At 66.9% G+C, this 57671-nt stretch carries 38 protein-coding genes and 1 pseudogene (1 of these 39 running past the window's edge); 15 read left to right on the forward strand and 24 right to left on the reverse strand.

The features are described from left to right. From LJE69_RS11950 to LJE69_RS11970, 5 genes and pseudogenes are all read left to right on the forward strand, one after another. Nucleotides 1–495: pseudogene (locus tag LJE69_RS11950) on the forward strand (3-deoxy-8-phosphooctulonate synthase); the annotation flags it as partial. A 156-nt stretch (nt 496–651) separates the two neighbouring features. Next, nucleotides 652–1938 (forward strand): FAD-dependent oxidoreductase, encoded by a 1287-nt coding sequence (locus LJE69_RS11955; protein WP_296925256.1) that lies wholly within the window; start codon nt 652–654, stop codon nt 1936–1938. Continuing rightward, nucleotides 1935–2948 (forward strand): lysylphosphatidylglycerol synthase transmembrane domain-containing protein, encoded by a 1014-nt coding sequence (locus tag LJE69_RS11960; protein ID WP_296925258.1) that lies wholly within the window; start codon nt 1935–1937, stop codon nt 2946–2948. Before LJE69_RS11955 ends, LJE69_RS11960 begins: the two co-directional genes overlap by 4 nt. Beyond that, the gene (locus tag LJE69_RS11965; protein ID WP_296925260.1) at nt 2948–4375 is read left to right on the forward strand and encodes a hypothetical protein; all 1428 of its coding nucleotides are present in this window, start codon (nt 2948–2950) and stop codon (nt 4373–4375) included. The genes LJE69_RS11960 and LJE69_RS11965 overlap by 1 nt, the downstream gene beginning before the upstream one ends. Beyond that, nucleotides 4372–5358 carry an NAD-dependent epimerase/dehydratase family protein gene (locus tag LJE69_RS11970; protein ID WP_296925262.1) on the forward strand — a complete coding sequence of 329 codons (987 nt, stop codon included), beginning with the start codon at nt 4372–4374 and terminating at the stop codon, nt 5356–5358. The genes LJE69_RS11965 and LJE69_RS11970 overlap by 4 nt, the downstream gene beginning before the upstream one ends. Before the next feature lie 40 nt (nt 5359–5398). On the opposite strand, the gene LJE69_RS11975 is transcribed toward LJE69_RS11970, so the two are convergent. The 10 genes from LJE69_RS11975 to LJE69_RS12020 form a co-directional block, all read right to left on the reverse strand. Beyond that, complete coding sequence (locus LJE69_RS11975; RefSeq protein ID WP_296925264.1) at nt 5399–6691, reverse strand: glycosyltransferase family 4 protein; 1293 nt, start codon at nt 6689–6691, stop codon at nt 5399–5401. Next, nucleotides 6639–7805 (reverse strand): glycosyltransferase, encoded by a 1167-nt coding sequence (locus LJE69_RS11980; protein WP_296925266.1) that lies wholly within the window; start codon nt 7803–7805, stop codon nt 6639–6641. The genes LJE69_RS11975 and LJE69_RS11980 overlap by 53 nt, the downstream gene beginning before the upstream one ends. Nucleotides 7806–7893: 88 nt before the next feature. Continuing rightward, the gene (locus LJE69_RS11985) at nt 7894–8895 is read right to left on the reverse strand and encodes a hypothetical protein (RefSeq protein ID WP_296925268.1); all 1002 of its coding nucleotides are present in this window, start codon (nt 8893–8895) and stop codon (nt 7894–7896) included. Nucleotides 8896–9499: 604 nt separating this feature from the next. Then, nucleotides 9500–10531 (reverse strand): hypothetical protein, encoded by a 1032-nt coding sequence (locus LJE69_RS11990; protein ID WP_296925270.1) that lies wholly within the window; start codon nt 10529–10531, stop codon nt 9500–9502. 405 nt (nt 10532–10936) lie between these two features. Then, nucleotides 10937–13360, reverse strand: coding sequence for a galactosyltransferase-related protein (locus LJE69_RS11995; protein ID WP_296925272.1), 2424 nt, complete (start codon nt 13358–13360; stop codon nt 10937–10939). A gap of 50 nt (nt 13361–13410) precedes the next feature. Then, entirely contained in the window at nt 13411–14631 is a 1221-nt protein-coding gene (locus tag LJE69_RS12000) for a glycosyltransferase family 2 protein (RefSeq protein ID WP_296925275.1), read from the reverse strand. Nucleotides 14632–14858: 227 nt separating this feature from the next. Continuing rightward, nucleotides 14859–15779 carry a sulfotransferase gene (locus LJE69_RS12005; RefSeq protein WP_296925277.1) on the reverse strand — a complete coding sequence of 307 codons (921 nt, stop codon included), beginning with the start codon at nt 15777–15779 and terminating at the stop codon, nt 14859–14861. 91 nt (nt 15780–15870) lie between these two features. Further along, nucleotides 15871–16809: a hypothetical protein gene (locus tag LJE69_RS12010; RefSeq protein WP_296925279.1), complete on the reverse strand. Its 939-nt coding sequence runs from the start codon at nt 16807–16809 to the stop codon at nt 15871–15873. Between the two features lie 457 nt (nt 16810–17266). Continuing rightward, nucleotides 17267–18196 (reverse strand): hypothetical protein, encoded by a 930-nt coding sequence (locus LJE69_RS12015; protein ID WP_296925281.1) that lies wholly within the window; start codon nt 18194–18196, stop codon nt 17267–17269. A 19-nt stretch (nt 18197–18215) separates the two neighbouring features. Further along, the gene (locus LJE69_RS12020) at nt 18216–19985 is read right to left on the reverse strand and encodes a hypothetical protein (protein WP_296925283.1); all 1770 of its coding nucleotides are present in this window, start codon (nt 19983–19985) and stop codon (nt 18216–18218) included. Nucleotides 19986–20945: 960 nt separating this feature from the next. Between LJE69_RS12020 and LJE69_RS12025 the strand changes: the two genes are divergently transcribed. Beyond that, nucleotides 20946–23234, forward strand: coding sequence for an alginate lyase family protein (locus LJE69_RS12025; protein ID WP_296925284.1), 2289 nt, complete (start codon nt 20946–20948; stop codon nt 23232–23234). 45 nt (nt 23235–23279) lie between these two features. On the opposite strand, the gene LJE69_RS12030 is transcribed toward LJE69_RS12025, so the two are convergent. The 6 genes from LJE69_RS12030 to LJE69_RS12055 all read right to left on the reverse strand — a co-directional run bounded on the left by LJE69_RS12030 (nt 23280) and on the right by LJE69_RS12055 (nt 33883). Further along, nucleotides 23280–24458: a hypothetical protein gene (locus LJE69_RS12030; protein ID WP_296925286.1), complete on the reverse strand. Its 1179-nt coding sequence runs from the start codon at nt 24456–24458 to the stop codon at nt 23280–23282. Between the two features lie 78 nt (nt 24459–24536). Then, on the reverse strand, nt 24537–25415 hold the full coding sequence (locus tag LJE69_RS12035; RefSeq protein ID WP_296925288.1) for a glycosyltransferase family 2 protein: 879 nt from the start codon (nt 25413–25415) through the stop codon (nt 24537–24539). A 331-nt stretch (nt 25416–25746) separates the two neighbouring features. Further along, complete coding sequence (locus tag LJE69_RS12040) at nt 25747–26523, reverse strand: hypothetical protein (protein WP_296925290.1); 777 nt, start codon at nt 26521–26523, stop codon at nt 25747–25749. 30 nt (nt 26524–26553) lie between these two features. Beyond that, nucleotides 26554–27039 carry a hypothetical protein gene (locus tag LJE69_RS12045; protein WP_296925292.1) on the reverse strand — a complete coding sequence of 162 codons (486 nt, stop codon included), beginning with the start codon at nt 27037–27039 and terminating at the stop codon, nt 26554–26556. A 528-nt stretch (nt 27040–27567) separates the two neighbouring features. After that, a complete protein-coding gene (locus LJE69_RS12050) occupies nt 27568–28938 on the reverse strand; it encodes a glycosyltransferase 87 family protein (protein ID WP_296925294.1) in 1371 nt (456 codons plus the stop codon). 58 nt (nt 28939–28996) lie between these two features. Further along, nucleotides 28997–33883 (reverse strand): AAA family ATPase, encoded by a 4887-nt coding sequence (locus LJE69_RS12055; RefSeq protein WP_296925296.1) that lies wholly within the window; start codon nt 33881–33883, stop codon nt 28997–28999. A gap of 178 nt (nt 33884–34061) precedes the next feature. On the opposite strand from LJE69_RS12055, the gene LJE69_RS12060 reads away from it, so the two are divergent. The 4 genes from LJE69_RS12060 to LJE69_RS12075 all read left to right on the forward strand — a co-directional run bounded on the left by LJE69_RS12060 (nt 34062) and on the right by LJE69_RS12075 (nt 41312). Continuing rightward, a complete protein-coding gene (locus LJE69_RS12060; RefSeq protein WP_296925298.1) occupies nt 34062–35993 on the forward strand; it encodes a YecA family protein in 1932 nt (643 codons plus the stop codon). A gap of 408 nt (nt 35994–36401) precedes the next feature. Further along, on the forward strand, nt 36402–37625 hold the full coding sequence (locus LJE69_RS12065) for a BPSS1780 family membrane protein (RefSeq protein WP_296925300.1): 1224 nt from the start codon (nt 36402–36404) through the stop codon (nt 37623–37625). Nucleotide 37626: 1 nt separating this feature from the next. Continuing rightward, entirely contained in the window at nt 37627–40062 is a 2436-nt protein-coding gene (locus LJE69_RS12070; protein WP_296925302.1) for a penicillin acylase family protein, read from the forward strand. Between the two features lie 119 nt (nt 40063–40181). Continuing rightward, nucleotides 40182–41312: a hypothetical protein gene (locus tag LJE69_RS12075; RefSeq protein WP_296925304.1), complete on the forward strand. Its 1131-nt coding sequence runs from the start codon at nt 40182–40184 to the stop codon at nt 41310–41312. On the opposite strand, the gene LJE69_RS12080 is transcribed toward LJE69_RS12075, so the two are convergent. After that, complete coding sequence (locus LJE69_RS12080; protein ID WP_296925306.1) at nt 41294–41635, reverse strand: TusE/DsrC/DsvC family sulfur relay protein; 342 nt, start codon at nt 41633–41635, stop codon at nt 41294–41296. The genes LJE69_RS12075 and LJE69_RS12080 overlap by 19 nt on opposite strands. A 315-nt stretch (nt 41636–41950) precedes the next feature. Here LJE69_RS12080 and LJE69_RS12085 point away from each other — a divergent pair, with 315 nt between their 5' ends. Continuing rightward, the gene (locus LJE69_RS12085) at nt 41951–42313 is read left to right on the forward strand and encodes a hypothetical protein (RefSeq protein WP_296925308.1); all 363 of its coding nucleotides are present in this window, start codon (nt 41951–41953) and stop codon (nt 42311–42313) included. A 287-nt stretch (nt 42314–42600) separates the two neighbouring features. Here the strand turns inward: LJE69_RS12085 and LJE69_RS12090 are convergent, their stop codons facing one another. From LJE69_RS12090 to LJE69_RS12110, 5 genes are all read right to left on the reverse strand, one after another. Continuing rightward, a complete protein-coding gene (locus LJE69_RS12090) occupies nt 42601–43080 on the reverse strand; it encodes a DUF29 domain-containing protein (RefSeq protein ID WP_367114671.1) in 480 nt (159 codons plus the stop codon). 308 nt (nt 43081–43388) lie between these two features. Next, nucleotides 43389–44405: a glycine betaine/L-proline ABC transporter substrate-binding protein ProX gene (gene proX, locus LJE69_RS12095; protein ID WP_296925310.1), complete on the reverse strand. Its 1017-nt coding sequence runs from the start codon at nt 44403–44405 to the stop codon at nt 43389–43391. Nucleotides 44406–44506: 101 nt separating this feature from the next. Continuing rightward, a complete protein-coding gene (gene proW / locus LJE69_RS12100; protein WP_296925313.1) occupies nt 44507–45658 on the reverse strand; it encodes a glycine betaine/L-proline ABC transporter permease ProW in 1152 nt (383 codons plus the stop codon). A gap of 82 nt (nt 45659–45740) precedes the next feature. Then, nucleotides 45741–46934, reverse strand: coding sequence for a glycine betaine/L-proline ABC transporter ATP-binding protein ProV (proV, locus tag LJE69_RS12105; RefSeq protein ID WP_296925315.1), 1194 nt, complete (start codon nt 46932–46934; stop codon nt 45741–45743). A gap of 542 nt (nt 46935–47476) precedes the next feature. Further along, nucleotides 47477–48967 carry a hypothetical protein gene (locus tag LJE69_RS12110; RefSeq protein ID WP_296925317.1) on the reverse strand — a complete coding sequence of 497 codons (1491 nt, stop codon included), beginning with the start codon at nt 48965–48967 and terminating at the stop codon, nt 47477–47479. A 385-nt stretch (nt 48968–49352) separates the two neighbouring features. Between LJE69_RS12110 and LJE69_RS12115 the strand changes: the two genes are divergently transcribed. Both LJE69_RS12115 and LJE69_RS12120 read left to right on the forward strand, forming a co-directional pair. Next, nucleotides 49353–50918 (forward strand): mechanosensitive ion channel family protein, encoded by a 1566-nt coding sequence (locus LJE69_RS12115; protein ID WP_296925319.1) that lies wholly within the window; start codon nt 49353–49355, stop codon nt 50916–50918. A 105-nt stretch (nt 50919–51023) separates the two neighbouring features. Beyond that, the gene (locus LJE69_RS12120; RefSeq protein ID WP_296925321.1) at nt 51024–51620 is read left to right on the forward strand and encodes a YceI family protein; all 597 of its coding nucleotides are present in this window, start codon (nt 51024–51026) and stop codon (nt 51618–51620) included. Nucleotides 51621–51966: 346 nt separating this feature from the next. Here the strand turns inward: LJE69_RS12120 and LJE69_RS12125 are convergent, their stop codons facing one another. Then, the gene (locus LJE69_RS12125) at nt 51967–52164 is read right to left on the reverse strand and encodes a hypothetical protein (RefSeq protein ID WP_296925322.1); all 198 of its coding nucleotides are present in this window, start codon (nt 52162–52164) and stop codon (nt 51967–51969) included. Beyond that, nucleotides 52161–55517, reverse strand: coding sequence for a DEAD/DEAH box helicase (locus tag LJE69_RS12130; protein ID WP_296925324.1), 3357 nt, complete (start codon nt 55515–55517; stop codon nt 52161–52163). Before LJE69_RS12130 ends, LJE69_RS12125 begins: the two co-directional genes overlap by 4 nt. Before the next feature lie 466 nt (nt 55518–55983). Between LJE69_RS12130 and cas6 the strand changes: the two genes are divergently transcribed. Both cas6 and csm6 read left to right on the forward strand, forming a co-directional pair. Then, nucleotides 55984–57051: a CRISPR system precrRNA processing endoribonuclease RAMP protein Cas6 gene (gene cas6 / locus LJE69_RS12135; protein WP_296925326.1), complete on the forward strand. Its 1068-nt coding sequence runs from the start codon at nt 55984–55986 to the stop codon at nt 57049–57051. Between the two features lie 308 nt (nt 57052–57359). Next, nucleotides 57360–57671: part of a CRISPR-associated ring nuclease Csm6 coding region (csm6, locus tag LJE69_RS12140; protein WP_296925328.1), annotated on the forward strand (this coding region is incomplete at its 3' end). 729 nt of the annotated region lie beyond the right edge of the window; the window shows 312 of its 1041 annotated nt.

Raw genomic sequence — 57671 nt, forward strand, 5'->3', positions numbered from 1 at the left:
CGGCAGACGGACTTCGTGCTGGCGGTGGGCGAGGCGGCGGCCGAATTCGATCGCACCGTCAACGTCAAGAAGGGCCAGTTCCTCGCGCCCTGGGATATGGCCAACGTGGTGGCCAAGCTCGAGTCCACCGGCTGCCGCAAGCTCGCCCTGGTGGAGCGCGGCGTCACCTTCGGCTATGGCAACCTGGTGGTGGACCCGCGCAGCCTCTACGAGATGGCCAAGACCGGCTATCCGGTCGTGATGGATGCCACCCACGCGGTACAGATGCCAGGGGCGCTCGGCAACGCCTCCGGCGGCAAGCGCGAGTACGTGCCCATCATCGCCCGGGCGGCGGTGGGCGTGGGCGTCGCGGCGCTGTTCCTGGAGGTGCACGACGACCCGGACAACGCCGCCAGCGACGGCCCGAACTCGGTGCGGCTGGAAGACCTGAAAGCCCTGCTGGCCGGGCTGGTGGCGCTGGACCGGGTGCGCAAGGCACCGGCATCCGAGCACTGAGCCCATGGGCCCGTTGGACGTTGCCCACCCGGCGGCGACAACGCCATTCACTGCCGGTCTGCCCCTTTCACGCCGCTGAGCGCAACAGCCGGCGCGATCCCTGGCCTATTGCGGCGCCGCACCCGGCTTCAGTTCAACAGAGCAGCAACTCAACAGATGGACTCCACAGCAACGGACGCCGAGCACATCGCCATCCTCGGCGCCGGCGCCTCCGGGCTGGCCCTCGGCTGGCTCCTGTCGCAAGCCGGCAAACGGGTGACCCTGTTCGAGGCGGCGCCGCACATCGGCGGCCTCGCGCGCACCTTCGACTGGCACGGCATCCCGTGCGACATCGCCCCGCACCGGCTGCACACCGGCGACATGGAAGTCCTCGATGCGGTCAGATCACTGGTGCCGCTCCGCGAGCATGAGCGGCGCAGCAGAATCCTCATGCGGGGCCGGCAGATCCGGGACCCCATCAATCCCATCGAGCTGGTGCTGCGCTTCCCGCCGCGCACCGGCTTTGCGCTGGTGTGGGGCTTCCTGAACCGGCCGAAGCTGCCGGAAACGTCGTTCGAAGGGCTGGCGCTGAACCGCTACGGCCGCGGCCTGTACGATTTCTTCTTCGCGCCCTACACCAAAAAGATGTTCGGCGTGTCGCCGGCGGAGATCTCCGTCACCTGGGGGCGGGAGAAGCTCCGCGCCTCGGGTCTGCTGGACACGCTGAAGCGTCAGTCCAAGACCTTCTTTCACAGCTTCTGGTATCCGGCGCAGGGCGGCTACCAGGCGATCCTGGATGCCATGCTGGCGCGCGTGCGGGGCGAGGTGCTGCTCAACGCCCCGGTGACCGGGCTGGAGACGGCAGACGGGCGCATCACCGCGGTGCGCTATCGCCGCGATGGCACGGAGCAACGCTTCGCCTGCGACCGGGTCTTCTCGACCATCCCCGCCACCGGGCTCGGACGCATGCTGGGCGAGGAGATTCCACTGCGCTTCAAACGCATCCAGCTCGTGTATCTGGACATCGCCAGGCCCGAGGTGATGCCCTACCAGTGGGTCTATTTCGGCGACGGCGACGTGGTGATCAACCGCATGGCCGAGTTCCAGCACTTCCATCCGGACCTGCCGCCTCGCGACCACAGCGTGCTTTGCGCCGAGGTGACCATGGACACCGACCGGCCTGTGGCGGACGTGCTCGAGGCCCTGGAGCGCTATGGCCTGGTGAGCCGCGAAGAGGTCAGGGACACCCTGGTGCTCACCGAGGATTGCGGCTATCCGGTCTACGACAAGGGCTTCGAGGCCGCCCGCGAGCAGGCGCAGGCGCTGTTCGGGCGCTTCGACAATCTGCACTGCGTCGGCCGCAACGCGGAGTTCCGCCACATCGAGACGGACGAGGACATCGCCTCCGCCGCCGCGTGCCTGCGGCGCATCTACGGGGACGCGTCCGTCGTGCTGCGGCCATGAAGCGCGTCGCGGGCCTCGCCGTTGCAGGCATCGTGACAGCGGCCACGCTGACCTACGCCATCTGGGGCGCCGACCTCGGGGCACTCTGGCGCACGCTGCTCAACGGCAGGCTCTGGGTCGTGGTGCCCTTCCTCGCGGTGCTCGCCGTGTTCTTTTTCAGCAATGCCCAGCGCTGGGGCTGGATGCTGCGGCCGTTCGGCCGGTTTTCGGCGTGGCAGCTGATGCCCTCCATGATGATCGGGTTCGCGGCCAACAACCTGTTGCCGCTGCGCGTTGGCGAGCTGATCCGCGCCTACCTGCTGGCCAAGGACGAGCGGCTGTCCAAGAGCGGGGTGCTGATGAACCTGGTGCTGGAGCGGCTCTTGGACCTGATCGGCATCCTGGTCATTTACGTGATGGCACTGGCGCTGGCGCCCGCGGCGCCACCCGGTTTTCGCACCAGCGCCTGGGTCGCCGCGGCGGCCGTGCTTGGGCTAGGGACCGTGCTCGCCGCCTTCGTCCTGCTGCCACGGACCATCGACCGGCTCTGGCGCGGGCTGTCGGCGCGGCTGCCGGCGACGCTCGGCGAGCGCGGCAGCATCTATCTGGCGCAGTTCGAGAAGGGCCTGTCCCCGATGCGCCAGCCCGGCCCCGCGGCGCTGTTGATCGGCTACTCCATCGGCCGCTGGCTGCTGGCGGTGGCGCTGGCCTGGCTGTCGATCTACGCCTACGCGGGCGCGGTGCCGCTGCCGGTGGCGATGATCACCATCGGCATCACGGCCTTCGCCGTGGCGCTGCCGAGCGCGCCCGGCTTTGTTGGGCCGATGCAGGCAGCCTTCGTGTTCGCGCTGACGCCGTTCGGGATCGAACACGAGGCGGCGCTGGCGGCAAGTGTGCTGTTCCTGCTTGGACACTGGATCCCGGTGACTGCGGTCGGCGCGCTGTTCCTGGCCTCCCGACACCTGTCGTTCCGCGAGGTGGCGGCGCGCGCCGAGGCGAATGCACCCCTACCGACCGGGCGCGCGCCGTGATGGGTGCCTGCAACGCGGCGCCGCGGCGGCCGAGCACCGGCGGCGCGCGGACCTTCATCGTGGCCGTGGCGGTGTTGCTGGCGTTGCGGCTGGGCCTGCTGGTGTTGCGGTGGGTGGTTGGCGGCGAGCCCTTGCAGCCCGACTCGCCCCTGTATCTGCAACTGGCAAGCGGTCTCGTGCAGCATGGCTGGTTCTCGTCCAGCCTGGAGGCGTATCGCCCGGAGGTGTTTCGCACGCCGGGCTATCCGGCCTATCTGGCGGTGTTCCAGTGGCTGGGGCTGGAAAGTACCTTCTGGCCGCTGCTGGTGCAGGAGCTCCTGTATCTCGGCACCGTCGCCGCATTCTTCTATGGCACACGGGCGCTGTTGGATGTCGGGCTCGCGCGCGCCGTGGTGCTGTTTCTGCTCATCGAGCCCGGCGGTATCGCGTATCCGAAGCTCATCCTGAGCGATACGCTGCATCTGGCGCTGATCGTGCCCGCGGTGCTCGCCCTGGGCTGGCATCTGAAGACCGGGCGCTGGCCGTGGCTCGTCGCTGCCGGCGTGCTGCTCGGCGCCGCCGCCTGGGTGCGGCCGGCCGCCTTCCTGCTGCCGGTGGTGTTCGCGCCGGTGCTGCTCGTCGCCGGCCGGTTCCGGGGCATCGCCTTCGCCAGGGCCGGCATGCTGATACTGGTGACGACGCTGGCCTTGAGCCCCTGGCTCGCCCGCAATCAGGTACTGTTCGGCATACCCTATCTGTCCGGTCAGGCCAGCAACATGCTCGTCAACTATCACCTCCCCTACGTGTGGGAGGTGACCCGCGGTCTGCCCTTTCAGCAGGGCCAGCGCGAGGCGGCGGCGCTCGGCGGGCGGGCCGTCGCCTCCGCGGAGCGCGAGCGGGGGCGACCACTGGACGTGGTCGAGCGCCTGGACGTGCAACAGCAAGCGGCCCTCGATGCGCTGCACCAGCATCCGCTCGCCTACGCGCAGCGCTGGGTCATCGGCATGTTGAAGACGCTGCTCGGCCCCGGTCTGCTGGACGCCTATGGCGCTTACGGCCACCAGGCGGACCGGGTGCGCTTCTCGACCATCGACGAGGCATCGTTCGTGCGCAAGGTGACGCTGTTCCTGAAGGGGCAGGATCTGTTCGTGCTCGGCGAGGTGCTGCTGCGCGGCGTCATGCTGTTGCTGGCCTTGGTGGGGGCGGTGGTGATCCTGCGCTCGGGTAATCCGTTCCTGTGGATCATCCTGCTGTTCAGCGCCTACACGGTGGCGATCCCCGGGCCCATGGGGCTGACGCGGCTGCGCTTCGCGGCGGAGGGCTTCTTGTTTCTGCAGGCGTGGCTCGGGCTGCGCTGTCTGCTCGACCTGCGCGCTGAGCGCCGATCCGCGACGCGGCATGATCGCGGGACAGCGTTGCTCGCCGACGACGAGCGGCCCGCGGCATGACGGGCGCTCACCCGCGGCGCTATCTCGTGACCGGCGCCAATGGCTTCGTCGGCAGGGCGTTGTGCACGTACCTCGGCCGCCGCGGCGACGCCGTGCGCGCGCTGGTGCGCCAACCGACCGATGGTCCCTGGGACGAGACGGTCGCGTGCGATCTGGGCACCGATCCGTTGCCCGGCGCGCTGATGAACGGCATCGATGGCGTCTTCCACCTGGCCGGTGTCGCGCACATGCAGGACATCGCCGCCGTGCCAGACGCCACCTACGAGCGCGTGAACGTCGCCGGCACCTCGGCACTGCTCGACGCTGCCGCGGCAGCCGGTGTGCGCCGGTTCGTCTACTTCAGCAGCATCAAGGCGGTGGCAGACCCCGGCGAGCAATGTGTAGACGAGCGCTGGGAAGCGCCGCCGACAGACGCTTACGGCCGATCGAAGCGGGAGGCGGAGCAACGGGTGCGCGACGCCGGCCGGCAACACGGCCTGCACGTGTGCAATCTGCGTCCCTGTCTGGTCTACGGGCCTGGCGTCAAGGGGAATCTGGCGCGCATGATCGACGCCATCGATCGTGGCCGCTTCCCGCCGCTACCGGACTTCCACAACCGGCGCTCGATGATCGGCGTCGACGATCTCCTGGACGCCGCGTGGCTCGCCATGCACAACGAGGCCGCGAACGGGCAGACCTTTATCGTCGCGGACGGCGTCGACTACTCCACGCGCGCGTTGTTTCTTGCCATCAGCGAGGCGCTCGGCAAGTCCGTCCCGGCGTGGACGCTGCCCCGCTCGCTGCTGTCCGCTGCAGCGCTGACCGGCGACCTGCTCGGCGCCGTATCCGGCCGCTCACCGCCCTTCAGCAGCGCCGTCCTGCACCGACTCCGCGGGTGGAACTGTTTCCGCGCCAGCCATCTCCGGGAAACGCTGGGATGGAGACCGCGGATGTGCTTTGCGGACGCGCTACCGGAGATGATTCGCGCCCGCCGCGAGACCTGACGCGAGCGTTTAGCGCGGCGCCCGCTCGGGGCGTGGGTGCTCAGGCGCCGCCGCCCGGACGGGGATGCGGATTTTCCCGTGTCGTCGGCAGCACTTGCCGATAGACCGCCAGCGTCGCGCTGGCAACCTCATCGATGCCGAATGCGCTCACGGCGAGCTGGCGCGAGCGCTCGCCGTAGCGCCGGCGCAACGCCGCGTCTTCAATCAGGCTGGCGAGCGCATCCGCCAGTCGCACACTGTCGCGGGCGGGCACCAGCAGCCCGTTGCTGCCGTGACGCACCACTTCGCGGCAGCCGGGAACGTCCGAAGCCACCAGTGGCAGTCCGGCGGCCGCAGCTTCGATGAGGATCGTCGGCAGGCCCTCGCGGTAAGACGGGAGGCAGACGATGTGCGCGTCGGCGAGCGTCGCCGACATATCGTCCCGATGCCCCCACCATTCAACCACGCCCTCCGCCTGCCAGGCACGCAGCCGTTCGACGGGCACCGCCGACGGGTTGCCCGTGTCGGGCTTGCCGACCAAGACGAGGCGTGCCCCAATGCCGCGCGCGGCGAGCAGCCGGGCGGCATCCACGAACTCTTGCACACCCTTGTCCCAAAGCATTCGGGACGCCAGGATCACGGTGACCGGGGGCGGCGGCTCGGGAGCCGGCCGGAAACGGCTCAGATCGACGCCGGCGCCGCGGATCAGGACCGGGGCGATGCCGGCCTCGTGCCTGAGCTGCTGCGCATCCTCCGGATTCTGCACGATAATCCGGACATGCTCGGCGCCGAGCAGCAGACGGTAAGCGGCGGTAACCAGAGGACGCAAAACACGCGCCTTGAGCGCCGCCGACGTGAACACGAATCCCATGCCGGCCAGGGTGCCGACGATTGCGCGCACCCCCGCCAGACGCGCGGCGAGCGTGCCGTACAGGACCGGCTTCTGCGCAATGGCATGAAACAAATCCGGCCGCTCCCGCCGCAGCAGGCGCCACAGCGTCGCCACGGAGCGCAGTTCCACGAGCGGATTGAGCCCCTTGCGGGACAAGCGCATCGGCAACAGGCGCAGACCGGCCGTTCGTATCCGGGCGGCACACCCGGCGTCCGTGACCTCGGTGATCACGGCGACATCGAATCCCTCCTCCCGCAACGCCTCGGCCAAGGGCAGCCAATGGAGGCAGAAGTACCAGTCCACAGCCACGCAGAGGGCGACGCGTTGTGCCGACCGGCGCTCTCCGGGGCCGGCGGACCCTCCGCCGCTTGCCGACGGCGTGACAGCAGATGGATTCACGCCTCTGATGTCACCGCTCCCGACTGATCGTGGGCGATGCTGGAGCCACTGAAAGCGACTCATAAAGTGCCTGATAGCGCTCGGCGATGACGCGCAGATCGAACCGCGCTTCGATGCGCACCCGCGCCGCCCGTCCGAGCGCCTGCCGCGCCTCCTCGCCGAGTGACAGCACCGACGTCATCGCATCGGCCAGCGCGACGGCATTCCTCGGTGGCACGACGCGACCCGTGTCCCCGACCATTTCCGCCGCGTCACCGACGTCGGTGACGACACATGGGACCCCCGCGCTCATCGCCTCGCCAACTGCGAGCGGGAATGCCTCGCCATACGCGGATGACAACACGCACAGGTCGAGCGCCTGCAGCAAGCGTGGTACGTCACCACGCAGCCCCAACAGATGGAAGCGGTTGCGATGCGGCCTGTGCGCGTCGAGCCAGCCGCCGAGCTCCGCGTTGTGCTCATCGCAGCCACGCCCGATCAACAGGAAATGCGCCGACGGAACGCGACCTGCAACCGCGGCGGCTGCGCGGACAAAATTCTCGTAATCCTTCTGCGGATCGAAGCGCGCGACCATGCCCACCAACAGCGCGTCGGGTGGAACCCCAAGCACGCGCCTGACCTCACTGCGGGCACCTGCTGCTGGCCGATACAGAGTCGTGTCGATGCCATTCGGAATGACCACGAACTTGCTCGCGTCGTAGCCTAACCCCGTATGCAGCTGTGCGGCGCGCTCGGAACAGGAGATGATCTTGCGCGGCAACCAATGCGACAAGCGTGCATTGACGCGCACGACCGCGCGCGTCGAGAGCTTGGTACGCCGCTTGTCCAGATCGCTATTATGCAGTCCCCAAACAACCGGCGCCTTGGTCGACAGCGCCGCAGCCAGGCCGCCAAGCAAGTCGGCATGATACATCCAGGTCTGGACAACGTCTGGGCGCGAGGCGCCGATCAACGGCCGCAAGCGCATCAAAGAGAGACCGGCTCGCAAGCCGGGCTGCACGCCAGCACTTTGGACCGGGACGTCCAAATCCCGCAATCGGCCGACCAGCTCACCTCCGTCCAATAACGACAAAACGGCCGGCTGCGCGCGGGATCGATCCGTTGCGGACAACAACGCACAGAGCATTGCTTCCGCGCCTCCAACGCTGAGATCGGTGATGACGTGAAGAATGCGCAACGTCCACCTCTACGTACTGGGCGATCCCCTGCCCTGGCCCGGCAGCGCAGAGTACGCCGTGGAGCACAATGGGTACCGGTGCCCAGCTTTACTCTCGATTGAGAAGCCATGCCAAGAAGGGCTGAAACAGCGCCTCGCGATACGCTTGCGAACCTGGGCTGCGATGCCTTGTCATATGTCTAGTCCACGCGCCCCTACCCTGAATGCGCACGTCTGCGCCCAGCCGGCACGCTTCCCTCTCCAACCACGTTCCCGAGGGAACCGCTATCTGCAAGCCATACCATACTGCCATCCACAGAAGACCGGACGTCTTGTGGCTGTATGCCGCCGCGTCATAGTCCAAACGGATGCTCCCGCTCCGACGCAATTCATGAACAAGGTCAGCGTCATCCAAGAATCCGTCAATCACCAAGACTCGCTCGTCGCGCGCTGCCGCACGCTCGATGTCCGCAATGGCTTTGCTTGCTCGCTTACCCACCTTCGCAGTCCGCACGAACTGGACCAAGAATACGTCGTCGCGTCGCGCCCTGCGAAGACTGCGACTGAGCACGTCCGGCACGCGAAAAAAGCCCTTCTCTTCCTTCACAATCCCCAAGTATAGAATGGCGCGGCGGCCCCCACTGAAATTCTGCGACGGCCCGTTGTGTCTATCAGCAACAACCGGGGCCTCTACATCCAAGACCAAACATGGGTGCACGGGCAACGGGGCGGGCAGGTCAAGAAGCCGGCGATAGCTCTCCGCATACTCATCGCACGACGCATACAAGCGCACCTCTTCCAGTTGATGCAAAGGCCAAAACGTTTGGAAGAAGCGCAGCCGCCTGGCCCCATCATAGGTGACCCCCTCAGGGTCTACGCCCGGTGCGTACATCAACAAACACTCATGCCGCATCACCGCGCCCCTCTCTCTTGCCATCTGAATCCCTAACGACAGGGCGGCCGCATGCTCGCATGAGAGGGTGTGGTGCAGTACCTGGACTCTGCTTGGATCGGTACTTGCCGCGATTTCCGCAAAAACCTTCGCGTACTCGCGGGCAAGCCCTTGAACCCAATTCCAATGCCGAGAAACACTAAACTCCTGCTTGATCAACTCGTAGGAATCGGTGGAAAAAGCGGCATGAAAGCCCGGGGGCAGGTGTTGCGACGGCGCGAAAGCGCCGCCCCCGGGTCGCTGCGAACCCCAAAATTCAACGCTGACGCTGGCGCGCCGCCCGCTCTGAGCCAGCAGTTTGGCGATGGAAAGGTGATGTACGCCACGGAATCCTAGCGCCGGGTCGACTACCGCGACATGTCGGTTCGTGGATACTGTCCGGACCATTAGAATATACGCATCGAGCTACCGTTGCGGCCCTGCAGCATCGTAATACGACGGTCCGCCCGCGTTCAATCTGTATTGGCGCAGAGCCGGCAGCACCTTGCGGCTCCAACATTTCCATGATGCTCAGCCCTTTGCGTATAAGCGAAAGGACATTGCGGCGGCGGTACCCCCACAGGCCTGGGGTCGCGCGACGGGAGGATAGCGAATCATCGAATACGTTGGGACTCGTGCCGACTATCTGCGAGCGACGCCCAGACACTGCCAGCGGACGGCGCATTCTTGCGCCATGCGCCGGCATCCGACGGCGGGATGCGGGCACTTGCCAGTGCCTTGTTATTGTGTAGCAACGCCGCCGCCGACATGACGACGAAATCCCTCACTTCGCCGGCATCGACAATGCCAGAATCATGGCCGCGATCTGATCGAGCTCAGCGCCCTCGTACGACAGGGGGGGTGCAGACGCGTGGCACTTAGCTGGGAATAAGCTTGGGCGATCGCTGAAAAACCGGCTGCGCACCCATTCGTCGGAATCGGCAAATTCCCGATCATAAGCCGCGTACAGCCAGCCAGGCATCCGGTACTTTTTGCCTCCATCGCAAAGATGCTGCTCAAGTAACGGGACAATGCGGTCACGCAAGGCTGCCCTTTCCCCCTTCGGAAGTTTACGCAATTCCCGATTCAAGCGCGCAAGCAATTCCGCGGCCAGGGGCGAAAAGGCGACGTTCCGCGCCATGTGAGGAGCAACATCCGATGTAATCGGATACCCGATCACATGACAAAAGTCACACAGCAAGGAGGAACTTCTCCAAGCGCTTCTGTCATAAAGACGGGCAACAATCGATGCAGCGCCGAACACGCGGCTGTAGCGCTCGAGCGTCGCGCGATGATTGCAGACATTGCGATAGTATGGCTCTGTCGGCCGCGGGGGGGCAAAGTTGGAATTGCCTTGGCGCAGAGACGTGGAGTATAGCGAGTTGGCGATTTCCGCAGGTCGGCGCAGGTACACTATGATCGTGAATGTTGTTGCGCCCACCCCAAGTAATATCTGGCGCAGTTTGTAAACCTCTTCATCGCTGGTGAGGCGTGATTGAATCTGTTCCGACGAGCATAACAGCTTGGTGATCTTGTGGGCCTCTGCTTTAGCGGAAATCTCCGAGTGGAAATTGTGGAGGATTTGCCGCTGATGATCAGCAAGCGCGACGTCCGAGTCGATACCCATTCGCCGTGTGTAATCGTCGCGCCGCTCCAACGAGTACGCGGCAACTGGCAAAGCCCGATTGTTCGGCCGGCCGACAGACTCGGGAAACAAAATCCCCTTGGCCAGAAGCGGACCACGGTGGTCGCAAAGAAAGGACTGGATACTTGTCGTCCCGGTCTTCTCGGTGCCTATGTGGAGGAAGCAATGCATGATATCCGGTGAATCAGAGCAACTATCGGGTAGGGTGGCGGAGAGTCACGACGTACTGTGGACAGTGTAGCCACGTGCAATCCAACCGCCTGCCGGTACGCTGTTATCCGAGACACCTTCTCGGCGTGCCAGTACTCGGGCGGGGGAAATCATTGTCCGTGAAACGACGTGTCGCTGAAGCGCTCGCGCCGCGGCGATGTGAGCGTGGCGTTGTCGCAGGGCCGGACGCAGGCAACGGTGAGCCCCACGCTCCAGGGTCTGGATGCGAGAACGTCAAAGGCGACTACCGGGTCCGCATCATAACGCGGTCAGTTTCACTTGAAGGTGCCCCATATGACGTTGAGCGGCCCGACACTGAAGCCCCGCGGCAATACGATTTGGCTCGGACACGACACTCATTGAGTATCAAAAGTCCTTGCCGCTCAGCTCGACCCGCGGCGACTCCTCAGCCAAGCGCATCGCCAGTTCCGAAAATGAGCTCCAGTTGCTGCCGAGCAGAATCCGGCTCCTGCCCAACAAGATGGCATCCGCCAACGCGTACTGGAGTTGTTCCGCAGACCGGTCGAACCGGGAACGCGGCAGGAATGCCACGCGATCCGGGTAGCGTTCGCGAAATACTTCATAGGTCTTTGGCATATCTGCGGCAACAAACACGTGCTGCGCCACCCCCTCCGCGATCAGGGCATCAAGTCTAGTCATGAATCGCTCATAATGGCTCGCCGAGCGCCATTTTTGGATCGTTTCATGATCGCTCGCAGACCAGTTATCCCGGGAATCATACGCCTGATGATCCGTACCAGGGGCACCCTCCATTCTCACGTGCAGGCTGACGTCATTGGGATGACGAACGCGGGCTACCAGTTCTCGAACCCCCGCGACCGGCGTCAACCGCCGCAAGTACTCGTTTTCGTCCGCCCAAGATGTCAGTGGGCAGTTCAGCACGTATGCGGAACGCACGTAAATGTCACGCGGCACGCCGGGGTCAATAACCCTGTTCTTCTCGCTGTTCGGCTCGATCTCCATATAGTTGTAGATCGGCATCCCAAGCTCCTCCGCCTGGCTCAGTGAGAAGCTGTCGGTGACGCTTCCATCGAACTCGAACAGATCGCTAACCGTGCATTGACAGTGTACGTCTGGCCGCCAAACGACGACCAATTCCCTACCGGACTTTTCCGCGATAACGGCTGCGGAGGCTATCGCGCGCAGGCGATTCCCCAGACCATGCTGGGCGTCGATGTAGAGCTTCGGCTTGATCCTGGCATCCTTGGGGCGCGAATCGCTTCTCATTGTGACTGGGTGTGCGCACTCACAGCCTGCATTCGTGACCACGGGATCAGTCTGCCTATACTGCGACAGCCCCGCAGAGAGCATAGCATGATCGACATGAGGCAACTCGTCCAGGCAGCACGTGCAAGGGATGACAGCAAGGCCGCGCGAACTGGCAAGCCGTGCCCAGCATGAATCGCTCGGCGCTTGCACCACCAACTCGCGTCCATGAGTCGCGGCAGCGTTCAGGTACCAGGCCAGCGCCCCCCGCGCGGCGTCTTCAGTCGCGTTGTCTATATCGCCACAACAGTCCACCACGAGATACCCGTTTCGCATGTGCGCAACCGAGCCGCCGTGCATCACGACTTCGGCATCTAGTGCCGTCAAGTCCTGCATCGCCTTGTTTCCAAGAATTGTAATATGGTCGTCTTCCAAGTAAAGCGCGACCGATCCGATGCTCCACGACAGGACCTCCAGATACGCGTACCGGGCGGCGTCATCGCGAACACGAGGAGGGACGCAATGAACCGCCGGACCGGAACGGGCCAGACGTACCACTTCGTCCCGCTTTTCCAGGATGCGGAAAGGCAAATGCTCTTGTCGGGACGACCACGGCGGCATGATGTTGGCGATGAAGCGATTGCTGCGTATCAGAAATTGCGGCTGCGACGCCAGGCCAGAAAATCCATCGGCGACCGCAGCGGCTTCAGACGCAGTTGCTTCGCCACACGCCTCTACCCGCAGTTGGTCGTCGTGACGGATATGGTTGACGGTGCTCAACTGAATGTCCATGCGGATCAAACCCGTATCTATAAGACGAGCATACAGATCTTCGTCGTCCCAGCCGTAGCTCGTAATATACTCGTTGAACCCGCCAACGACCGCGAGGTCGCGCTTGTAGATATAAAATAGCCCGTTGACGAATTCCTGCCCTTCGGGCGCCACCCTCCAGTTCCCCGCATAAAAAGCGCCTGGTCGCAACGGATTCGCCCGGAAGAAGTTGGAAGCGATGACGATATCCGCGTCGGCCTTCACTACCCGCTCGCGGGTTGCCGCGCGAAAGCCCACGTTGAAGGCAGGGCTCAAAACCCATCGACGTTCGCCGTCCACTCGCAACAACTTAATTCGTTCGTCCGCGATGCCGGCTATAGCGAGCGACTGACTCACCGGCAGCTCAGACGACCAGTCGACCACTACTATTTCGCGCACCTCGGGAAGCTCCAGCCAGGAGCGTAGAGCGACCAACAGGTTCTCCGCGCGATTCATCGAACAGGTCACGAGAGACACGCCCGGCAAGGCCGGCTGCTCAGTAATCCTTGCGGCAAGCTTGGAGCCGCGACGCAGGTAGGGAAAGCCGCCCGCCACCGGCTCCACCTCGTTTGCACCAGACGCGAGATGCGCCAGGCGCGAGAGAATATCGCGCCTCTTGGCGGATCTCTTGTCGGAGCCCATGCACTCCGCATGCAATGATCGAAGCAAGCTCAGGCAGGCGCCGTTATCGCCGGACTCGAAAAGCTCCCGTGCGTGAGAGAAGCGCTTCCAGAATTTTGCCTCGTTAATCATCATCGTACCCCGCAGCTTCCGCGTTCTGAAGGACGTGTACGCTCATTGCATTACTGGAGCGCCAGCACCTCGGGGACGCCGGAATCCCTAGGCTCCACTAGACGACGCCCAAACCGCTCATCCAGATCGGCGAGCGAATGATGGGCAAGAAGCTCCAACAGCCGGACTTTGTCGATCAAAACTGGCTCCAGCCCGTAGCGGCGTGACAGCCACTCCAAAACCACATAGTAATTGGCGTCTTCCATAATCCAGGCAGGGGCTTCAGACTCCTGGGGAGTACCCAGGCGAACCAAGCGCAAGCGAGCGCCATCGGCTTTGACCAGAAAAGGAGACATCGGCAAAGCGCGGCCCCAACGGGGCAGGACGTTGGCAATAAAGCGGTTGCGCTTGATCGCCACGCTGGGGTCGTGCAACAGTGCGTGCAGCGCGGTGTGCGCGACGGGGGGGCCGAGCCGCTCCGCGTCAGTGTGGTCCAGGTGCCGCACCGTGGCGGGATCGACACTGAGGCGTCTCAGACGTCGGGCATCCAAGCGACTGTAAAGGTCAGAGTCGTCCCATCCGTAGGACTTGATGAACTCGTTGAACCCATTCACCGCGAAAAGATCATCGCGGTGTACGTAGACGATTCCATTAATGTATTCCTGTCCGGCTCTCGCTTTGCGCCAGTCGCCGGCAACAAAGGTTCCCCATCGCAATCTGTTCCGCTCAAAAAAGTGCGGTTCAACCATTAAGTCAGCATCGAGTTTGAGGATACGGCTGAACCGGGAAAGGCGAAAGGCGGCGTTGAATGCGACCGTCAAAATCCAGCGTCGCTCATTGTCGATGCGTGCAACAGTTACGCGGTCATCAGTGAGGCCCGCGGCGGTGATTGAATCTTCTACTGGTCGCGCACTGCTCCAGTCGAGGATGACGACTTCATCCACCATGCGCAGCGCCAGCCAACTGCGAAGGGCGCGCACAAGGTTCTCGTTGCGATTCATGCAGCAGGTTACAATCGAGACTCCATCGCGAACATCGTGCACGTAATTGTCGAGTTCGTTAACCGTGCTGCGCTGGGGCGTATCAGCAGGGGCAGTGAGACCATACCGTTGCATGACTTCCGCAAGCAGTGACATTCGTCCAGAAGCGCGCTTGAGGTTGGTGTCCGCGCGGACAAGAGAACAGAGTGCCGCAAGAAGCTCGTCAGCGTCGTGCTTGTCTCCCGCCCGTGCCTTTCGCCGCAACTCGTCAAAGGCCCGAAAGAAGAGCGTTGGGTCGGATGTTTTATTCACGAGCAAAAGCCACCTAGGTTCCGGTGCGTTTTCAGCGTTACGGGCTTCCTATGTATCGCTGGCAGACGCCCAAGCGGTACAGGTTTAAAGATGCGATAAAGCTCAACGCGGGAGACCGTTCGCTGAACAGAGACTCTTGGCTCGAATGGGAGAGTTATCTGGGCACACATTTGGCCGGCTCGAGTGCGCGGCGCCAAGCCCAGCGCCCCACCTGCACAGGCAGAGCGCTACGCGCGGTACCCCAGTCGCGTCAACAATGCAGCATAATGCGCGCTATGCTGTGCTTGTTCACGGACGTCGTCGGGGCAGTTGCGCCGCGGTCTCGGCTCTATGGTATTACCTCCTCTCCCGCTGTCACCTGATAGTGAGATGCACTGAAAGATGTTGAGAAAGTTAGGCGAGTATTCCAAAAGCAACTGTGAGCACATGCGCGCCACGGTCGCCTGCGGATAGGAGACGAATTCTTCATAACGAAAAATGGGCACAGTCGCATACCGGTCAAGGAATGCATGATATCGACGGGCGTACTCGTCGAGCCCGTCCGGCTGGAAGTGTAGCCACGCGTTCTTGCGCAGGCTCAAATAGGAATCCATTGGATGACGTACGGTAAGGACACATCGTGTATCGTAGTCCGACGCTACGATCTCCCGCAGGGAGGGGCGCTCGGCGACGGACGCGCCATGACAGAAGTGCCCGTGGGCATGATCGCGCAACACCAGCCGCAGCCCGTTCCTGAGAGAGTCGGCATACATCGCGGCCATGCCTCGGCGGAAGACGTCGAGGTCGCAGTTGCGGTCACCGCCCCGTACCCCGAAGCGCGAGAGCGCAATCAAATCCGTCGGCGCAAATGGGCCCTGCGGAAATGGGCTTAATGGATCTGCTTCACTGAGGAGTCGAACATTGGGAAGCGCGGCAATGCACTTGCTGATTAATGTTCCGCCGGTACATGCGAAGTGGTGAATCAGCCGAACTGTTGCGTGGCCTGGCTCGGCCTTGTCGCGCAGGCTGGCGAGCCGACCGCGCAGCGTTTGGATCTCGGCGGAGAGCCTACGCCCCGCAGAGTCTGAACCCCATCCGATGCGCGTACGCGACAGTTGGTCAACGAGCTGCTGTGCTCGGGCGACAGTTGTGATCTTGGACGAATTCATTGGACCTGGAAATTTCGGCCAGGCGACGCCACGCGGCAGCAACCCGGCTTGAAGCTGGCGGCATTGGCGAAGCGGAGACTGCGCGTTATACCTACCGCGCAGAACCAGCGCCGGCTACCCCCACCAAGCGCAGCATTTCCTCCAGGAGCGCCTCGAGTTGATTGCGCTCCTCGACAATTTTTCCATATCGGCGCTGTAAATCCCGAAGATCATCAGCCCGCATTTGGGCCAACCTGCGCGCCAAGGCCAGATCTCCGCCGCATTCTTCGGGTCCGATCGAGGCATGGAACCGCTTCGCCGCATCGGTCTCGAGGGCATAACGCGAAAGTCTGGCCTCGCGCGCAGCGAACGCTCCATCCAAGGGCGAATCCTCCATATTCGCCCCACTTGCGGCGGAGTCGCGGTCAACCAGTGATTCACCCGAGAAAGCTCCTGCGCGGACCGCCGCGCCATCGCCAGCGCTGGGGAGCGCTGCCCCGCGTCCGGCTCTACCGAGGGGCGCTTGGCGCGCAAGCATGCAGCAGGGGATGTCGTAGTCTCTACTGGAATCTATGGCGACGACACTGAAGCCGCGACTTTCCAGCAGAGCTATGGTTTCCTCGATATGGCGCGAGCCTTCGTATAACGGACGGCGCCCGCAGTGCACCCAGCAATAGGAGAATCGCTCGATATGGTGGCTGTCGGCAAGCGAGGTAACGATAGAATACTCTTCGCCGGGCGCGTCCAGGACCAACCAGTTGTTGTCGAAGTCGAGCGATAGCTCTCCGATGAGGTCAGCGGGCGGCAATACGGCTACGGGCCGAACATGTTTGAGACTCAAGCCCGGATACAGATCTGACAGCCCAGTGGCAGGTCGCAGACTGGTGACCGCGGCATGGTTGAATACATGAAGCGAACGTCGCGTGGGATCATCGGACACCGCGAGTTCGTAGACCGATATATCTGGGAAACGTTGAGCGGCCAGCCGCAAGCCGCGAGCGAGAACCGGGTTCGGCTCCACTAAGACAACCCTGTTGGGGTTGGCGTCCAAAAAGGCGTCCAATTCCGAGCAGCGTCCCGCGCCAATGTGGAGTATGGTATCCGGTCTGCCGGCTTGGATAGACCCAACGGGCAAGCGGCGACGACGCGATTCGTCAGTACTCAATTCCACCTCGCAACTCTGCATTGACCGGAATTAAAGTGACCTTTCATAGAGGGCCGCGGCCGGGAAGGCTGCATTGGAGCGCTCCGTCAGGCGAAACGCCGATCCATCTGCGACTCCCGCACGGGGCAGAATACCCCACCATTTTTTAAGCGCCCACCAACCAGAACATGAAGGAACCCGGAAAGCGGGCGGCTTCTGAGCGGGTTCGACCTCCGTGCCGATGGCGCCGCGGAAGGCCAATAATCAGTATTTCCCCAGTGCCGCGCAGACGCGTATCGGCATGTCGGCAGGATTATGCCACGACCGATGTGCGCCGGGGCACCGCGGCAATCGGCTGGGTCTTCTACGCCCGCCGTGAAGTCGACGACCGCATGCCTCGCACAAGACCTACCATCGCGCGCAGAGGCACAGTGACACGCCACGACGTGGAGCGGTAGACTGCGTCTAACTCTCTGCGGCAGCGCAGCCGCTCCTTTTCTGATGTCTTGTGATATTCCTCCATTTCAGCCTGCATTTGCTTCAACTGGAGCATCAGCAGGTCACGTTCGCCCGAAAGTTCCGCGAGCTTTTGCTTCCCTGGTTCAGAGTTCTCTTCACAGAGCTGCTTGCACGCCAACAGCTCAGCGTCCCTTTCCGCGAGTTGCTGCTGCGCGGCGCGTGCCGTTTGCAGCGCGTCGCGAAGCTCTTGGTAGTCCAAGAACAATTTGTCGCTGTCGAGCGCATCTATCCATGCCGGGTGCGGAAATAGTGGGATAGCAGACGCTTCAAGTTCGCCAGACAGAGCGACTACATCCTCCGCCGCGCATGTCTGCGCCGCGAGCAAGGCGAGCAAGTCCGGCGAGGGATCCTGCGGCAGCGGTGGGGGCGGCTGTCGAGATAGGCGAAGGCCTAGCGCGCTGTCCACGGCATCATAAAAGCCATCGGGATTGCGCACGATGGAGTCGGCACGAAACAAGACGGACCGCTCGCGATTGTTCCGGAAGACGTCCAACTGCGCTTCGGCGGCGCGCTTCCAGTTGGCAAGTTCATCGTTTGGAGCAGCGCCCAGATGCATCGCCTTTGTCAAGGCGCGTTCCGGCGTGCAATACAGAAGCAGCCATTTCGCGTCCTGCGGGCTAGCGGCGCCCTGCTCATCGACGTTGCCGGTTGATCCCGCTGCGAGGGTCTCGCTGATTGGGCTGGGACCCGTGGAGTGAACGTAATCAACACGCCCGAGCAGGGGCTTTATGTCAGCAAGTTCTACGCCGGGGGTGGTGAGAAGTGTCAGGGCCATCGGTAGCTGTGCTCGGAGTTTACGCCCTCAAGTGGGCATGCTCGCTGCTGTTGCGGAGCGTAGTGTCGAGAAAGTTCATGATCCCGGGCAGGGTTGTGACGCCGGACCTGAATTCGCCCAGTTGAATGTGCAGGCCCAGCTTAATACAAAGAGCCGACAGTTGTAAGTCCCCCATCCAACGACGGTGAGCGAGGTCGGGCCGAAGTTTTTTCAGCGATTCCAGACGCGCCGGAGCACCCTCCATGAGGCCGGAGATAAAAATGGCGGCACCGAGTGGCTGTAGTGACCATCGCCCCCACAGCATCACCAGATGCGAAGGGCCGTCCGTCGCAACGGCCAGGCGCGCCAGGTCGGGATTGTGCAGGACCAATGGCTGGCTGTCCAACTGCTCGTTGATAAATTCGAGGTTCGCTGACAGGGCGTCGACGTAACTCATCTCCCGGGAGTTCGTAGCGGCCAAGCGCAGCGGCTGAATGAAGTCGGCGCTGACGCGAGACGGCAGCAACGCCTGGGATGACGGGCTGCAGTCGGCACATGCACTTGGCGGTACGTACGACCAGATACGCTCGAGGAGGCTGGAGCGTAGGTTTGCCCAGTTCTTGGCGTCGGGGGGGATACCGTCACCGGCACCGCAGATCAGGCAGCGGAATTGGTCGACTTCGAACGAGGCGATGATCGAGGGGGCGCAGATGGCACCAGGCGCAACGAGGTCGAACAGCTGGGACTGGTGGTCGGCGCGTTTCGCCTGGGCGGGGGTATAAATGTAAACACGAAAGCGATTCGGACGGCGTTCGCCCCGAGGGCCCACAAGAATATCGAGAGCGTAGATGCCCGGCGAGGGGGAGTCTGTCCAGATGGATTCAATAGCGCCGGGTGCTGATGCAGTTTGCCCCAAGTACTGTGCCGCGAGTTCGAGCACGCGCCCCCGGGGAAAGGCATCAAAAATGCGCGTAACCCAGATTTTCTGGGAATTATCTAAAGGTTCCTGACTACTGAAGACCAGACGGTCGATGACCTCTTGGCGCGACCGGAGCGATATCACGTCTCGTGCGATGTGGTCCATCGACATGATCACTTGGCGCGCCACCAGGATGCTGAGTACGCCAATAATCACGTTGGACTCGGCACCGCGGACATACGGAACAAGGATCACCAGGAAGCCGCCGAAGAAGACAACCGTGGCGATAACATTGACATACTCGCGATGCTTGGAAACGATCCAAACCTGCAGAGGGCTTCGGCCGGTGCCGCGATCCTTCAAGAGCAACGCCGTGACGCCGAGCGCCAATAGCGCTGCAAGAGGGAGGAACAGAAGTAGTGATGGATTCGCGAGAAAGAGAAGGGCTCCCGCGAGCAAGATAAACAGCAAAGCCGCCGCAATCTTGCAGAGGTCGACAAATGTCTTCTGGAGCTGAAACAGACGTCCGGCGTCCAAGCCGGATGGGTAAAGGCGTCGTGCCAGAGCTGTAACGGCGCGGCCCGATGCACGTTCGGCTGTATGGTTGAGGTAGACTGTGAAGGTGTAAAACAGCAAAGCGCCTAAGGTTAGGAGGGCGATACCGGCGTTCTTATGCGCTGGCGGAATGAATGGCAGGTAGGCTGGAACCCCCGGGTGGCTGGCCAATATGATGATTTTCAGAGGGAGCAGCAGCGCGAGGATTCTGGCGACGTCGGCTGTCGCCGTACTCCACACGACGAATGCGGTTCGTCCCGGACTGGCGCTGAAGAACTGGCGGAAGACGCTGTAAGCCCAAACAAAGGACGCTAGAGTCGAATGTAAGAATTGCACAGGGCGTGGCATCCGAGGCATTAGCTGAGGGAGAATAGCATGTTGCAAGGGCCGGAGCCAAAGGACGAGGCATGCCGATGGACGGCGGCGGTCACTGGCGCGCCGCGACCGACTGGCACGCTGCGCGGCCCGAGAACTGCTCGCCGGCGGTATGCATCCCCGGCCTGACGGCGGCAAGTTAAAGGCGTCAGCGGCGAAGGAAACCGCGATTCCAGATATGCGCGATGGCGCCGGGACATCGTGGAAACGCCGCAACGCGTGCGCGTGCGAGGTTGGGCGGGCGCTCTCGCTGCCGGCGGTCGAGGCAGAGTCCCGTCTCACAGCGAGCATCTTCAATCCGTTAGCATACAACGCGGTTTCCGTGACGAGACAACAGCGTGTCCGCCAACTCTCGCCGCAGGGCGCTCTGATCCCGGTGTTGAGCGGGGCAGAAGCGTGCGCCGTGTGGGGCAAGACCCGCCCGGCGTCCTCGGGTCCGGACGCGAACGCCCACAAGCCAACGTGCGTTCTGGTGCGGTCGTCCTCGATCGGACTGGCCGGGTGGCCGACAAGGCGTTGTTGAGTCCGGTCGCGAGCGCAACCCGGGCGCGATCGTGATCGGCCCGCACGTCGATTCTACCGGGGCGAGGTCGGATGCCCGGAGCTGGCCAGCCGGCTCCGGGCCGTGCTTAGCGCTCTTGCAGGATCTGTCACCGCAATAGACGTTGGGACTCAGAGCGTGGTCAAAATCGCGCTATCATCCGCGCGCAATCGGGTGTCTGGGCTGGCCAAGGCGCGTTCGCAGCGGCTTCAGTAACGCCCCCGCGTGCGCTCACGTGTGGACACCTTCCAGGCCCGGCGCCCCCCTCGCCTGGCACGCGCAAAGCCGTCGACGAACCGGGGCGTCAGACGTGCTGCTGCGCCCTCAACATGGCGCTCCATACCGAGGCGCCCCCTAACCCGACCGACTGATTCCGCGAGATGCCCAAGTCCTTGGTTTTCGTGCTGCCGCGGCTGACAGAGGCGCTGTTGGTACGCGCTACCACGCTGCGCCGACGCCTTCAGCGGCGCTGGTCCGTCCGATCTCGACAACTGCAACAAGCGTTGCGACGGTGGGCTGCGCCGTCGGAACAGCGACTGCGCGCCGAGTATGCTGCGTCCGCCATATCCCGGGAGCCGGACGAGTTCGTGCTCTATCGCATCATTGGGAACGATCTCTACCCGCGCCACGCCATTGGGCAGTCTCGCACCAATGTGGAGTTCATTCTGAGGCACGAGCCAAAGTTGGAACGCTGCACCCGGCGGTGGATATTGAACCGAATCGTAGACCAAGACGAGGAAGACCGCATCGTCGCCCTGCTGGAAGCGCACGGCGAAACATATCTTCGCCTGCCTTTTTCTTGGCTTGAGTACGATCGCTCGGAATGGGACTGGAGTTGCCTGCCGCGTCCGGATTTTCTGTATCGCAATGTGGCGCGTCGTCTCTGTGAGGAAGAGTGGAAGCAGATTTATACCGCGCTCTACCGGCAAAAGAATCTGCTGTTGATGAACAACAACGGAGCACGCAACGTCGCCCTGAACGACGGACGCAACAAGGCGAAATGGATCCTTCCCTGGGACGGCAATTGCTTCCTGACCGAGTCTGGCTGGGAATCGCTGTTGCAGGCGGTCGACGCCGCGCCGCACGCGAAGTTTTTTGTCGTTCCGATGCATCGGGCGCAAAGCCACGATGAAGTCCTGTCCGCGGGCTTCGTGCCAAATCCGACCGAAGAACCTCAGCTCGTCTTCCGTCGCGACACGGTCTCGACCTTCGACGAGCGCATTCCGTACGGCCGCCGCCCAAAGGTTGATCTGCTTTGGCGTCTCGGCGTTCCTGGCCCCTGGGATCAATGGGCGGAGGAGGCTTGGGACGTTGCGCGCAGGCCGCTTTCGAGCGAGTTTGGCCAATGGCGCCAGGCCGGCTGGGTAACGCGTCTCTTTTCCGGCCACAAGCACCTCGAGCAGCCCACCAAGAAGAGTTCCAAGAGCCGTGGCGTCATCCGACAGCGCGCAATTGCGGAAACGCTCAATCATGTTGCGGTGCTCGGCGCCGGCAGAAATCCGCATCGCCGTGGCGGAGCCCTTTTTTCCATGGAAGCCTTGCAAGAATCGCGTACGGAGCTCGCTCGCGGCATTGACACCCCGCGGGCCGCGGCGGCCAGGCGAATCCTCGGGGATGCGGAGCAGGCGCTCCAGCGCGAGACTCACGTGGCGGCGCGGAAAGAGTCACCGGCGTCGATTAGCGATCGGCGGGACTACAATCATTCCGCCCCGCAGCATTGGCCCAGCGCGGATGCTGCTGATGGACTTCCCAATGTCGAGAAGGAGGGGCAGTGCGTTGCGGGTACGCGGAGGTACGAGGAAGAGAGGCGCGGCTTCGACCGTACGCGCTGGCGGAGGTTTGTCGATGACACGACGACACTCGCGCTAGCGACTTCCGTCAGCGAGGACGGCTCGCGCTACGCCGAGCATGCGCTGCGACTGGTCCACGCATGGCTCTGCGACGCGGCCGACGGCCTGTATCCGCAAGTCGAATATCCGCAGATCGGGGCCGGTCGTGACAACGAACGGAACCCCAGCTGGGATATCATCGAATTCCGGGACTTGTATTACTTGCTGGACGCGTTGCAGGTGCTGGAGCACGTCGGCGGTCTGCCGCAACGCCACAAAGCCAGCTTGAGTGCGTGGCTGAGCGAGCACTTGAACTGGCTGCGGTGCAGCCCCGCGGGTCGCGCGGCACAAGCCCAACACAACAGCCATGCCACCTACTACGACCTGCAAATGGCGGCGATTTGCGCCTACACCGGGCGCGAGGAAGAATTCGAGCAAACGGTGCTGCGGGCCGCATCGCGCCTCCCGGAGCATTTCGCCACCGATGGCACCCAGCCAATCGAATTGCAAAGCGCGACGCCGAAGCACGCCTGCTGCTCCAACCTGCAAGGTTGGCTGAACCTGATGTTATTGGCGGAGCGCAATGGCATGTTGCTGGTCTCAGCCGCGGGGCCGGATCGGACGCGCATCGCGCGTGCCGTCGAGTGGGCACTGCGCGAAATACCGAGACTCGGCGGAGAAGATAGCTTCGATGATGAGCGTCTGGTGCCCCTGCTCGCCGCGGCGCGGCGTGCGGGGCTCTCGCTGGATACCAGCGTCATACTCCCCGCGCCGGCCGACGTTAACGCCCGCTTCGATCCCGACAGCGGGATTCATCCATACTGGCAACTCACCACCTGAGTAACCGCTCCGGTCCACGGCGCCGGGCGCTTTGTCGGGACCCCTTTAGGTGGAATACAGATCTCGGTACTTGGCAATGCTCGCCTGCCGGGACAGGTGCTCGCGATAGAAGCCGGCGACACGCTGTCGCTCCCCGTTCGACAACGGAACGATGCTTTCGCCACCGGCATCGGCGTCGGCGTCACGAAAGTTCCTGGCCTCGCGGGCGAGCGCTGCATAGTCCTTGTTGACGGTGTTCATGATCACCGGCAAGCCGGCGAGGCCATACTCCGCGAACTTGACCGGTGAGCCCACTCGATCGCGACGGCTGCCGTGCAAGAGCAGGATCGCGGTGTCCGCGGCATTCAGATAGTCGTTGACGCGTTCCAGTGCGACACCGTGAACTTGAAAGGTGCCCGCAGGCGCTGCCGCGAGCAGGCGCATCGCCTCGTCCGTGTGCGGCGTCAACACCAGCAGGTGCCAACGCGGATCGGCACGGTGCAGCGACAGGAAGCGGTCGATGATGTCACCGAAGCGCTGGAAAATGTTGATGCTGCCGCAATAGACCAGGACGCGTTGCGCGGGCGCGATACCCAAGTCGCGGCGCATCCGCTCCCTGAGGGCGGCGTCGAAATAGAACAGCGTCTCAGCGGCGACGCTCGGAATGACGTGCACCTCACCGGCGGTGACCAGCCCGCGCTTGATCCTCGCCATGCCTTGGCTGACGAAGATCGCCTTGGTGCACCGGGCGCCGGCCAGACGCTGCTCTGCAATGGTTTGGCCCAGACGTCGCAGCACCAGCGGACGCAGCCAAGGTGCCGTGTTCCGATGCCGCACCACGAACTCGGATACGCACTCACCGCGGACATCCCAAATCAGTCCCCGGCGGCGTTTCGGATCGGCATGGGCACAGACTGCCGCGGCATAATCCGTGCGCGCGTGCCAGAGCGCGAATTTCTTGCCACGGCGCCACACCAGGAAGCGCAGCATCATCGCATTCAGCGTGACCGACAGCGGAATCGCCGGGCGCAGCGCGGGAAACACGCGCACCCGTGACGCCGACAGTTGTTCTGCATGAGCCTGCTTGGCGAGGGATTCCCGGTACAGCCGCGGCGTTGGCGCAAACGACCAGACCTCGATGTCGCAGATGTCGTGCTCGCGCATGGTCCGCGCATGCACCAGCACCTGCGAATCGATCACCGTGGACGCGAGCCCTTCAAAGACGACGAGTAGAACTTTCTGCATGGTCTCGCGGTGGGGTTGTAGCCGAGATGACGCGCTGGATACCCGCGTCGAGCCAGTGACCTGCACGCGCTCGTTGCATCAGCGCACGGGGCGCCCGCCGACACTCAGGCGCAGGGCCTCGTAGAGGTCGACACACCGCATCGCCATTTCGACGGCGAAGATTCTGAGCTTATCCAACGACGGCAGATCGGTGCGATCGCGCAGGGCGCGGACGTAGCGGATCGGCGGGCGGAGACTGCCCGCGGCCGTCAGCAGCAGGTGGCGGCGATCGACGCCCGGCCGGTCCGACGCATTGCGGCAGCGCCCACCAAGCAGGCGCCGCCGCTTATTGATCAGCGCGCTCAGCCGGTGTCGCGCCGGATGCTCGACGATCGCGTCAGCCGCGTAGACGATCGGGTGGCCGGCGCTCCGCGCCCGCCGCCCCCATTCCTTGTCGCCGCTGGAGAGCAGCGACGCGTCGAACAGGCCCACCTGCATGAGCACGTCCTTGCGCACGAACAGATTGGCGGTCACGCTGAATCCCTCTTGCGCCACGTAACGTGCGTTGTCGAGCGACGTGAACCGGTCATAAAGCTCGATCGCGCTCGGCTTGTGCCGCGCCCTGGCGACGACCTCGACCCGGCCGCCGACGACGCTCGACGGTGCGGCGCAGAGGCGAGCGACACCGGATTCCAGCCAGCCCGGGTGCGGCACGCAGTCCGAGTCGGTGAAAGCCAGCACGTCTCCACCGGCGGCCCTGATGCCGGCGTTGCGCGCCGAGTACGCGCCGGGCTCGGGATGGAACAGGTACCGCGCGCGCGGCCAAGCTGCGACGACCGCCCGCAACGGCTCGTCAGAGCCGTTGTCGACGACCACGATCTCATAGCGGTCATGGCGATAGCTTTGGTTGCCCAGCGCCTCGAGGCACACCGCGAGGCGCGACGCCTGGTTGTAGGCTGGAACGATGATCGAGACCAAGGGCGGCTCAATGTCACTTCCGCCGCTGCACGTCGTAGGTATCGCTCGTTCCATCTGTCTGCTCGCGGGCTCGCCACGCTGGCGGGTTGGCGCGGTCGGGCAGTCGGTTGTCCACCCCCGTCCGGTGTTCGCGGCACGGCATCGTAGCAGCCCGCCGAGCGGGGTGCGCGGACCTTTTTTCAGTCTCCGAGGGTTGTTGCGACCAGCGGCACCAAGAAACGGTCTGGCAAAACATTGACATCGCCAGACGAACGCTCGTGCACCCATCATATTGGGCAGATTGGGGCGAGATCGACGTGGACGCGGTGAACGAATAGAGCGTTTGGTCTTGTCAATCCTTGGTGAGGTATACGGTCAAGTTACCTTCTGCATCGACGAAGCTCGTCCCGCCGGAGAAGCCCACCCGCCCCGATCGAGCCAGCCAGTCCTTGACAATGCCCGTATGCAACTCGGCGTCGCCCTGGGGAACTGCGCGGACGCGGCACGCGGAGGAGCGGCACTCGGTTTCCACGACTGCGATTTCTGTTGCTCCTGTCGCCTGGAAAGCCCTATCGAGGCTTTCTGTCAGTTTTTCGTCATCCCGAGAAGCGGGGCGCTTCGCGAATTCTTTCGCCATCGCGATTTGCTCCTCCTCGATCAGGGATTCTTGCTCCAGGAGTTCCGCCGGCAGCTCCGGTTGCTTTGCATCGACCATCTCTTCTTCCGCTGCCGCCTGGTCCTGCTGTCCAGCGCCCATGCCGTTCGAGCGATGCTCTAGCCGGTCTAATCGTTGCAAAATCAGCCTCACCGTTTCCGGCGGCAAAGACTGCGGCGCTTCGCTGTTCGCCGTCCGTTGCAGAGCCAATTCTCGAACGCCAAGTTCGCCCGCGTCGAGGCTCGGCCCTTGCTGGGTTGCTGCTGCCCGCTGCACCGGCTTCGAGCTCACGGAATCGTCGTGGCGCATGCCAGACAGCCGCGCGCCGCCCAGCCCTATGCCCAAACCCAGCGCAAAAGCAATGATTGCAGCCCCAAGGGCAAAACTGAGTCGCATGCTTAAGTCCAAATTGTTGCGACAATTGCTAAACAAAGACTCGATGCCGGCAGCGCCGGCATCGATATCTTGGTGCAACAGGAGGTTAGATCGCGGATGCCGTGGCGATCACCACTCATTGAGGAAAACGGAGCGAATCTGGGAGTAGGGGGGGACCCAACACTCGAGCGTGTAAGCCCCGGTGGGTCGGCTCCAGCTCAGGTCGAGATTCAATGTGCGATAACCGGTTCCATAGGTCGACCCGCTACTCCATGAGCAAGAGTTGCCGCTCGAATAGCAGGTATTGAAGGCGCACCAGAAATTGTAGCTGTAGCTTCCGTCATAAAGGTAGGCAAGTACGCTTTTCGTGCCGCTGGTGTTCCAAGCGTTGTCGCGCGGAATAGCACAGAAAACGTGGGTGTATGCTGACGTGGAGTTCTTTACGCCTGATTCCGTGTAGTCCAGACGCCATTGATCTCTTCCATCTGCGGCAATGCATGTGGCGGGGCTGACTTGCTTTGCATCTGAGCCCATTACCTGCATCGGTATGATCAAGACAAAGCCGGTGAAAACAGCGATAGCAAATCGGGTGAACATGTGCGCTTCCTCATCCAAAGGTTATGTCCGCCTCATCACAGCGAGGGCGGAGGCCAAGCCATCAAGGCTGCCTTCGGCAAGTATAGTGGGGGTATGACTTATAGCAAGCTGGGGGAAAGTTTCTCAGGCTGCTGGGGAAAAGCGGAAGTGGCCCAGACGCAACGGAAGGGGTGCTCGCCAAAGCCAATCTCGCCCAGCTGCGGCGAGAAACCGAGCGACGGACTGCGACATATTGGCGGCGAACGGCGTTATTACGGCAATGTTACAAACCAAGCGAACGACTAGGCTTTAGCTTCAAAGAGCCGTTGTAGTGCCACGGCACCAAACGCCAGCTAGCCGATCGGAGGAACCGCCGTGCACCCGTACATCGCCTACCTCGTCATCACCAGCCCGGCCAACCGACGGCCGCGGCCGGACGAATGCTGCCTCCCGTTGCGCCATCTGTTAGCGCGGCTTTGGCGGCGCGTTCAGTCGAGCGCCGCGTCCCGGTGCTAGCGGTCGTGCACCGGCCCGTCGCGAGGCCATAAGCAATCCGCCCGCATCTCGTCAGCGCCGCGGCCGGCGCGCGCCCGCATCCGCCCGCGCCGGCACCTGGCGCGCCGCGGCCCTGCTCGCGCGCTGCTCCGCCAGCAGCCGCTCCAGCAGCAACGCCCAGAGTCCCACCACGGCAACCGTCATCAGCGCCATGATGGCCTGCGAGCTCGTGCGCACCTCGCGCGGGATCAGGTCATCGAGGGTCAGCGCCAGCACCGCCAGCACCAGCACTGCCGCCAATCGCGTGGCGTTGCGGGCACGCGGGTCGAGCACCGCATCGCGCAGCAGCACCAGCGCCGCTGGCAGCAGCATCACCAGGTGATGGGTCCAGCTTGCCGGCGCGGCCAGGAACACCCAGACCGACAACACCGACAGCTCCAGGTCCACGGCCACCGGGCCCGCGCTGCCGTCGCCTTCCGCGCAGCGTCGTGCCCGCAGCCGCAGGGATCGGAGCACCGCCCAGCCGGTGGCCAGCGCGAGCGCCATCACCAGCGCGGCGCTGATCCATGCGGCCGCCGTAGGGCTCGCGGCGACGACCTGGCTGAATTTGTTGGGCACCAGCCAGCGCGCCACCTCGCCGGCGATACTGCGGTTCCAAGGCGCGGCGATGCTGCTGTGCCCGGGCGGCAGGGCCGTGAAGCCGGTCGTGCCCAGGATCTGTTGCATCCACGCGGTCCAGCTGCCGGCCGGCGCCAGCGCCAGGCTGAGCCAGAGCAGCGCGGCACCGCCGAGCGCGGCACCGAGCAATAGCCAAAGCCCCGGCCCGGGCCGCCGGCCGCGCCGCAGGCAGCCGAGGGCGCCGAGGCCCAACAGCCCGTAGTGCGGCTTCGCAACGCTGCCGAGCGCCAATGCCGCGCCGGCGCCAAGCCGGCTCAGCACGGCCCGCGGCGACCCGGTCGGGGGCGCCGGCCCGGCACGGCGCAGCACCCGCCAGAAGCCCCACAGGCACAGCAACAGCAGCAAGTTGATCTGCTGGAAGTGCAGCGTGAGATACAGGCCGCCGAAGCAGGCGATGTAGAGCGGCCCCCAGACCCGCAGCCGGCGTCCGGCGACCGTCGCTGCCGGGGCGTTGACCGTGCGCGCCAGGTCCCATGGCAGCAGCACCATTAGGACCGGCGCGAGGACGAGGTTCAGCGTCCACAGCCATGCCCCGGCCTGCGCCAAACCGTGTCCCGCAAGCGGCCAGAGCAGTAAGAAGGCCGTCGGCGGGTAGGTGAACGGCAGGCCCGTCGCGTTCGGGCGCGTGTAGGGCTCCACGCCGTCCACGAAGACCCGCTGCGCCGCGTGCCAATAGACGCTGAGGTCCAGATCGCGCAGCACCAGCAGGGACGCGATAAAGCCGAACAGGGCCAGGGCCGCCGCCAGCGGGAGGTACGCTCGCACCGACTTGAATAAGGTGGCCGGCCGGAGACCGGACACGCGGACGGTGGGCAGCCGGGCGCTACGGCGCGGTCTCGGCACGCTGCACCGCCGCGTCATCGACGATGGCGTTGTCGGCGCGGAAGCGGTAGGCCTCGCGGATCAGCGCGAGCCGCGCCCGGTCCTCGCCCCAGCGCCGGCGCAGCGCCTGTGACGGCTCGCCGCCGTCGCGCCAGATGCGCCAGAGCATCGCGGCGTTCTCCCAGTAGGCGCCGGCGACGTAGTGGCCGTCGGGGCTGAACACCGCCGCCGCGACGCCACCCAGGCTCGCCTGCAGCGGCAAGAACTCCTCCTGTACCACGGGCGCGCCGTCTTCGCCGAGCCGTACCGCCGGGGTGCGCCAGAGCCGGATGCTGCCATCCCGTGAGGCGGTCAGCATCCAGCGCCCGTCCGGGCTGTAGACGGCGCGATAGATGCGGTCCTGGTGGCCTTCGAGGATGGCCAGCGGGACGCCGTCGCGGCTCCAGACCCGGGCGGTCTTGTCCAGTGAGCCGGTGAGCACCTGCTGACCGTCCGGTGCGATGGCGACGCTGTAGACCCGCCCGACGTGTCCGATCAACCGCCGGCGCACGGCGCAGCCGCCGGTCTCGGGGTCCAGGTCCAGCAATGCGGCGCTTGCCGCCGCGCCGGCGACGGCGGCGAGCCGGCCCTCCGCGTCGAGCGCGATGTCGCCGATGGCGCCCACCTGGGGCGCCAGCTCGCAGCCCTTGTGCCAGACGCCGTCGGCGTCCCGCAGAAACAGCCTGAACTGCCCCGCGTCGTCGCCGGTGGCCACCAGGGTGCGGTCGCCGACGACCAGCAGTTCGGCCGCTTCGACCGGCGCCTTGCCGTGGGCCAGGTTCGGCGTCTCGGCCAGCGCCGCGCACTGTGGCACCGAGAACAGGCGCACGGGCTGCACGGGGTCGTTGGAGGTGGTCAGCAGCCAGGTCTCGTCCGGGCCGAACAGGGCGTTGTAGACCTGGCCATCGGCCGCGTCCGCGACCTTCAGCTGGCAGCTCCGCTCGGTGACCAGGTCGTCCACCTGCGCGGTGCCGTCGTAGGCGGCAGAGGCCAGGCGCCGCCCGGAGGCGCTGAAGCTCACCTGGCGCACACGCGCGGTGTGCCCGCTGAGCAGGCGCAGCGACTCGGGCGCCGGGCGCTCCAGGGTGCGCTGGTAGCGCCACACGCGCACGCCGCCGTCGAAGCCCGCGGTGGCGAGCAGCAACGCCCCGCCGTTCGGTGCCAGCGCCTGCGGCGCCGCGGCCATGGCGACGTCCCAGACGTGGTCGGAATGGCGCAGCTCGAAGCCGAGCCGGGTCACCGGGTCCACGCTCCACAGCCGCACCGTGCCGTCGCGGCTGGAAAAGGTGGCGAGGCGCTGGCCGTCGTCGTCGAAGCGCACCGCGGTGACCGCGCCATCGTGGCCGAGCACCGCCACGGGTTTGCCGGTCTCGAGGCTCCACAACCGGGCGGTCCCGTCCAGCGACCCCGTGAGTACCAGGTACTGGCCCTCCAGTTGCGGGGCCGGCTTCGGCGCGATCTCGACATCGCTGACACTGAGCTCGTGGCTGCCGAGCACCACCGCCTGGTGGCTGCCGTCCAGCGACCAGCGCACCACCTGGCCCTCGTCGTCCACCGCCACCAGGAAGTCGCCGCGGGGCGCGAAGGCCACATCGCGCACGGCGGTGCGATGCACCTTCACCACCGAGCCGCCGATGCGGCTCTTGGACAGCTCACCGAGCGGGGTGCCGTCGTCGCCCCGAAACAGCCGCACGCGCTCGTCCGCCGCGGCGATGGCGATGCGCTCGCCGGCGGCATCGAACACCGCGGCATTGAACGGCCGGCCCAGCGGTCCGTCCGCCGGCAGCGACAGCAGGCGCCGCCCGGCCGCCACGTCGAACACGTGGCTGCGCCCGGCGGCGGAGGCGGTGATGAGCCGATCGCCATCCGGCGCGAAGGCGAGGCCGCGGATCTCCCCCTCGCCCAGCATCCGGTGCAGCAGCACCTTGCCGGGCAGCGCCAGGTCCAGCACGCAGATACCGTCGTTGCCGTGCGCGTCCGCCACCGCGATGGCCAGCCGGCGCCGGTTCGGACTCAGCGTGAAGGCGCTGCCCGCGCGGGTGCCGCAAACATAGAGCGGAGTGGCGTCCGCGGCCGCCGGCAGTCGCCAGACGCCGTCTCTGCCGATGCCGACGATCTGGTCCTCATCCCCGATCACCAGGCTATGGATGCGGAGCCCATCGCCACCGAGATCGCGGTCCGGCAGGTAGCGCCCGCGATCCAGCCGCCATAGCACCGGCCCCTGGTCCGGCGTCACGGTCGCCAATTGCTCGCCGTCGGCGGCGATGGCCGGGATGCGCACGTCGTCCGGGTTAGGCCCCGCGGACGGCGCCATGGCAAGCAGCCGGTTGCCGGCGAAGGCGAGGCCGAGCTTGCGGACCGCCTGCTCGGGCAGGTCGGCGCCGGCGTCGATGGCATTGATGATCGCCTGCGGCGTGTTGCCGCGGGCGATGTGCAGCTCCGCCTCCTTGAGCAGGCTCTTGTTCAGATTGACCCGCGCGGTGCGCGATGCCTCCCAGGCGAAACCGGCGGCGAGCACGGCGCCCAGCAGCAGCGACACCAGCACCAGCCCGGTGACGCGCACCAGACGGTTGCGGCGGCGCAGGAAGGCCAGGTTGGCGGCGGCGGCGGCGAGAAACTCCCGCTCCAGCGGCTCCAGCTCGTCCGGGTGTGTCCGGGCAAAGGTGTCCGCGGCGGCGAAGACGGTCTCACCATAGAGATATTCGCGGTTGCAGTCGGTGCGCTTCCACAGCCGCGCCTGGCGGCTGAGCTGGGTGCGCAGGGCCAGGGTGCGGCGGTTGCCCGGCGCGGCGAGCCAGTCGCCGACCGGCGCCCAGTCGGTCAGCAGCGCCGGATGCGCGAAGCTGGCCACGGCGCGCAGCGCCTGCCAGTGAGCCTGGGGCTGCGCGGACGCGCTCGCATCTTCGCCGGCGTCTTGCTCGGCAGTGTCGGCGTGCTGCAGGTCGGCGGTGGCCGCGTCGGCGAGCGCGTCGGCCCCGCCCTTGCGCCGCCGCAGCCGACGCAGGGGCCACTCTTCGCGGCCCTGCCGCCAGACCCCGCGCAGCAGCGTCGCAAGCCGCAGGTCCGGGGCGCCGCAGCGGCTCAGCAGGGCGGGATCTTCGCTGCCCTCGGTGACCACCAGTCGGGCGTCCACCATGGCGTCGATGAGGCGCCGACAGCCCGGCTCCGCGCGCAGCACATCGAGATCGCCCTGGCGCGCGTCGGGCTGCGCGCCGCGGGCACCGTCCACGGCGATGAGAGCGCGGCAGAGCCGTGGCAGCGCGGCGCGGGCGTCCGCATCCAATCGCGCCCACAGGGCGTCGGCGCGCGCGAGCACGATGCCGGTGAGTCCGCCCGCGGCCCGCAGGTGCTCCGCGGTCAGCCGCACCTCGCCGGACTGGACCGCGGCGGCGTGCTCGTAGGCGGCCTGGAGCAGGGCCTGCACCGGCGGCGCCCAGTCCCGCAGCGCAACGGCCTCGGACTCCAGCCGCTCCACCAGGCTGCGGCCCTCGCCGACGGCACCGGCATCCAGCTCGATGCCGGCGACCCGGGCGGGGATCTCGATCACCTGGCGGATGCGCGCCGTCGGCGGCGGCTCCAGCGCCAGCACCTGCTCCGCGGTAGACCGCGCCGGGTCCAGCAGCCGCTCGGCCAGCGGCGTCAGATGCCGCAGGGCGTTGCTGCGCAGCGCCGCGATCACCCAGATGGCCGGATGGCCGGAGAGCCCGCGGAGAGCCTTGAGCAGTGCGTCGCGCGCGGCCGCCTCCGCCGCCAGCGCCGGGTCCAGCGGGTCGACGATGACCGCGAGTCGCGCCTGCGCCTCGGCATCGTTGCCCTTGGCGAGCTGTGCCAGCGCGCTGGCGAGCTGGCCGGCGGCGAGTTCGGGCTCACTGGCGAGCAGGCGCTCCAGTGCCCCGGCGGAGAGCCCGAGCTCGGCCAGCGGTACGCCCAACACGTCCGGTGCGTGCAGGCGTGCCGCCAGTGCCGCCAGCGGCGACGGCCCGTCGCTGCCCGGGTCCACCAGCGCGCAACGCACGGTGGCGATATGCTCGAACAGGAACGGCCGCGTCAGCCGCGGCACCAGCCCGGCGCGCAGCAGCGAGGTCTTGCCGCTGCCGCTCGGGCCGCTCAGCAGCAACAGGCCGGCGCTGCCGGGGGGGCGCTGTTCCAGGCGCTGCAAGAGCGCGCGCGTCTCCTGCTCACGGCCGGTGAACACCCGCTCGTCGCCGATATCAAAGGGGCGGTCCGCCCGGAAAGGACTGCCCTGCCACTGGGCGATGCCGGCGGAGGCGCGCCGCTCCGCGCTGATGCGCCGGTTGAGCAGCTTGCGCAGTTGCGTCTCCACCAGCTCGCGGAACGCCGCATCGCCGTCGAAGACCCGGAACGCGCGCCGGAATGTATTGTCTTCGTTGAAGAAGTGGGTGCGGAAGAACTCGTCCAGGCGGCGCCGGTCCTCCACCGCCTCGCGTGCGGTGGCGGCGTCGGTGATGTCCACCAGCTTGGGTGCGGTCTTCTTGTAGACCAGCACCTCCGGCGTCCCGGCGCGGGCGGAGGCCTCCACCGCGTTGACGAACTCCCACTCCGTGCCGGTCATGCCGCGGTAGGGCTCCTCCGGCAGCGGCGAGCCGAGCCGCGTCCACAGGATCACCAGCACGATGTCGCAGTCCTCGGGCTGGGTCAGGCCCGCCTGGAAGGTGCGGTCCGCGGTGAGTGCCTCCTCCTCCCAGAGCACGGCCTGGAGCTGAAAGTAGGGCAGATACTCACGTCCGAGCCGCTCGATGATGTCCTTCACCGCCGCACGCTCGTGCTCCACGTCCGAGGGTGACGAGACGAAGATTTTGATGCGCGCGTCGCGGGCTCGTTGGTTCATCCGGGTGGCGCCGACAGGGCGGAGGCGAAGCTCGGCGCATCATACCGGCGTGGCCGGGCGGCTGCGCATTACACCGGCGGTCCATTCTCGACAGAGGCACATGCCGACGCGATACAATCAGGATACATCGGCCGATGCCGCATGCCAGTCGCGCGCGGGCGCGACGAGTGGGGATGCAATGACAGAGCAAGCGCAGTCGAAATCCATGAGCATGGACGAGCTCCTCAGCGAAGCGGTCGGCACCATCCTCCGCGATCCCGACGCCGAGCACTTCCTGCGCTGGGGACGCACCCGCATCCCGCAGATGCTGGCCGACGTCGAATCCCTCGATGCCGCCGACGAGCGCCGCCTCGCCGCCCTGCTGGCCCAGGCCATCTGGAACGCCATGCCGCGCCCGGACCTCGGCTTTCGCGCGCTGCCCATGCCGGAGCCCGCGCCATCCGATCCTTGTCGCTGCGGCTCGGGCGTCGCCTACGGGGACTGCTGCCAGGCCGCCGGCGACGTCCCCGATCTGCCGCCGGAGATCCTCTGGGACCCGCTGCTGGATCAGCTCAGCGAGGCACAACTGCAGGCCGCCGTGCACAGCGGCGCCGTGCCCCAGCCGCTGCTCGCCAAGGTGGCGGACCGCTGGCTGGCGCTGGAGCGCCCGGGCCGCGCCGTCGCGCTGCTGGAGCCGCTGTTCACAGGGGACCTCGCCGCCGTGGACGAGGTGTTCGAGCCAGCGCTGGACGTCCTCTGCGACGCATACGATGCGCTGGATCACTGGAAGAAGAAGCAGGCGTTCCTGTTGCGCGTCACCGATGACGCCAGCCCGACGCTCAAGTCCGCGGCCTGGCAGCGCCTGAGCGTCATGTTCATCGACGAGGGCGACTTCGACTACGCCACCGAGGCATTCGCCCAGGCGCAGCGCCACGGCCCCGAGCATCCCGGCACCGCGCTCCTGGAGATCACGCTGCTCGCCGCCCGCCATCGCGACGACCACGCCCGCGCGCGGGCCCATTTCTGGCAGCACCAGCTGCGCCGTGCCGGCCACGAGGGCAGCGGCATTTACGAGTTCCTGGAGCGTGCCCGCGAAGACCCGCAGCAGGCGCTGATGATGAGCCAGGCGGCGGCCATGGACCCGTCGCTGCTGCGCGTGCGCGACTGGCTGGCCGGTCTGCCGGACCGCCCGCTGCCGAGCCTGCCGCTGGAGGTCATCGAGGACCCGCTCCACTGCGCCGACGACCGCCAGCTACCGCTGTTCGATCCGGAGATGCTGCCGCTGCCGCCGGCGGCCAGGGGTGGTGGCGGCTGCTGCGCCCTCACGCCGACACGTGCGCTGGCCGCGGTGGAGCGCGCCTGGCACCGCGTGTTCCCGGCGGACAAGCCCTTGTCCACGCTACTCTCCGGTGCGGAGCACGAGCAGGTGTGGCAAAGCTACGACTGGCTCGCCTATCTGGAGACCAGCCCGTTGGCCGCGGACAGCCTGGACATCCTGGACGACGTCGCCACCGCCCTCTACGCGCACCCCGAAAGCAGCCTGCCCTGGGTGTCGCGGGTCATGCTCGACCCGGTGCTGGCGCGCGCCGAGGCCATCCTGCGTCACAACATCGGCGCGCGGCAGCTCGGCGCCCTGCCCTGGATCGATCCGCGCAACCGCCCCGCGCTGCGGCTGTTGTTCCGCTGCTATCGCCGCCACGCGGAGGCCGGCGACGACGCCGCCGCCGTGGCGCTGATGGAATTGCTGCTGGAGCTGAACCCGCGCGACAACCACGGCGTGCGTGCCGAGCTGATGAATCATTACCTGCGCGTGCACGAGGACGAGAAGGCCCTGGCCCTGGCGCGGCGCTTCCCCATCGACGCCCTGGCCGACACGGCCTATGGCGAAGTGCTCGCGCTGTACCGGCTCGGCCATCAGGAGCGCGCCGCGCTGGTGCTGCACGAGGCCGTGGGCCGCCTGCCGCGGGTGCCGCGCTTCCTGCTGCGCAAGCGGGTGCGGCGGCCCCAGCTGCATCAGAACGGCTTCGTCGCCGGCGGCGACGACCAGGCCTGGCTCTACCGTCAGGCCATGCGCGACGTCTGGGCGGCGGAGCCGGGGCTTCTGGCCTGGATGAAGAAGCTCACCGCCTGAGGCGGCGACCGGGCACATGCGGCTGGACAAGTCTTCCGTGTAGGTCGGGTTAGCGCAGCGTAACCCGACGACGGGTGTCCGTAAGCCCTTGATTGTGGGGTTACGCTATCGCTAACCCGACCTACGATCCGCTCGATTTCGGCGTTGCGAGCAATACTTGCCCGATCTCACGTCCCCGGGCGCGCGTCCAACGGGCGGCCACGAGCGACCACTGTGCGCCCGCGTGGCGCCCGCGGAGGCTGGCCGGATGCACCGCTGCCCGCTAAGCTGCGCGCCTCTGCGACAGCAATCACACCAGCGGCGGCCGCTTGGCTGCCACCATGCCGAGATCCGCGACTGTCCGACGACCGTGGCCCGCGCGGCTCGTGCCGGGTCCGAGCGGCCGCGCTGACACAGGAGAACAGCATCATGAGTGGGTTCCATCAGGTGGTCTTCACCGGCGAGCTGAGGCCTGGCGTCAATGCCGAGCAGGCAGCACGGGATTTCGCGGCGGTATTCAAGATCCCGCAAGAGAAGGCCTGGCGACTGATCCTGGACAAGCGCGAGCACGTGCTCAAGCACGAGGTGAACGACGTCAATGCCGAGCGCTACCGGGAGGTGCTGGAGGAGATCGGCCTCGCGGTGCGCATCGAGCCTGCCGGCACGCCGTTGGGCAGAGACGGCGCCGCGGATGAGCTGCCCGGGTCCGTCGCGCCTGCGGGTGCGGGCGCCGATGCGACGCAGGCGGCACCGGGTGCCACCGCGCCGCACGCCGACCCAAGCAACCCCTATGCGCCGCCGCGCGCGGATCTGCGGCCGCCCGTCACCGACGAAGAAGGCCCCATGACCGGCCCGCAGTCGGTGCCGACCGGTCATGGCTGGCTCTGGATCAAGGATGCCTATGCGCTGTTCCGCGCCAAGCCGCGCGCGTGGCTCGGCGCCATCGTGACCCTCTACCTGATCAATTTCGTCGTCGGCCTGGTGCCCGTCGTGGGCGGCCTGGTGGGCTTCGTGCTGGGGCCGATTTTCGGCGGCGGGCTGATGTCGGGCGCCCGGGATCTCGACCGGCGCGGCACCGCCCGCAGCGGCATGGTCTTCGACGGCTTCTCCGGGCCCGCCCTCCAGCTCGCATTGCTGGGACTGCTCTATCTGGCCGGCTTCCTGGTGGCAGCGATGGGGGCCGGCATCGTGATGTTGGCGGGCGGGGCCCTTTCCGCCGGGAGTCTCGGCAGCCTGTCGCTCAGCGATCCGCAGGCGGTCGCCGCCGCCCTGCCGGCAAGCGCGGCGGCGCTGATGCTGCTCACCTTCCTGGCGCTGGTGGTGCCCGTGCTGATGGCCTACTGGTTTGCCCCGGCGCTGGTCATGCTGGAGGGCATGAGCGCGGTGGAGGCCATGCAGACGAGCTTTCGCGGTTGCTGGAAGAACATGCTGCCCTTCCTGGTGTACGGACTTGCGATGCTCGGCATCCTGCTGGTCTTCTCGCTCGCGGTGGGCCTCCTGGCGGGGCTGGCGGCGGCGGCGCTCGGACCCATGGCGCCGTACGCCGGTCTGATCGGGATCGTGCTGGCGGTGCCCGTGCTCCTGGCGTTCGCCGCCGTGGGCTTCGTCTCGCAGTACACCGGCTACCGCGACATCTTCCGCCACATCGGCTGACGTGCTCCGCTGGCTGCTCATCGCGCTGATCGCCCTGGCGCTGCTCGCCGCGGCGGCGGCGGGCGGTGTGGTCTGGCTCGGTAAGCGCGCGGAGCCCAGCTATCAAGGCGAGATCGCGCTCGCGGGCCTCGCGGCGCCGGTGAGCCTGCGCTTCAGCCCCCACGCGGTACCCACTATCGAAGCCGCGTCGCTGGACGACGTGCTCTTCGCCCAGGGCTACATCATCGCCGCCGAGCGCATGTGGCAGATGGACATGCTGCGGCGGCTGGCCGGCGGCCGGCTCGCCGAGGTGCTCGGCGCGGGTGCGCTGCCGGCGGATCGCTTCTATCGCACCATGGGCCTGCCGCTGGCCGCCCGCGAGGCGCTGGCGGCGCTGGAGCCGGAATACCGCCGGCAGCTCGAGCGCTACGCCGCCGGCGTCAATGCCTATCTGCGCCATGCCGCCGGCCGCCTGCCGCTGGAATACCGCATCGCGGGCTTCCAGCCCGCCCCCTGGCGGCCGGAGGACAGCCTGGTCATCGGCGAGTACATGGCCTGGATCAACAGCGTCAACCTGCGCGAGGAGCTGACCTTCCTGCGGCTCGCCGTGCGCTTCGGCAACGCCCGGGCGCTGGAGCTGTTTCCCGTGGACGTGGGCGTGCCGGCCCCCGCGGAACTGAGGCAGTTGCCGGACTATCGCGAGCTGGCGCGCGCGCGGGCACCCGCGGCCGCCGCACCGCTCGCCGCCTCCGGCGCGCGGCGCATCGTCCCCGTGCTGGCAGGTGGCGCCAGCAACGCTTGGGCGGTCAACGGCCCGAGCGTTGCCGGCGGCGCCGCAATGTTGGCCAACGACCCGCACCTGTCCCCATCGGCACCGGCCATCTGGTACGAGCTGGAGCTCATCGCACCCGGACTGCATGTGGCGGGCCTGGCGCTGCCCGGCGTGCCGCTGGTGCTGCTGGGCCACAACGAGGACCTCGCCTGGGGCATGACCACGGTGACCGCCGACACCCAGGACATCTTCGTCGAGCGCCTGAACGACGCCGGCGACGCGGCGCTACGCGCGGACGGCCGTTGGGAGCCCGTCAGCACCCGCACCGAGCAGATTGCGGTCAAAGGCGCAAAGGCCCGGACGCTCACTATCAGCTCCACCAGCCACGGCGTGCTCATCGACGGCGTCATCGGCCCCGACAATCCGGAGGGGCTGCCGACGGTGCGCGTCGGCGACGCCTTGGCGTTGCGGCGCAACCTGGACGTACCGGGCCGCGCCGTGGTGGCGCTCTGGCGGCTCGATACCGCCACCACCATCGCCGCGGCCCGCGCCGCCGGCGAAGATCTGCGGCACGTCTCGGAGAACCTGCTCATCGCCCACCGCGATGGCAGCATCGGCTGGCAGGTGACCGGCACCCTGCCGCGGCGCGGCCGCGGCAGCGGCATGCTGCCGGCACCGGGCTGGGAGGCGGGTTATGGCTGGGTGGGCTGGCAGCCCTTCGCCAACAATCCGGGCGTGACGAATCCGCCCGATGGGCGCCTGGTGAGCGCCAACAACCGCAGCCTGCCGCTGGAGCAGGCCGATGCGGTGGGCCATAGCTGGATCGCACCGTACCGCGCGGAGCGCATCCTTGAGCTGCTGGACGACGCGAGCGCGCTCACCGCCGCGGACCTCGCGCACATGCAGGCGGACCGCGACAGCATCCGCGCGCGCGTGTTTATGGCCTCGCTGCGCCGGGTGCTGCCGGAGCTCAAGGTCCTGGAGCCTGCCGCCGCGCGCGCCGCCGAGCGCGACCTGTTGCACTGGAGCGGTGACTTTCCGCCCGACAGCCACGCCGGCGCGCTGTTCGGGCTTCTGGTGCCCGCGCTCTACCAAGCCCTGTACGGCGACGAGCTCGGCGAGGACCTGCCGGCACTGATGATGCTGGACGCCGACACCTACGGCCCCATGGACGAGGCCCTGCGCAGCGGCCATTCGAGCTTCTGGGACGACATTCGCACGCCGACGGTGCAGGAGGGGCCGGCGGAGGTCTGGCGCGCCGCCCTGTTGGCCGCCCGCTCGCGCCTGAACGACCTGATGCCGAAGGGGCCGCAGCGGCTGGACCGCCTGCGTGCGGTGACCTTCCGGCATGCCTTTGCCGGTCAGCCCTGGGTGGGGAAGTGGTTCAGCGTCGGTCCCATCGGCATCGGCGGGGACACCGCCACGGTCAACGTCGCCAACGCCTCGCTGCTGGCACCCCGGCGCATCGGCTACATCCCGTCCATGCGCGCCGTCTACACACCGGCCGATTGGTCGCGCACCCGCGGCACCATCACCCTCGGGCAATCCGGGCACCGGTTCTCGCGCTTTCGCACCGATCAGCTCGAGGACTGGCTCGCGGCGGACACGCACCCCTGGCCCTGGAACGGGCCAGCCCCCGGCACCGGGATCGGCGAGCTGCGGCTGCTACCGGCGGCCTCGGACTGACCGCCAGCAGGGCCATCCTGCCGCGCGGCGGTTCCGGCCGCCCGCGCGGGCGCTGGCATGGTGCAGGCGAAACACCTATGCTCGTGCGCAGGTATTCCTCCACTGGAGTTGCCGCCGGCATGCACCCCATCCGCGCCATTCGCTGCTCGATTCGCCGCTCCCTTCGCCGCTGCAGCAGCCGCCACGGCGTTTGCCGCCTGCTCGCCGCCACCGCGCTGCTGGCCACGCCCGAGGCCCGCGCGAGCGTGGTGGCCGGTGTCACCTTCGACCCCGCCAACGCAGTTACCACCGCGGAGGTGACGAGCCTCGGCTACTGGACGCCCTTCGGCGACGCCGCCCTGCCCAGCGATACCTCGGCGGACTGGTCCGTCGGCGCCTCCCTCGGCAACCTGTTCCTGCGGCCACCCTTCCAGGACGGCTATTCACCAACAACGCCCGTCTACGGCGCGCCGGGCACCGCGGTAACCCTGGGGCAGGAACCGAGCTACCCGCTGAGCGGCAACGTCCGCGAGACCATCCGCCTCACCTGGGGCGGCAGCCTCGGACTGCCGGACGGCGACAACGGCAGCAACGGCAGCGCCGATGACCTGGTCATCTTCGAGCAAGCCACCAGCGAGGCCTTCGCCATCAGCGTGCACGTGGCCAGCGGCGGCAGCGTCGGCTGGAGCAAGTGGTTCTACGTGCCCTACGAGAACGCGTACGACAGCGCCAACGACGCGACGCCGACGCTGATCGACCTCGACCTGGATCTCGGTCTCCCCGGCGTGACCATCAATGCGCTGGAGATCGCGAGCCTGGCGCCCGCGGATACGGTGGCGGAGCAGATCGCCGGTGCCGATGTCGGGCTGGGCCGGGGACAGGTGACCTTCGGCGGCGCATCGGGTGGGCTCACGCCCGCGCGCTGGAGCAGCTCGCAGGGCAAATGGGTCCCCTTCGAGTCCTACAAGCTCGACCCGGACATCCAGTTCGTCGCCGGCCTGCAAGACCTCGTGGCCGGCGATTTCGGCACCATCAGCGCCGTCAGTACCGCCGCGGACGGCTCGGCGCCGGACCGCGCGCCGCCCACGGGCACCCCGGCGGCGGCACCCGTGGTGGCTCCGCTGCCGTTGTTGCTGACGGGGCTGTCACTGCTCGGGGTGCTGCGCGGCACCACCTGGCCGCGCCGCCGGCGGTTGCCACGCCCGCGCGACCTGGCCCTGGCTGCGGCCGGGTCGCCGGTTCGGGCCGATACTCAGCAGGAGTGGCAGTAGTAGGTCGGCAGGCCGGCAATGCGGCAGGCCTGTTTGCAGCCGCCGGACGGGAAGAGGCCCTCCAGGCTCTTGCGCGTACAAGGGGTGAACCGCGACACCTGGTCGCCGATCGCGCGGATGATCACCTTCGGCGACGGCGGAATTTCATGATATGCGTAGTACTCGCGCAGAAAGTTGATCACCGTCCAGTGGCAATCGGTGAGCTTGAGCCCGTCCGCGGCGGCCAGCGCCTCCGCGAGGGCGTTGTCCCAGTCCAGAAAGCTCGCCAGATGGCCTTGTTTATTGAACTCCACCTCGCGGCCGGCGATCTCTAAGGCAGTCATCGCGTGTCTCCTCCGCCTGCCGGTGGTCGATGCGCGCGTCTGTCGGCGCAGCGCCGGCATTGATAGGTTTATTAGAAAATTTGCAAGTCGTGGAACAGGTGATTCACCACCTGTCAAGGAAATATAGCGTACCGCGACCTCGTGACGCGTCGTCCCGCATAGACCTGCGTCAATCGTTCGCCGCCCTCTTTGCCGTATCAATCGCCGACTGCGAACGCCCATGTCAGCGTGCCAACGTTACTCACGACAAGCCCTTGCCATCGCTGCGAGAATCGGCAAAAAGCCAAGCCTCGCGCCGAATCCGGGAGAGAGCCCATGCCCAGACTCATCTACCAGCCCACCGTCGTCCCCGCCGCCGGCGACAAGCCGAAGCGCATCGAGGAGTACGCCGGCCGCGTCGCCAGCGGCAACGAACAAGTGTCCGTCGCGCGCATGCGCGCACCAACCGGCTGGCAGGAGCCCGGCCAGCGGCCGGAATTCATGGAGATCACCGTCGTGCTCGACGGCATGCTGCGGGTGGAGCACGAAGGCGGCGTGCTGGACGTCCACTCCAGCCAGGCGGTGATCACCGAGCCCGGCGAGTGGGTGCGCTACAGCACCCCTGCGCGGGGCGGCGCCGAGTACATCGCCATCTGCCTGCCGGCGTTCTCGCCGGAGACCGTGCACCGGGATGACTAGAGCAGTCGCGCGCAAATGCCGCGGCCGTTCTTGCCACAGCCCTCCACGTGTCGCCCCGGATGGCGACACGAATAAGCTCTCTCCACGAGCCCCCAAGACCTCCCCCACGCGCTCGCTGAGATCACCCGCGTCCTGAAGGCGCTCCAGCCGCGGTATCCGGCGCGACGAGCACCCGCCGCCCGATCGCGGCGACGACGCCGCTCCCACAACGCCGCCGCAGATTGGGCCACCCCGAGAGGTGCAACGATCAGCCCATCCTGCGCCGGCACGGAAAGATCGCGATCGGCTCAGCTCGCGGCGTCTGGCCAGAAATGGTCGTCCAACATATCGGCGATGCCGAAGGGACACCGATCGGGGAAGGTCGTCTCCGGCAGTCCGGTTTGCTTCTCCGCCTCGATGACGGCAAGACGATAAGCGCGGGCGATGGCCTCGTCGAGATAGGACTTGAGGCTCGGATTGTCCCCCAGGTGCGACGCGAGGCGGATGCGCTGCTCTTTGATCGAGAGCCGCCAGGAATTGCCACGCAGCGCCGGCTGGTAGCGCCACTTGAGCAGATGGAGCATCAAGACCACGAGCCGGTTGACCAGTTCCCTGCGCTCGCTACGCGCCATGCTCTCGATTTCCTCGATCAGATGCGCCACATCGACATCGCTCCATTTGCCGGCGCGCAGCAAGGATGCTTGCTCGTCTGCCCAAGCGCTGAAATCGCGGTCGTACAGGTTTGACAAGGCTCGCACCTCCTCCAGCGGGAGACGGTATCGTCCCATGAGGATGGCGGTGGCGCCAAGGCGCACAGCCCGATGGCTCGGCTGGGCATGCGGCGGTGCCCGCCGTGGGAGCGCCGTCCCCGGCGCGACGAGTGCCAGTGCGAAAGATCGCGCAGCAAGTCACTTCCACACGTGCACGATTGGGTAGGCGCGCGGTGTCGAGCTTCGTTCCTCAGCCCGACCTACGCCTGGCGGGACCGCGTGGGAGCGCCGTCCCCGGCGCGATGGGCTTCGGCTTGGCCGATCGCGGCGGGGACGCCGCGCCCAAATACATCGCGGCGGGGACGCCGCTCCCACGTCCGCAAGCCTTACTCGGCCGCGGCGCGCGCCCGCTCCAGCCAGCCGTCGACCTTCTTGCGGTTGGCGGCGATCCACGCATCGGCGTGGCGCTCGATGTCCTTCTCGCTGTCCTCGCCGTCGCGCATCGCCAGGTTCTCGGCGCTGATGTCGTTGTTGCTCACCTGCATGATGGCGAACAGCTTGGCCGCCGCGGGGTTGGCCTCGGCCCACTTGCGGTTGGCGACGATGCGCTGGTCGTTGGCCTGGAAGCCGTAGTTGGAGCCGTCCGGCAGCGTGGTATCCACGCCCGCACGCTCGCCGGGCAGGGCGCTGAAGGGCACCTGCAGCCAGACCACGTCCTTGCCCGGCACCAGCACGCCGCTGACCCAGTAGGGCGTCCAGGTGTAGTAGAGGATGGGCTTGCCCTGCTTATAGCGCGTGATGGTGTCGGCGATGATGGCCGAATAACTGCCCTGGTTGTGGGTCACCGTGTCGCGCAGGCCGTAGGCGTCCAGGTGGTGCTCGATGACCTTCTCGCAGCCCCAGCCGGGGGTGCAGCCGGCGAGGTCGGCCTTGCCGTCGCCGTCGGCGTCGAACAGCTTGGCGATCTTCGGGTCCTTGAGCTGCTCGATGTTGGTGATGCCGTATTTCTCGGCGGTCTTCTTGTCGATCAGGTAGCCCTGCAGGGCGCCGGGGGAATAAACGCCCTCGCGATAGAGCTTCTTGTCACCGCCCGCGGCCGCGTAGAAGTCGGCATGCAGCGGGTCCCAATGGTCGGCCATGAAGGTGGCATCGCCGTTGGCGATGGCCACGTGGCCGGCGGCGTATTCGATTTCTTTGAAGGGCTTCACGTCATAGCCCAGTTCCTCCAGCGCCTTCATCACCAGCAGGGTCTGGAAGGACTCTTCGGCGATGGACGACTTGATGGGCTGGACCTCGACGCCTTCGCCGGGCTTCTCCACTGCCAGGGCGCCGGCTGCAACGACGCTCAGCGCCAAGAGCAGCGCGCCGCGGGCGCAGGTTTTGAGGTCGAATCTCGCTAGCATGGGCTTATCCTCTCTGTGGGTCGGGTGGGTGATTGTTGGTGCGGGCGCGCACCGGCCGACGCTGGTGGCCCGCAGGATGCCCGATGGGTCGGCGGCGGCGCTCAGCCCGCGCCGCGCACGAACAGACCCCGCACCAGGCCGACCGGGCCGGCCTCGTACCAGTGACGGGTGGGCTTGTCGCGGTCGGCTTGGCCGACCGCCTGGGTCATGCGATCCAGGATGATGGCCAGCAGCACGATGCCGACGCCGCCAATGGTGGCGAGCCCCATGTCGAGCCGGCCGATGCCGCGCAGCACCATCTGGCCAAGACCGCCGACGGCGATCATGGAGGCGATGACCACCATGGACAGGGCCAGCATCAGCGTCTGGTTGACGCCGGCCATAATGGTCGGCATGGCCAGCGGCAGCTGCACCTTGAACAGCAACTGCCGCTTGGATGCGCCGAAGGAGCGCGCCGCCTCCACCAGGTCCGCCGGCACCTGGCGAATCCCTAAGTTGGTGAGCCGGATCAGCGGCGGCAGCGCGAAAATGATGGTGACCACCACGCCCGGCACGTTGCCGATGCCGAACAGCATCACCACCGGCACCAGGTAGACAAAAGCCGGCGTGGTCTGCATGGCGTCCAGCACCGGGCGCACCGCGGCCGCGGCACGGTCGCTGCGGGCGAGCCAGATGCCGATGGGCAGCCCGATGATGACGCAGAAAAAGACGGAGGTGATCACCAGCGCCAGGGTCACCATGGCTTGCGACCAGGCGCCGATGAGACCGACGGCCAGCAGCGACATCACGGCGCCGATGCCAAGACGCCGGCCGCCCGCCTGCCAGGCGAGCAGACCGATGATGATGACCATCAGCACGTCCGGCACCGCCTGAAGGGAGGTCTGAATACCGGTCAGGGTGGCGTCGATGGGCCAGCGCACGGCCTGGAACACCGGGCGGAAATTGGCCACCAGCCAGTCCAGGCCGTTCTCGACCCAATGCCCCAAGGGGATCACCGCATCGTGGAAGGGGTGCAGCCAGTCGATGCCGCCGCTGGCCTGATCGCCGGCGCCGCTGTGGGCGAGCCAATCGCCCGGCGTGGGCGGCGCACCACCCACATCGGGCGACGGTGCACCCCAGGGGTTCGCCGCGCCAGCAGGCTCCGGCGGCGTGCCGGTGGCGGGCACGGGCGGCTGCGCGCCGGCATTGAGCCAGGCGTTGTCGGGGGCTTGGGGCGCGCTCGGGGTCGCCCAGGGGTTGGATTGATCTGCCATAGTGTGGGTCGTCGTTGCAAAGTGCGCGGTGCGCAGTGCGTTCCCGCGTGCGTCTCAGCGCACTCCGCACTCCGCACCAAATTCAGCTCGTCTCCCGATCCAGGGTCTCCAACAACCCCGCTTTGCTGATGACACCGCGGTACCGGCGCTGCTCGTCCACCACCGGCACACCGCACGGGGTGGCGGCGACTGTGCCGAGCAGGTCGCTCACCGCGGTATCGGCAGGGAGCTCGGGCACGTCGGAGAGGAAGGCGCGATGCAGGCTCGGCTCCGCCTCGCGCAGCTCGCGCTGCAGCGAGTCCACCGAGACGACACCGTGGAAGCGCTGGCCCTTGTCCACCACGTAGCCGAACTCGCGGTCGTGCTCGTGCAGCCGGGTCAGCGCGGCACGGATGCCGTCGTCGTGGCGCTCGATGACGGTCACCTGGGTCTTGCGGGCGATGTCGCCGGCCTTGAACACGGCGGCCACGTCGACGCCGCGGAAGAAGGAGCGCACGTAGTCGTCGGCGGGGTTCTTCAGGATCTCGTCCGGCGTGCCCACCTGCACCACGCGCCCGCCTTCCATGATGGCGATGCGGTCGCCGATACGCATGGCCTCATCGAGGTCATGGGAGATGAAGACGATGGTGCGCTCGCTGTGCTCCTGGAGCTTGAGCAGCTCCTCCTGCATCTCGCTGCGGATCAGCGGGTCCAGCGCCGAGAAGGCCTCGTCCATCAGCATCACGGACGGATCGTTGGCGAGCGCCCGCGCCAGGCCGACGCGCTGCTGCATGCCGCCGGAGAGCTCGTCCGGATAGCTGTCGGCCCAGGCACGCAGGCCCACCTGGTCCAGCGCCGCGAGCGCGCGCTCCTCGCGCTTGTCCTGATCGACGCCGGCCAGCTCCAGGCCGAAGGCGGCGTTCTGGCCGACGGTCAGGTGTGGCATCAGCGCGAACGACTGGAACACCATGCTCATGTCGCGCCGGCGCAGCTCCATGAGCTCCTTGTCGCTCATGGCGGCGATATCGCGGCCGTCCACCAGCACCTTGCCGGCGCTGGGCTCGATGAGCCGGTTCAGCAGCCGCACCAGCGTGGACTTGCCGGAGCCGGACAGGCCCATGATGACGAAGATCTCGCCCTTACGGATCGAGAAGCTGGCATCGCAGACGCCCACGGTCTGGCCAGTGCGGTCGAATATCTCGTTCTTGTCCACGCCCTGCTCGAGCAGGCGCAGGGCCGTCTGGGGTTGCTCGCCGAAAACCTTGTACAGGTGCTCGACGACGACTTTGTCTTGCATGCTGGGTCGTTCGCAGCCCGGGACAGCGGGGATGCGCTCCGGTTGGTGGCGATGGGCGGCGCAGAGGCGCGCGGCGAGTGTTTGCGGGTTGCCGCCGGCACCGGGCAGTGTCGGCGCTGCCCGTCAGGGCAGGCACGCAACACCCCGTTGCACGGGGAAATGGTTAGGGTGCCGAGGGAATAGTTAGGGCTCTAAAGGATAGACAAGGCTAGAACGGGGCGGGGAGCGCTGTCAAACCGGCGGTTACGGCAAGCGCCGCGTCGGGCTTTGTCCCTCAGCCCGACCGTGGGAGCGGCACTCTCGGTGCCGCGACCGGCGGCAAGGCAGCACACCACGCCCCGAGTCACTGCCAAGCGGCGGGCAGGCAGCACGCGGCCGCCATCGCGCCACAAAAGGCAGTGGCGCTCCCACGGTGCCGGCGCGCACGGAGCAGCCGTTATGAGAGGTCGGGCCACCGCAGGCGGCCCGAGCATCCAGCGGTTACAGCATCGTAGGTCGGGCCGACGCCAGGAGGCCCGACGCGGCGCTGATGGCAAGCGCCTTCAGAAGTAATAGCCAAAGTTGATGTTCAGCCGGTAATTCCACTTGTTGTTGCCGGTCGCACCCCAGTCGTTGACGCCGCCATCGGCGGTGTAGATGTTGGTGTACGGCTGGGCAACGCCGAGGTGATTCTCGCTACCGACGAAGTTGTTGCCGTTGGCGTAGGCCAGGTCGGTGTAGATATACCAGCCGCCGCGCGCCCACGCGGCACCGAGGACCCACATCGCGCTGTTGTTGAAGTCACTGTCCTGCTTGATGATGTTGCTGTACTCGAGGTACGGCCGCACCGAGTCGAGCCAGGGAATCTGATTGGCCTCCCACAGATAGCTCAGGGACGCCGCCGGAATCCAGGCATCCGTGGCCGCCGGCCAGCCGAAGTTCCAGGCCCCCATCGGCACAAGCTGGTCGGTGTTCAGCGGATTGTCCCGATGCACGTTGATCTTGTACCGGGTGAGCTGGGTCGCGAGCAGCCAGTTGTGCCACTCGTTCTTCATGTGGATGGACGCCGCCCAATGATCGCCGTCGCGGTTGCGCCGGCCCTTGAGCTGGCCCCACTCCAGCGACGTGCCCAGTTCCGTCGGTATCGCGATGTCGTCGAAGTTGTAGACGGCGCGCAGGTTGAACTGGTTGCGCTCCTCCCAGCCGTTAGCCGGCGCGCTGAAGTCCACGGTGCCATCCGGCGCGACGGCGTAGGTCCAGGGCACAATGTCATAGCTGTAGCGCGTGCTGTCGAGGCTCGTGCCCTGACCGTTCCATTCGCTGCGGTTGTAGTAGGCGAGATCCAGGTTCAGGTTGCCGAGGCTCGTGATGTACTTGATGCCCAAGTCCTCGTCGTCGGCGAGGCCGACGTAGTAGTGCTGGTCGAAGAACCAGCTCTGCGACACGCCGTAGGGACCCGGTCCGAACGGCACCCGGTTCACGCCGACCTGCACCTGGCTGCCGTCGTCGAACTCCCAGCCGAGCCAACCGGTATGCAGAAAACTGTAGCCGGAGTAAGTGCGTGGCCTGCCTGACCCAGGGTTGAACGGGTCCGGATACCAGCGGTACTCGAGCTTGCCGATGAGGTTCTCGTACTTGAGATCCATGTTGATGCGGAAGGTGTCCAGCGCGAAGGTGCCGCCGTTGCCGCCGCGGGTTGGGCCGCTACCGCCGTCGGGATAGCTGCCCAGGATGTAGTTGGCCCGCATCGCACCGCCGATGGTGAGCGGACCCAATTTGATCTTGTCGGCGGTCGGCGGGCCTTGCTTGGCGACCTGTTCCTCGGCCTCGGCCGCTTTCTTGTAGGCTTGCTCGCTTTCCTGCTTGGACTCGATGAGCTCCTGGCGGGCCTCGTCGAGCTGGCGCTCGAGCTCCGCAACGCGCCGCTCCAGCGCGGCCGTGTTGGCCGCAAAGGCGCCGGGTGCGGCCAGGAGCGGCAGCAGGGCGGCGATGGAGACGGCGAGGGGACTCAGACGGCGCTTGGCCGATCCGGTGCTGTGCGCGTGGGTGGACATGAGACACCTGTAAAGGGGTTGAGTGTTGCACGAACGCGACGAAAATTACTTTCGACACGACACATTACAGGGTAGTCATGATGTCGCACGCGCGCAACGCAAATTGTTGCGCAGACGCAATACTCAGTCGCAGAAGTGCACTGTTCCGGCGAATTGGCCGTGCAGCCGGAACGACACGCGCCGTTGTTGCACTGGGGAGCCCGTGAACCTGGGCACGAGACGGTATCGTGGGGGCAGCGGCACGGCCGACCCCGTGCATAGGGCGCTGTAGGTCGGGTTAACGCAACGTAACCCGACGATGGGCGTCGGTAAGCCCTTGATTGTCGGATTACGCTATCGCTAACTCGACCTAAAATCCTAAAGCCTCCAGCCGCCGGTTACGTCAATGCAAGACCCCGGGATCACCGCCACCACCGCGCTGCTGCGCTTCATGGACAAGCTGACGTCCAATTACTGGCAGCTGCTGCTCGCGGCACTGGCACTGTTCCTGCTCTGGCGTATCGGCACGCGGGTGGTGGGCGAGCGGCCGCTGTTCGACCACTTTCCGCGCATCACCGCGGCGCTGGACGTCGTGGTGCTGCCGTTCGGTTGGATCATCGGCGGCTCGCTGCTGCGGGCGGCCAACCGTACGATCGGGCTTCCCCCACTGGACAAGCCCATCAAGTGGATCACCGCGTTGGCAGCCTACCTCGCCGCGGGCTGGGCGCTGGCCCGGCTCGTCGAGGTTCAGCTCCTGCTGCGCGCGGAACAACGCGACGGCGAGCGCGTGCCGCAGCTCGTCATCGGGCTCCTCTATATCCTGCTGATGCTGGTGGGGCTCGGGCTGTTCATGTACCAGAAGGGCTACGCCCTATCCGGCGTCTGGGTCTCCACCGGCGTCGCCGCCGCGGTGCTGGGACTGGCGCTGCAAAAGACCTTGGGCGACCTGTTCTCGGGCATCGCGCTCGGCGTTGAGCGCCCGTTCCGCATCGGCGACTGGCTGGAGCTGGCGGACGGCCGCGTCGGCGAGGTCGCGGACATGAACTGGCGCGCCACGCGCCTGCGCGGCTGGGACAACACCACCCTGGTGATCCCGAACTCCAGCCTCGCCGGCCAGAGCTTCAAGAACCTGCACGGCGACAACCACATCTACGCGCCCTGGTACTTCGTCAAGGTGCCGGCGGAGGTGGACCCGCGCTACGCCTCGGAGCTGCTGCTGGAGGCGGCCATGCGCTGCGAGAGCGTGCTCAAGCTGCCGCCGCCGGTGGTGCGCCTCGCCGACGCCAGCAGCCTGCCCTACAGCTACATGGTCTGGGTGCACATCAAGAACTACCCGGCGATGTTCCGCGCCCGCGAGGAGCTGTTCCGCGAGATCCACAAGTCACTGCTGAGCTCGGGCATCGAGGTAGCACCGCAGGTGCAGGAGATCCGCACCCGCCGAGCCCACCTGTCCAACGCCGAGCCGCCCACCCTGGCGCTGGCGCTCAAGTCGCTGGAGTTCGCCGGCGACCTCACCGACGAAGAGATCGAGCACATCGCCGCCGAGAGCGAGTACCGCTACCACAACACCGGGCATGTGCTACTGGCGGAGGGCAGCGTCAGCGACGCCTTTTACGTCATCGCCGGCGGTCTGGTGGAGAGTGCGATGCGGCTGCCGGACGGCTCGCGCAAGCCGCTGGAGACCTTTGGCCCAGGCAGCTACTTCGGCCTCACGGCCATGCTCACCACGGAGCCGAGCTTCGAGGAGTTCATCGCCAAGAGCGACGTGACGCTGATCCGCATCGACCTCGAGTGCCTGCGCGGCGTCGTCAACGCCCGCCCGGAGCTGAAGGACAAGCTGGTGGCGCTGCTGAAGACCCGCCTCGACACGGTCGAGTCCGCCCGCGCCGCCAGCCGCCGACGCACGCGCCGCCTCACCATGCGCGACATCCGCCTCGGCCTGGAGCGGCGACTGCGGCATCCGCGGGTCTAGATCAGTCTTGCAGTCTAGGCGGGACCAACACGGGGCGCGCCCCTTGCATTTCGCCGCCCGCACGGTTCTCATCCGTGCCGGGAATCAATCAGCGGAGAGATGACCATGCGTAAGCTGCTTCACGAAACCCGACTGACGGCGGCACTGATCGCCGTTGCCCTCGCCGGCCCGGCCGCCGCCGGCTGGACCATGGACCCGACGCGCTCGCACCTCGCCTTCGTCTCCATCAAGGCGGAGGACGTGGCCGAGGTGAACACCTTCAAGGAGATGAGCGGCACCATCAGCGACGACGGCAACGTGACCGTCACGATGGCCCTGGACAGCGTCGAGACCCTGGTGCCGATCCGCAACGAGCGGATGCGCCAGTTCCTGTTCGACACCGCCGACTACAAGGACGCAACCCTGACAGCCAAGGTGGAGCCGGCCGTCATCGCCGACATGCAGCCCGGTCAGATCAGCACGATCACCGCCGAAGGCAACCTCTCACTGCACGGCACGACGCAGCCGATGGTCATCAAGATGCAGGCCGCGAAGCTCGACGACGGCACCGTGATGGTGGCCAGCATCGAGCCGCTCATCGTCGACGCCACCAAGTTCGGCTTGAGCGAGGGGATCGAGAAGCTGCGGGAGATCGCGGGGCTTTCGAGCATCAGCCATGCGGTGCCCGTCACATTCGTGATGACCTTCGTGGCGGGAGAGTGAGCCCGGTGGGAGCGGCGTCCCCGCCGCGATTTCACGCCGGCATCGCGCCGGGGACGGCGCTCCCACGGCTTGCAGCCCGCAGCCCGCAGGGCAAATGAGCGCGGAGACTGGGCACGTATTCATGGTCCGCGCCGGAATACGGTCTGCGGTAGGTCGGGTTAGCGATAGCGCAACGCGACAATCAACGGGTTACCCCACCGCAACGTCGGGTTACGCTGTGCTAACCCGACTTCCCATAACGGCTGCTCTAAATGCTCCGGCGTGGGAGCGCGACTACCTCTTGTGGCGCGACGACGGCTGGTAGGCTGCTTGCCGCTTGGCAGTTGCTCGGGCGTGGTGTGCTGACTTACCGCCGGTCGCGGCACCAAGAGTGCCGCTCCCACGAGAGCTGCTGCGCCGAACACGTCGCGGCACCACCGAACTGGGCGTCGGCGTCCAGCTCCATCAGGTTCAGCGTGGCCCAGGCGGGAAAGGACACCAGCGTGGCCAGAACAATCGCGAGGCCGAAGGGCCACAGCACCCGACAGTTCTTGCGGTTGCTCACTCGGCAATGGGCGCAAACAGCTCGTCGAGGTCCTCGGCCGTGAAGGCGGGTCCGCCCTCGCCCGCGCCCTCCCGGTAGATGCCCTCCGCGAGCGCCTGCTTCTTCTGCTGCATCGCGAGGATCTTTTCCTCGACAGTCTGCTCCGTCAACAGCTTGTAGACGAACACGGGCTTGTCCTGACCGATGCGGTGCGCCCGGTCCGCCGCCTGCGCCTCCACCGCCGGATTCCACCAGGGGTCGTAGAGGATCACGGTGTCGGCCTCCGTCAGGTTGAGCCCGAGCCCACCCGCCTTGAGGCTTATTAGGAACAGGTCCACCGCGCCGCCACGGAACTGATCGATGACCTCATCGCGCTTCTTGGTGCGGCCGGTGAGCTTGGCGTAGCGGATGCCGCGCTTGTCCAGCTCCGGCTCGATGAGCGCCAGCATGCTGGTGAACTGGCTGAACAGCAGGATGCGCCGGCCCTCGTCGAGCTGCTCCGGCAGCAGGTCCATCAAGAGCTCCAGCTTGGCCGAGTGCTTGACCCGCCGTGCCGCCGGCAGGTTCAGCAAGCGCGGGTCGCAGCAGGTCTGGCGCAGCTTCAGCAGCGCGTCCAGGATGGTGATGCGGCTGCGCGCCATGCCGTGCACCGCGATGGCCTCGCGCACGCGCTTCTCCATAGAGAGCCGGATGCCCTCGTACAGCGATGCCTGCGCCTCGCCGAGGGCGACGCTGCGCACGATCTCGGTCTTCGGCGGCAGCTCGGTCAGCACGTCCTGCTTGCGCCGGCGCAGCAGGAACGGCGCCACGCGGCGCGCCAGGCGCTCGCGCCGGTCGCCGTCGCCGTGCTGCTCGATGGGCGTACGCCAGTGCCGCTTGAAGCGCTGCTGATCGCCCAGAAACCCCGGCAGCAGGAAGTCGAACAGCGCCCACAGCTCGCCCAAGTGGTTCTCCATGGGCGTGCCGGTGAGGCACAGCCGGTGGCGCGCGTTGAGCTCCCGCACCACCTGCGCCGCCTGCGCGCGCGGGTTCTTGATGCTCTGCGCCTCGTCCAGGATTACTAGATGCAACGGCTCCTCGCGCAGGCGCACGCGGTCGCGCGGCAGCAGCGGGTAGGTGGTGAGCACGAGGTCGTGCGCGGGGATGTCCGCGAAGCGCAGGTGCCGCTCGTTGCCGTGCAGCACCAGCACCCGCAGGTCGGGCGTGAAGCGCTGCGCCTCGCGGCGCCAATTGCCGATGAGGCTCGTCGGCGCCACCACCAGCGCCGGGTGGTCGAGGCGGCCGGCTTCCTTTTCCAGCAGCACATGGGCCAGGGTCTGTACGGTCTTGCCGAGGCCCATGTCGTCGGCCAGGATGCCGCCGAGGTCGAAGGCGCGCAGGAATTGCAGCCAGCTCAGCCCGTGCCGCTGGTAGGACCGAAGCTCGATGGTGAGACCCGCCGGCGGCTCCACGGCGGGAATCTGGGACAAGTCCCGCAACCGCTTCGCCAGGTCCCGCAGCCGCCGGCCGCCGGCCAGCGCGATGCCGCGGGCGGCGAGGTCGTCGAGCGTGGGCGCATCGAAGCGCGACAGGCGGAGGCTGCCGTCGCCCGCCGGTACCTCGTCGCCGAACAGCTCCCGCAGCGTCTCCAGCACCGGACGGATGCGCTCGCCCGGCAGATCCACGTAGCGGTGCGTGCCATCGCCGCCGTCCGCCGGCAGCGGCACGCTGACGATGGCCGGCAGCTCGGTCTCCGGCCCCAGCGCCAGGAGCGGCGCGACGATGGGCACCAGCGGCAGCCGGCGACCGTCCACCTGCAGGTCGAAGCGCAGCCCAAACCAGTCGTTGCGGCCGGTCTCGTCCTCGTCGACGGCCGCCTCCCAGTCGCCGGACTCGAAGCGCAGCCGGAAGCTATCGTCGAAGCCCACCTGCCAGCCCTGCGCCCGCAGATCGTCCAGTCCATCGCGCAGCAGCGCGGACCAATGGCCGGCGCGGATGAGGGCATCGTCGCCGACGGCGGCCAGCGCCAGCGAACCACGGGCGGGCTGCTCCGCCGTCGGCGCAAAACCCAGCGCCGCGAGCGCGGCCACGGCCGCGGCCTCCGCGGCCAGATCGCGCGTCACATCGGCGAGGCCGGCCTCGGTGTCAATGACAGTGCGGGGCTCCGCCGGCAGCGCCGGGAGCCGATGACCGGCGTAGGCAAACTCCAGGCGCAGCCGGTGCGCATCGGCGCCGCCGCGCCCAGCGGCCTGCCCACCAGCCTGCCCAGCGGCCTGCCCACCAGCCTGCCCAGCGGCCTGCCCAGCGGCCTGCCCGCCAAACAGGGTCACGCACGGCACGGTCGGGGCTCCGGCGACGTCCAGCAGCTCCACCGGCGTCGGCGTCGGCAGCGGCAGGCCCGGAAACTCCTTCAGCAACAGCCGCGAGACGGACTCCGCGCGGTCCGGCGGCAGCCGCGGCGCCCGGCGCAGTTCCTTGAGCTGCGCGGTCCTGAGGCCGTGGGTGGCCAGCTCGCCCGCAACGTGGCGGGCCGGGTCCACGTAACTCGGCGGATCGGTCAGCAGAATCTCGCTGTCCGGACCCGCGGGGCCGCCCAGCTCGTCCGCGCCCACGGCGAAGGTCAGGTTCAGAAAGCCGTCCGCATCCGGCAGCCAGGCGATGTCCAGTGGCCGGGTCACGTCCCAGGTGAGCGCGGGCTCGTCCTGCTGCTGCCAATGGCAGCGCCCGCTGGCCATCATGCGCTGCAGCGCCAGGTGCCCCAGCGCACCCGTCAGCACCGGCACCATGGGCCAGCTACCGCTGCTGATGCTGCGCAGCAGCTTCAGGATCTCGGCGTCACCGGGCTGCATGTAGGCGGGCTCGGCATGGCTCTCCGCCAGGTTGCCCAGCACCAGCGGCCGGCCCTTGGACAGCCGCCCGCTGGTCTTGAGCGGACGCACGATGCGCAGTTCCACCTCGACGCCGCGGGTCGCGGGCTTGAGCAGGTACACCAGCCGCTCCTGCCCTGGTTGCGGCGCCTCCCGGCCGGCGGCGGCCACCCGTGTCAGCCAGCTCTTGGCCAGGTCGCCGTTGGCGCCGTGCAGCACCCGCTCCGGCGCCGCCGCAAACTCCAGCAGCGCCGCCGCCACATGCTTGCAGTTGTAGCCCACCGGGCAGTCGCAGTCCCCGTCCACCGACGCCCCATAGGGCTCCCAGCGGATGGCGATGGTCTGCCGGTACACCCGCCCGCCGCTGCCCAGCACCTGCGCGCGCAGCCGCACGCCATGCTCATCCGCGCGCACCGGCTCCACGGCAAGCACGCGGCCCTGCTCGAAATAACCGAGCCCACGGGTGTAATACGTCGAGCCGACATAGGCACGGATGTCGGCGCGGGTCAGACGGGGTTGGTCGGGCATGCTCCCGGGGCGTGCGGCGGGTACAACCTTCGCAGCTTACGCAAACCAGGCCCGCATCGAAAGCCACGGCGACTATTGCGTGACCGCCAAAGCCATGCGCCGGGGCCGCCGACTTGCAGTCGGCCTGCCCAGGGCCGCCGACTTGCAGTCGGCCTTCCTGGGAGCGCCGACTTGCAGTCGGCCGCGCCCGCCGCGGGCTCGATGCCCGCGGCGGGCGCTCTGCCGCGGCAAACGAAGGCACCGTTGCTGTACCGCCGCAACGCCGCCGGCGCGGCATCGAGCCGCAACGCCGCCGTGCCGAGTGCAACTCGGCGCCCCCAGGCGGGCAGACTGTCAGGCATATCCCCAGAGCTTGTAGGAAATTGCCCCGAACCGATGTTGCAAGGTTGCAATGCGACGAATGGTTGCTGTACTGGTGTACAGGATGTGGATCTCATGAAACACCGCCATCGAACCGCCGCCGACCATGCCTGAGCCCGCCCGCCTGCCCGCCGCCGCGACTTACGTCGTGTTCCCGCAGCTCTGCCGCCTGCGCTTCGGCTTCCACGCCGAGCAACCGCTGCGGCTGCCGGGCTACACCGGCTCCGCCTGGCACGGCGTGCTGGGCCATGCCCTGCGCCGCGCCGTCTGCGTCACCGGCCAGCGCACCTGCGCGGGCTGCCTGTTGACGGGCAGTTGCGCCTACGCGGTGCTGTTCGAGTCGCCACCGGCAGACCCGGCGCTTGCCAGGCGCTACAGCGCTCTGCCCCATCCCTATGTCCTGGAAATCGATCCCCCGGCGGCACCCCGCGAGCTGCCGGAAGGCGCGGGGTTTGACTTGGGCGTCACTCTCATCGGCGCGGCGACAGGCTTCGTGCCGCACCTCGTGCATGCGCTGCGCGGCGCCGGCGCGCACGGCTTCGGCGAGGCGCGCGCCCGCTTCGCGCTCGCCGAGGTGACGCAGGAGCAAACCCTGGGCGCGGGCGACTGGACGGCCATCTACACCGGCGGCGCGCTGGCGCCCATCACCACCGCCATCCCGCCCCTGCCGCCAAGCCCGGCGCAGGTGGGCTTGCAGCTCCAGACCCCGCTGCGGCTCAAGGCACGCGGGCACTTCCTGAACGCCGACACGCTCACCGGCGCGGACCTCATCCGCGCCCTGGGCCAGCGCGCCGAGCTACTGCTGCGCCTCTACGCCCCGCCCGAAGACCCGGCCGACGCCCGCTGGACCGACGCCCGCAACGCGCTGGCCGGCGTGCACATCACCGCAAGCGATCTGCGCTGGCACGACTGGACGCGCGTCTCCAACCGCCAGGACACCCGCATGCAGCTCGGCGGGGTGCTCGGCGCGCTGACCCTCGGCGGACCGGCGCTGCCCGCGGCGTGGCCCCTGCTCTGGTTCGGCCAATGGCTGCACGCCGGCAAGAACACCGCCTTCGGACTGGGGCGCTACCGCATCACCGACAGCACCGGCAGCGCAAGCCGGGCCGCCGTCACGCGCCGTGCCACGGAATCTGGCCAACCACCGCCGGCACGGCTGCCAACGCGTGGCTGAACCAGTCAGGCCAGGCAAATGTGCCCTCGGAACCAGTCGCCGGCGCTTCCCCCGCAGGTCGGGCCGAAGCAGGAGGCCCGACGGCCCGGCCCATCAAGGTGCATTCGCGACGCGACGCGTCCCAGCCCCCAAGCCTGCAACCTTGCAAAACCGCACACGCGCGCGCCACGACCGCACACTGCATCGCGAACCGGCAAGGCCCAACGGAATACGCCAACGGACGGCACCGGCCAGGGAGCAGGAAAGCAAGGACCACCGGTTCTTCCCCGACCGATGCAACACCCAGGGCAGCAACTCAGGAGCCGACCATGACGGACACCCAACGCGCCCCGCACGACTATCCCCGCCGCGTGCTGCTCGCCGTCGCCGGCCTCTCGCCGCAGATCGTCACCGAGACCCTCTACGCGTTGGCAGTGCGCGGCGCGCCCCGCTTCATCCCCACCGAGGTGCACCTCATCACCACCACCGAGGGCGCCGAGCGCGCCAAGCTGAGCCTGCTCTCCGCCGACCCCGGCTGGTTCGAGCGGCTGCGCGCCGACTACGGCCTGCCGTCCATCGCCTTCGACCATGACAACATCCATGTCGTCACCGACGCCGCCGGCGCGCCGCTCGCGGACATC

Origin of the sequence: Thiohalocapsa sp., from assembly GCF_022340605.1 — a bacterium.
GTDB lineage: Bacteria > Pseudomonadota > Gammaproteobacteria > Chromatiales > Chromatiaceae > Thiohalocapsa.

What these genes read in the sequence shown, in the direction of transcription:
- LJE69_RS11960 (WP_296925258.1), top strand. Translation starts at nt 1,935, where the DNA reads ATGAAGCGCGTCGCGGGCCTCGCCGTTGCAGGCATCGTGACAGCGGCC.
- LJE69_RS12090 (WP_367114671.1), bottom strand. Translation starts at nt 43,080, where the DNA reads ATGGGACGATACCGTCTCCCGCTGGAGGAGGTGCGAGCCTTGTCAAAC.
- LJE69_RS11955 (WP_296925256.1), top strand. Translation starts at nt 652, where the DNA reads ATGGACTCCACAGCAACGGACGCCGAGCACATCGCCATCCTCGGCGCC.
- LJE69_RS11965 (WP_296925260.1), top strand. Translation starts at nt 2,948, where the DNA reads ATGGGTGCCTGCAACGCGGCGCCGCGGCGGCCGAGCACCGGCGGCGCG.
- LJE69_RS12025 (WP_296925284.1), top strand. Translation starts at nt 20,946, where the DNA reads ATGCCCAAGTCCTTGGTTTTCGTGCTGCCGCGGCTGACAGAGGCGCTG.
- LJE69_RS12060 (WP_296925298.1), top strand. Translation starts at nt 34,062, where the DNA reads ATGACAGAGCAAGCGCAGTCGAAATCCATGAGCATGGACGAGCTCCTC.
- LJE69_RS12120 (WP_296925321.1), top strand. Translation starts at nt 51,024, where the DNA reads ATGCGTAAGCTGCTTCACGAAACCCGACTGACGGCGGCACTGATCGCC.
- LJE69_RS11995 (WP_296925272.1), bottom strand. Translation starts at nt 13,360, where the DNA reads ATGATTAACGAGGCAAAATTCTGGAAGCGCTTCTCTCACGCACGGGAG.
- LJE69_RS12005 (WP_296925277.1), bottom strand. Translation starts at nt 15,779, where the DNA reads ATGAATTCGTCCAAGATCACAACTGTCGCCCGAGCACAGCAGCTCGTT.
- LJE69_RS12065 (WP_296925300.1), top strand. Translation starts at nt 36,402, where the DNA reads ATGAGTGGGTTCCATCAGGTGGTCTTCACCGGCGAGCTGAGGCCTGGC.
- LJE69_RS12115 (WP_296925319.1), top strand. Translation starts at nt 49,353, where the DNA reads ATGCAAGACCCCGGGATCACCGCCACCACCGCGCTGCTGCGCTTCATG.
- proV (WP_296925315.1), bottom strand. Translation starts at nt 46,934, where the DNA reads ATGCAAGACAAAGTCGTCGTCGAGCACCTGTACAAGGTTTTCGGCGAG.
- LJE69_RS12075 (WP_296925304.1), top strand. Translation starts at nt 40,182, where the DNA reads ATGCACCCCATCCGCGCCATTCGCTGCTCGATTCGCCGCTCCCTTCGC.
- cas6 (WP_296925326.1), top strand. Translation starts at nt 55,984, where the DNA reads ATGCCTGAGCCCGCCCGCCTGCCCGCCGCCGCGACTTACGTCGTGTTC.
- LJE69_RS11970 (WP_296925262.1), top strand. Translation starts at nt 4,372, where the DNA reads ATGACGGGCGCTCACCCGCGGCGCTATCTCGTGACCGGCGCCAATGGC.
- LJE69_RS11990 (WP_296925270.1), bottom strand. Translation starts at nt 10,531, where the DNA reads ATGCATTGCTTCCTCCACATAGGCACCGAGAAGACCGGGACGACAAGT.
- LJE69_RS11975 (WP_296925264.1), bottom strand. Translation starts at nt 6,691, where the DNA reads ATGAGTCGCTTTCAGTGGCTCCAGCATCGCCCACGATCAGTCGGGAGC.
- proX (WP_296925310.1), bottom strand. Translation starts at nt 44,405, where the DNA reads ATGCTAGCGAGATTCGACCTCAAAACCTGCGCCCGCGGCGCGCTGCTC.
- LJE69_RS12110 (WP_296925317.1), bottom strand. Translation starts at nt 48,967, where the DNA reads ATGTCCACCCACGCGCACAGCACCGGATCGGCCAAGCGCCGTCTGAGT.
- LJE69_RS12055 (WP_296925296.1), bottom strand. Translation starts at nt 33,883, where the DNA reads ATGAACCAACGAGCCCGCGACGCGCGCATCAAAATCTTCGTCTCGTCA.
- LJE69_RS12130 (WP_296925324.1), bottom strand. Translation starts at nt 55,517, where the DNA reads ATGCCCGACCAACCCCGTCTGACCCGCGCCGACATCCGTGCCTATGTC.
- LJE69_RS12085 (WP_296925308.1), top strand. Translation starts at nt 41,951, where the DNA reads ATGCCCAGACTCATCTACCAGCCCACCGTCGTCCCCGCCGCCGGCGAC.
- LJE69_RS12015 (WP_296925281.1), bottom strand. Translation starts at nt 18,196, where the DNA reads ATGGCCCTGACACTTCTCACCACCCCCGGCGTAGAACTTGCTGACATA.
- LJE69_RS12030 (WP_296925286.1), bottom strand. Translation starts at nt 24,458, where the DNA reads ATGCAGAAAGTTCTACTCGTCGTCTTTGAAGGGCTCGCGTCCACGGTG.
- LJE69_RS12080 (WP_296925306.1), bottom strand. Translation starts at nt 41,635, where the DNA reads ATGACTGCCTTAGAGATCGCCGGCCGCGAGGTGGAGTTCAATAAACAA.
- proW (WP_296925313.1), bottom strand. Translation starts at nt 45,658, where the DNA reads ATGGCAGATCAATCCAACCCCTGGGCGACCCCGAGCGCGCCCCAAGCC.